Origin of the sequence: Yoonia sp. 2307UL14-13 (assembly GCF_037572755.1) — a bacterium.
Taxonomy (GTDB): Bacteria; Pseudomonadota; Alphaproteobacteria; order Rhodobacterales; family Rhodobacteraceae; genus Yoonia.
In genome coordinates, this window is sequence record NZ_JBBIFZ010000001.1 from 1,183,192 (window position 1) to 1,238,932 (window position 55,741).

At 59.0% G+C, this 55,741-nt stretch carries 59 protein-coding genes, 1 tRNA gene and 1 riboswitch (2 of these 61 running past the window's edge); of the genes, 31 read left to right on the plus strand and 29 right to left on the minus strand.

The annotated features are described in order from the left end of the window. The 5 genes from xylA to xylF form a co-directional block, all read right to left on the minus strand. Positions 1-1,175, minus strand: partial view of a xylose isomerase gene (xylA, locus tag V8J85_RS06100; RefSeq protein ID WP_339952788.1) — the 5' portion only. It extends 130 nt beyond the left edge of the window; 1,175 of the gene's 1,305 nt are visible here — the first part of the coding sequence; the start codon lies at positions 1,173-1,175; its stop codon lies off the left edge, out of view. Then, complete coding sequence (gene xylB / locus V8J85_RS06105) at positions 1,172-2,611, minus strand: xylulokinase (RefSeq protein WP_339952789.1); 1,440 nt, start codon at positions 2,609-2,611, stop codon at positions 1,172-1,174. The genes xylA and xylB overlap by 4 nt, the downstream gene beginning before the upstream one ends. Continuing rightward, on the minus strand, positions 2,611-3,360 hold the full coding sequence (locus V8J85_RS06110; protein WP_339952790.1) for an ATP-binding cassette domain-containing protein: 750 nt from the start codon (positions 3,358-3,360) through the stop codon (positions 2,611-2,613). Before V8J85_RS06110 ends, xylB begins: the two co-directional genes overlap by 1 nt. Next, positions 3,357-4,649, minus strand: coding sequence for a sugar ABC transporter permease (locus V8J85_RS06115; RefSeq protein ID WP_339952791.1), 1,293 nt, complete (start codon positions 4,647-4,649; stop codon positions 3,357-3,359). The genes V8J85_RS06110 and V8J85_RS06115 overlap by 4 nt, the downstream gene beginning before the upstream one ends. A gap of 117 nt (positions 4,650-4,766) precedes the next feature. Next, positions 4,767-5,807: a D-xylose ABC transporter substrate-binding protein gene (gene xylF, locus V8J85_RS06120; RefSeq protein ID WP_339952792.1), complete on the minus strand. Its 1,041-nt coding sequence runs from the start codon at positions 5,805-5,807 to the stop codon at positions 4,767-4,769. Positions 5,808-6,015: 208 nt separating this feature from the next. Here xylF and V8J85_RS06125 point away from each other — a divergent pair, with 208 nt between their 5' ends. Beyond that, positions 6,016-7,275 (plus strand): ROK family protein, encoded by a 1,260-nt coding sequence (locus V8J85_RS06125; RefSeq protein WP_339952793.1) that lies wholly within the window; start codon positions 6,016-6,018, stop codon positions 7,273-7,275. After that, on the plus strand, positions 7,272-8,711 hold the full coding sequence (locus tag V8J85_RS06130) for a CRTAC1 family protein (protein ID WP_339952794.1): 1,440 nt from the start codon (positions 7,272-7,274) through the stop codon (positions 8,709-8,711). Before V8J85_RS06125 ends, V8J85_RS06130 begins: the two co-directional genes overlap by 4 nt. Here V8J85_RS06130 and V8J85_RS06135 read toward each other — a convergent pair. Beyond that, positions 8,692-10,002: a cytochrome-c peroxidase gene (locus V8J85_RS06135; protein ID WP_339952795.1), complete on the minus strand. Its 1,311-nt coding sequence runs from the start codon at positions 10,000-10,002 to the stop codon at positions 8,692-8,694. The two genes, V8J85_RS06130 and V8J85_RS06135, sit on opposite strands and share 20 nt — an antisense overlap. A gap of 79 nt (positions 10,003-10,081) precedes the next feature. Here V8J85_RS06135 and V8J85_RS06140 point away from each other — a divergent pair, with 79 nt between their 5' ends. After that, the gene (locus V8J85_RS06140; RefSeq protein WP_339952796.1) at positions 10,082-10,963 is read left to right on the plus strand and encodes a hypothetical protein; all 882 of its coding nucleotides are present in this window, start codon (positions 10,082-10,084) and stop codon (positions 10,961-10,963) included. Between the two features lie 282 nt (positions 10,964-11,245). Here V8J85_RS06140 and rpsO read toward each other — a convergent pair whose 3' ends face one another. The 5 genes from rpsO to V8J85_RS06165 all read right to left on the minus strand — a co-directional run bounded on the left by rpsO (position 11,246) and on the right by V8J85_RS06165 (position 14,267). Then, a complete protein-coding gene (rpsO, locus tag V8J85_RS06145; protein WP_339952797.1) occupies positions 11,246-11,515 on the minus strand; it encodes a 30S ribosomal protein S15 in 270 nt (89 codons plus the stop codon). Positions 11,516-11,647: 132 nt separating this feature from the next. Then, positions 11,648-12,478 (minus strand): calcium-binding protein, encoded by an 831-nt coding sequence (locus V8J85_RS06150; RefSeq protein WP_339952798.1) that lies wholly within the window; start codon positions 12,476-12,478, stop codon positions 11,648-11,650. Positions 12,479-12,570: 92 nt separating this feature from the next. After that, the gene (locus V8J85_RS06155; RefSeq protein WP_339953078.1) at positions 12,571-13,062 is read right to left on the minus strand and encodes a DUF1643 domain-containing protein; all 492 of its coding nucleotides are present in this window, start codon (positions 13,060-13,062) and stop codon (positions 12,571-12,573) included. 24 nt (positions 13,063-13,086) lie between these two features. Continuing rightward, positions 13,087-13,992, minus strand: a complete 906-nt coding sequence (gene truB, locus V8J85_RS06160) for a tRNA pseudouridine(55) synthase TruB (RefSeq protein ID WP_339952799.1) — start codon at positions 13,990-13,992, stop codon at positions 13,087-13,089. Between the two features lie 5 nt (positions 13,993-13,997). Continuing rightward, positions 13,998-14,267: a DUF2312 domain-containing protein gene (locus V8J85_RS06165; RefSeq protein WP_339952800.1), complete on the minus strand. Its 270-nt coding sequence runs from the start codon at positions 14,265-14,267 to the stop codon at positions 13,998-14,000. A 114-nt stretch (positions 14,268-14,381) separates the two neighbouring features. Between V8J85_RS06165 and V8J85_RS06170 the strand changes: the two genes are divergently transcribed. After that, on the plus strand, positions 14,382-14,597 hold the full coding sequence (locus tag V8J85_RS06170) for a hypothetical protein (RefSeq protein ID WP_339952801.1): 216 nt from the start codon (positions 14,382-14,384) through the stop codon (positions 14,595-14,597). 20 nt (positions 14,598-14,617) lie between these two features. Next, the gene (locus tag V8J85_RS06175; RefSeq protein WP_339952802.1) at positions 14,618-15,844 is read left to right on the plus strand and encodes an acyl-CoA dehydrogenase family protein; all 1,227 of its coding nucleotides are present in this window, start codon (positions 14,618-14,620) and stop codon (positions 15,842-15,844) included. Here V8J85_RS06175 and V8J85_RS06180 read toward each other — a convergent pair. Continuing rightward, a complete protein-coding gene (locus V8J85_RS06180) occupies positions 15,817-16,134 on the minus strand; it encodes an ArsR/SmtB family transcription factor (protein WP_339952803.1) in 318 nt (105 codons plus the stop codon). The genes V8J85_RS06175 and V8J85_RS06180 overlap by 28 nt on opposite strands. Positions 16,135-16,217: 83 nt before the next feature. Here V8J85_RS06180 and V8J85_RS06185 point away from each other — a divergent pair, with 83 nt between their 5' ends. The 5 genes from V8J85_RS06185 to V8J85_RS06205 all read left to right on the plus strand — a co-directional run bounded on the left by V8J85_RS06185 (position 16,218) and on the right by V8J85_RS06205 (position 19,657). Beyond that, positions 16,218-17,081, plus strand: coding sequence for an MBL fold metallo-hydrolase (locus V8J85_RS06185; RefSeq protein WP_339952804.1), 864 nt, complete (start codon positions 16,218-16,220; stop codon positions 17,079-17,081). A 21-nt stretch (positions 17,082-17,102) separates the two neighbouring features. After that, positions 17,103-17,528 (plus strand): YeeE/YedE family protein, encoded by a 426-nt coding sequence (locus V8J85_RS06190; protein WP_339952805.1) that lies wholly within the window; start codon positions 17,103-17,105, stop codon positions 17,526-17,528. Continuing rightward, positions 17,528-17,959, plus strand: a complete 432-nt coding sequence (locus V8J85_RS06195; RefSeq protein WP_339952806.1) for a DUF6691 family protein — start codon at positions 17,528-17,530, stop codon at positions 17,957-17,959. The genes V8J85_RS06190 and V8J85_RS06195 overlap by 1 nt, the downstream gene beginning before the upstream one ends. A gap of 10 nt (positions 17,960-17,969) precedes the next feature. Then, a complete protein-coding gene (locus V8J85_RS06200) occupies positions 17,970-18,395 on the plus strand; it encodes a TIGR01244 family sulfur transferase (protein WP_339952807.1) in 426 nt (141 codons plus the stop codon). A gap of 302 nt (positions 18,396-18,697) precedes the next feature. Then, positions 18,698-19,657, plus strand: a complete 960-nt coding sequence (locus tag V8J85_RS06205; protein WP_339952808.1) for a hypothetical protein — start codon at positions 18,698-18,700, stop codon at positions 19,655-19,657. A gap of 94 nt (positions 19,658-19,751) precedes the next feature. Here V8J85_RS06205 and V8J85_RS06210 read toward each other — a convergent pair whose 3' ends face one another. Further along, the gene (locus V8J85_RS06210; RefSeq protein WP_339952809.1) at positions 19,752-21,191 is read right to left on the minus strand and encodes a Glu/Leu/Phe/Val family dehydrogenase; all 1,440 of its coding nucleotides are present in this window, start codon (positions 21,189-21,191) and stop codon (positions 19,752-19,754) included. A 346-nt stretch (positions 21,192-21,537) separates the two neighbouring features. On the opposite strand from V8J85_RS06210, the gene V8J85_RS06215 reads away from it, so the two are divergent. From V8J85_RS06215 to V8J85_RS06225, 3 genes are read left to right on the plus strand one after another with little or no spacing between them, the layout of a single operon-like run. Next, positions 21,538-23,235, plus strand: coding sequence for a pilus assembly protein (locus V8J85_RS06215; protein WP_339952810.1), 1,698 nt, complete (start codon positions 21,538-21,540; stop codon positions 23,233-23,235). Continuing rightward, positions 23,235-23,819 (plus strand): TadE/TadG family type IV pilus assembly protein, encoded by a 585-nt coding sequence (locus V8J85_RS06220; protein ID WP_339952811.1) that lies wholly within the window; start codon positions 23,235-23,237, stop codon positions 23,817-23,819. Before V8J85_RS06215 ends, V8J85_RS06220 begins: the two co-directional genes overlap by 1 nt. Then, positions 23,816-24,433, plus strand: a complete 618-nt coding sequence (locus tag V8J85_RS06225; RefSeq protein WP_339952812.1) for a hypothetical protein — start codon at positions 23,816-23,818, stop codon at positions 24,431-24,433. The genes V8J85_RS06220 and V8J85_RS06225 overlap by 4 nt, the downstream gene beginning before the upstream one ends. On the opposite strand, the gene V8J85_RS06230 is transcribed toward V8J85_RS06225, so the two are convergent. Continuing rightward, a complete protein-coding gene (locus V8J85_RS06230) occupies positions 24,430-24,915 on the minus strand; it encodes a hypothetical protein (RefSeq protein ID WP_339952813.1) in 486 nt (161 codons plus the stop codon). The two genes, V8J85_RS06225 and V8J85_RS06230, sit on opposite strands and share 4 nt — an antisense overlap. Before the next feature lie 8 nt (positions 24,916-24,923). Next, complete coding sequence (locus V8J85_RS06235) at positions 24,924-25,511, minus strand: TetR/AcrR family transcriptional regulator (protein ID WP_339952814.1); 588 nt, start codon at positions 25,509-25,511, stop codon at positions 24,924-24,926. A gap of 88 nt (positions 25,512-25,599) precedes the next feature. Between V8J85_RS06235 and V8J85_RS06240 the strand changes: the two genes are divergently transcribed. From V8J85_RS06240 to V8J85_RS06260, 5 genes are all read left to right on the plus strand, one after another. Next, complete coding sequence (locus V8J85_RS06240) at positions 25,600-25,827, plus strand: hypothetical protein (RefSeq protein WP_339952815.1); 228 nt, start codon at positions 25,600-25,602, stop codon at positions 25,825-25,827. A 54-nt stretch (positions 25,828-25,881) separates the two neighbouring features. Beyond that, positions 25,882-27,168: a homoserine dehydrogenase gene (locus V8J85_RS06245; protein WP_339952816.1), complete on the plus strand. Its 1,287-nt coding sequence runs from the start codon at positions 25,882-25,884 to the stop codon at positions 27,166-27,168. A gap of 119 nt (positions 27,169-27,287) precedes the next feature. Next, positions 27,288-28,253, plus strand: a complete 966-nt coding sequence (gene glpX, locus V8J85_RS06250) for a class II fructose-bisphosphatase (RefSeq protein WP_339952817.1) — start codon at positions 27,288-27,290, stop codon at positions 28,251-28,253. A 49-nt stretch (positions 28,254-28,302) separates the two neighbouring features. Continuing rightward, a complete protein-coding gene (gene recJ / locus V8J85_RS06255; protein WP_339952818.1) occupies positions 28,303-30,063 on the plus strand; it encodes a single-stranded-DNA-specific exonuclease RecJ in 1,761 nt (586 codons plus the stop codon). A 72-nt stretch (positions 30,064-30,135) separates the two neighbouring features. Further along, positions 30,136-30,210, plus strand: a tRNA-Glu gene (locus tag V8J85_RS06260). A gap of 16 nt (positions 30,211-30,226) precedes the next feature. Here V8J85_RS06260 and V8J85_RS06265 read toward each other — a convergent pair. After that, positions 30,227-33,439, minus strand: coding sequence for a 2Fe-2S iron-sulfur cluster-binding protein (locus tag V8J85_RS06265; RefSeq protein ID WP_339952819.1), 3,213 nt, complete (start codon positions 33,437-33,439; stop codon positions 30,227-30,229). Between the two features lie 79 nt (positions 33,440-33,518). Next, a complete protein-coding gene (locus V8J85_RS06270) occupies positions 33,519-34,415 on the minus strand; it encodes a sugar kinase (RefSeq protein WP_339952820.1) in 897 nt (298 codons plus the stop codon). Positions 34,416-34,652: 237 nt separating this feature from the next. Here V8J85_RS06270 and V8J85_RS06275 point away from each other — a divergent pair, with 237 nt between their 5' ends. From V8J85_RS06275 to V8J85_RS06290, 4 genes are all read left to right on the plus strand, one after another. Continuing rightward, positions 34,653-35,336: a GntR family transcriptional regulator gene (locus V8J85_RS06275; protein WP_339952821.1), complete on the plus strand. Its 684-nt coding sequence runs from the start codon at positions 34,653-34,655 to the stop codon at positions 35,334-35,336. Between the two features lie 363 nt (positions 35,337-35,699). Then, positions 35,700-36,128, plus strand: coding sequence for a VOC family protein (locus V8J85_RS06280; protein ID WP_339952822.1), 429 nt, complete (start codon positions 35,700-35,702; stop codon positions 36,126-36,128). Then, positions 36,095-36,826 carry a DUF1194 domain-containing protein gene (locus V8J85_RS06285; RefSeq protein ID WP_339952823.1) on the plus strand — a complete coding sequence of 244 codons (732 nt, stop codon included), beginning with the start codon at positions 36,095-36,097 and terminating at the stop codon, positions 36,824-36,826. The genes V8J85_RS06280 and V8J85_RS06285 overlap by 34 nt, the downstream gene beginning before the upstream one ends. Then, positions 36,823-37,671, plus strand: a complete 849-nt coding sequence (locus V8J85_RS06290; RefSeq protein ID WP_339952824.1) for a DUF1194 domain-containing protein — start codon at positions 36,823-36,825, stop codon at positions 37,669-37,671. The genes V8J85_RS06285 and V8J85_RS06290 overlap by 4 nt, the downstream gene beginning before the upstream one ends. Before the next feature lie 170 nt (positions 37,672-37,841). On the opposite strand, the gene V8J85_RS06295 is transcribed toward V8J85_RS06290, so the two are convergent. From V8J85_RS06295 to V8J85_RS06305, 3 genes are all read right to left on the minus strand, one after another. Further along, on the minus strand, positions 37,842-38,363 hold the full coding sequence (locus V8J85_RS06295; protein ID WP_445285875.1) for a MarR family winged helix-turn-helix transcriptional regulator: 522 nt from the start codon (positions 38,361-38,363) through the stop codon (positions 37,842-37,844). An 80-nt stretch (positions 38,364-38,443) separates the two neighbouring features. Beyond that, positions 38,444-38,716, minus strand: a complete 273-nt coding sequence (locus tag V8J85_RS06300) for an FAD assembly factor SdhE (protein ID WP_339952825.1) — start codon at positions 38,714-38,716, stop codon at positions 38,444-38,446. Continuing rightward, positions 38,713-39,105: a helix-turn-helix domain-containing protein gene (locus V8J85_RS06305; protein ID WP_339952826.1), complete on the minus strand. Its 393-nt coding sequence runs from the start codon at positions 39,103-39,105 to the stop codon at positions 38,713-38,715. Before V8J85_RS06305 ends, V8J85_RS06300 begins: the two co-directional genes overlap by 4 nt. Positions 39,106-39,178: 73 nt before the next feature. Here V8J85_RS06305 and V8J85_RS06310 point away from each other — a divergent pair, with 73 nt between their 5' ends. From V8J85_RS06310 to V8J85_RS06320, 3 genes are all read left to right on the plus strand, one after another. Next, complete coding sequence (locus V8J85_RS06310; protein ID WP_339952827.1) at positions 39,179-40,381, plus strand: pyridoxal phosphate-dependent aminotransferase; 1,203 nt, start codon at positions 39,179-39,181, stop codon at positions 40,379-40,381. Positions 40,382-40,454: 73 nt separating this feature from the next. Then, on the plus strand, positions 40,455-41,609 hold the full coding sequence (locus tag V8J85_RS06315) for a WD40/YVTN/BNR-like repeat-containing protein (RefSeq protein WP_339952828.1): 1,155 nt from the start codon (positions 40,455-40,457) through the stop codon (positions 41,607-41,609). Between the two features lie 271 nt (positions 41,610-41,880). Beyond that, positions 41,881-42,291 carry a hypothetical protein gene (locus V8J85_RS06320; RefSeq protein WP_339952829.1) on the plus strand — a complete coding sequence of 137 codons (411 nt, stop codon included), beginning with the start codon at positions 41,881-41,883 and terminating at the stop codon, positions 42,289-42,291. Between the two features lie 260 nt (positions 42,292-42,551). On the opposite strand, the gene V8J85_RS06325 is transcribed toward V8J85_RS06320, so the two are convergent. Both V8J85_RS06325 and folE2 read right to left on the minus strand, forming a co-directional pair. Next, entirely contained in the window at positions 42,552-43,292 is a 741-nt protein-coding gene (locus tag V8J85_RS06325) for a leishmanolysin-related zinc metalloendopeptidase (protein WP_339952830.1), read from the minus strand. 141 nt (positions 43,293-43,433) lie between these two features. Then, positions 43,434-44,537 carry a GTP cyclohydrolase FolE2 gene (folE2, locus tag V8J85_RS06330; protein WP_339952831.1) on the minus strand — a complete coding sequence of 368 codons (1,104 nt, stop codon included), beginning with the start codon at positions 44,535-44,537 and terminating at the stop codon, positions 43,434-43,436. A gap of 328 nt (positions 44,538-44,865) precedes the next feature. Between folE2 and V8J85_RS06335 the strand changes: the two genes are divergently transcribed. Further along, the gene (locus V8J85_RS06335; RefSeq protein WP_339952832.1) at positions 44,866-45,411 is read left to right on the plus strand and encodes a GNAT family N-acetyltransferase; all 546 of its coding nucleotides are present in this window, start codon (positions 44,866-44,868) and stop codon (positions 45,409-45,411) included. Positions 45,412-45,567: 156 nt separating this feature from the next. On the opposite strand, the gene metZ is transcribed toward V8J85_RS06335, so the two are convergent. Then, complete coding sequence (metZ, locus tag V8J85_RS06340; protein WP_339952833.1) at positions 45,568-46,740, minus strand: O-succinylhomoserine sulfhydrylase; 1,173 nt, start codon at positions 46,738-46,740, stop codon at positions 45,568-45,570. 51 nt (positions 46,741-46,791) lie between these two features. Further along, positions 46,792-46,869, minus strand: a riboswitch (SAM riboswitch). A gap of 21 nt (positions 46,870-46,890) precedes the next feature. Next, positions 46,891-47,958, minus strand: a complete 1,068-nt coding sequence (locus V8J85_RS06345) for a serine hydrolase domain-containing protein (RefSeq protein WP_339952834.1) — start codon at positions 47,956-47,958, stop codon at positions 46,891-46,893. A 94-nt stretch (positions 47,959-48,052) separates the two neighbouring features. On the opposite strand from V8J85_RS06345, the gene V8J85_RS06350 reads away from it, so the two are divergent. Both V8J85_RS06350 and V8J85_RS06355 read left to right on the plus strand, forming a co-directional pair. Beyond that, positions 48,053-48,760 (plus strand): glutathione S-transferase N-terminal domain-containing protein, encoded by a 708-nt coding sequence (locus V8J85_RS06350; protein WP_339952835.1) that lies wholly within the window; start codon positions 48,053-48,055, stop codon positions 48,758-48,760. Positions 48,761-48,817: 57 nt separating this feature from the next. Next, the gene (locus V8J85_RS06355; RefSeq protein ID WP_339952836.1) at positions 48,818-49,144 is read left to right on the plus strand and encodes a PilZ domain-containing protein; all 327 of its coding nucleotides are present in this window, start codon (positions 48,818-48,820) and stop codon (positions 49,142-49,144) included. Here V8J85_RS06355 and V8J85_RS06360 read toward each other — a convergent pair. From V8J85_RS06360 to V8J85_RS06375, 4 genes are all read right to left on the minus strand, one after another. Next, the gene (locus V8J85_RS06360; RefSeq protein WP_339952837.1) at positions 49,141-49,761 is read right to left on the minus strand and encodes an inner membrane-spanning protein YciB; all 621 of its coding nucleotides are present in this window, start codon (positions 49,759-49,761) and stop codon (positions 49,141-49,143) included. The two genes, V8J85_RS06355 and V8J85_RS06360, sit on opposite strands and share 4 nt — an antisense overlap. Beyond that, on the minus strand, positions 49,743-49,973 hold the full coding sequence (locus tag V8J85_RS06365; RefSeq protein ID WP_339952838.1) for a hypothetical protein: 231 nt from the start codon (positions 49,971-49,973) through the stop codon (positions 49,743-49,745). The genes V8J85_RS06360 and V8J85_RS06365 overlap by 19 nt, the downstream gene beginning before the upstream one ends. Continuing rightward, complete coding sequence (gene ftsY / locus V8J85_RS06370) at positions 49,970-51,229, minus strand: signal recognition particle-docking protein FtsY (protein ID WP_339952839.1); 1,260 nt, start codon at positions 51,227-51,229, stop codon at positions 49,970-49,972. Before ftsY ends, V8J85_RS06365 begins: the two co-directional genes overlap by 4 nt. A 66-nt stretch (positions 51,230-51,295) precedes the next feature. Next, the gene (locus tag V8J85_RS06375; RefSeq protein ID WP_339952840.1) at positions 51,296-52,981 is read right to left on the minus strand and encodes an NAD(P)H-dependent oxidoreductase subunit E; all 1,686 of its coding nucleotides are present in this window, start codon (positions 52,979-52,981) and stop codon (positions 51,296-51,298) included. 157 nt (positions 52,982-53,138) lie between these two features. Here V8J85_RS06375 and V8J85_RS06380 point away from each other — a divergent pair, with 157 nt between their 5' ends. The 3 genes from V8J85_RS06380 to V8J85_RS06390 are packed head-to-tail and all read left to right on the plus strand — an operon-like array spanning position 53,139 to position 55,346. Further along, entirely contained in the window at positions 53,139-54,149 is a 1,011-nt protein-coding gene (locus V8J85_RS06380) for an alkane 1-monooxygenase (protein ID WP_339952841.1), read from the plus strand. Further along, positions 54,142-54,528 carry a hypothetical protein gene (locus V8J85_RS06385; RefSeq protein WP_339952842.1) on the plus strand — a complete coding sequence of 129 codons (387 nt, stop codon included), beginning with the start codon at positions 54,142-54,144 and terminating at the stop codon, positions 54,526-54,528. Before V8J85_RS06380 ends, V8J85_RS06385 begins: the two co-directional genes overlap by 8 nt. Then, on the plus strand, positions 54,525-55,346 hold the full coding sequence (locus V8J85_RS06390; RefSeq protein WP_339952843.1) for an aminoglycoside phosphotransferase family protein: 822 nt from the start codon (positions 54,525-54,527) through the stop codon (positions 55,344-55,346). The genes V8J85_RS06385 and V8J85_RS06390 overlap by 4 nt, the downstream gene beginning before the upstream one ends. A 16-nt stretch (positions 55,347-55,362) precedes the next feature. Here V8J85_RS06390 and V8J85_RS06395 read toward each other — a convergent pair whose 3' ends face one another. Further along, positions 55,363-55,741: the 3' portion of a hypothetical protein gene (locus tag V8J85_RS06395; RefSeq protein ID WP_339952844.1), read on the minus strand. Its footprint extends 140 nt past the window's final position; the window shows 379 of its 519 coding nt (coding positions 141-519); the start codon falls outside the window, past its right edge; its stop codon occupies positions 55,363-55,365.

Below are 55,741 nucleotides of genomic sequence, written 5' to 3' on the forward strand. Positions count from 1 at the left end.
TCCGGCGTGTCCCATCCCGCATAACGCGCGTCACGCGCAGCCTCCAGCTTACCATCCTCCAGCATCGCCGCCGCTGCCTTCAGCCCAGCTGCACAGGCATCCATCCCGCCAACATGCGCAAGGATCAAATCCTCAGCATCCAGTGACTGGCGGCGCAGCTTTGCATCGAAATTCGTACCCCCGGTGGTGAACCCACCCGCACGCAGCACCTCGTAATAAGCCAGCGTCATCTCCGGCACATTGTTCGGAAACTGATCCGTATCCCAGCCCGACTGGTAGTCGTTCCGGTTCATATCGATCGACCCAAAGATGCCGAGTTCCCGCGCAAGCGCCAGTTCATGCTCGAACGAATGCCCCGCAAGGATCGCATGCCCTTGCTCGATATTTACCTTCACCTCACCCTCAAGACCAAAATCCTTCAGGAACCCGTAAACCGTCGCCACATCATAATCATATTGATGCTTCGTCGGCTCTTGCGGCTTCGGCTCGATCAGGATCGCGCCTTTGAACCCCATCTTGTGCTTGTAATCGACGACCATCTGCAGCATGCGACCCGCCTGCTGACGTTCGCGCCCCATATCGGTGTTCAGCAAGGTCTCGTATCCCTCGCGCCCACCCCACAGGACGTAGTTTTCACCGCCGAGCTTGATCGTGGCATCCATGCAGGTCTTGATCGTGGCCGCCGCGTAGGCAAACACATCCGGGTCCGGGTTCGTCGCCGCACCGGACATGTACCGCCTGTGCGAGAACAGATTGGCCGTCCCCCAGAGCAGCTTGACACCCGTCTGATCCATCTTTTCCGCAAAGATATCAACGATCTGCTCAAGGTTCTTCGTGCTTTCTGCGAAGGATTCGCCTTCGGGCCGCACATCCGCATCGTGAAAACAGAAATACGGCACGCCCAAGATCTGAAACATCTCAAACGCCACATCCGCCTTCATCCTAGCGGCATCCATCGTGTCGGCAAACCAAGGGCGCTCGAACGTCTGCCCGCCAAACGGATCACCCCCCGGCCATGCGAAGGAATGCCAATAGGCGGCGGCAAAGCGCAGATGGTCTTTCATCGGCTTGCCCATGACCATCTCGTCGGGGTTGTAGTGGCGGAACGCGAAATCATTGTCGCTCTCCGGCCCCTCGTAAGTGATGGCGGGGATCCCCTTGAAAAAATCGGTCATGTCAGTCCTTTCAAAGCATCATAACTGGCGCGATAGCGGGCATGCGCCTCGGCAAATGCGCGGGTCAACGTCGTGTCGGGTTCAATCGTCCGGGCTATGTCGGGCGCGGTCGCAATCTCGACGCTCGCCCCGGTCGCGGCCATCATGCCAAGTCGTGCGGCACCAAACGCGCCGCCGAAATCCCCGGAAACCGGCAATTCAATCGGCATATCCAGCGAGGTCGCAATCGCCTTGACCCAATAGTCGGATTTCGAGCCACCACCGACCCCAATCAACCGGTTGATCTGCGTCCCCGTGGCCGACAGGGCGTCAAAGCTATCCCGGAACGCATGGGTCACGCCTTCCAGAACCGCGCGCGTCATCGCCGCCGTGTCCGTCGCATGCTCCACATGCAGAAACGCGCCCCGGATATCCGCATCATTATGCGGCGTCCGCTCACCACCCAGATAAGGCAGAAACAGTGTCCGCGACGGCGCCTGCAGCGGCCCGAGCCCACCAGTCAGATCAGCCGCAGGCTGCCCCGACACCTTGGCAAACCAATTCAACGCATCAGCCGCAGCGAGGATCACCCCCATCTGATGCCATGTCCCCGGCAAGGCGTGGCAAAAGGTATGCACCGCTGTCGCCGCATCCGGTTGATATGCATCCGAGGCAGCGAACAGCACCCCCGACGTCCCCAGCGACACAAATGCCTCACCAGCCTTCACAACGCCCACACCAACGGCACTCGCCGCATTGTCACCGCCGCCACCGGCCACGACGACACCCTTAGGCAGCCCCCACCGGCGCGCCAAGTCATCACGCATCTGCCCCGAAACCGCAGAGCCCTCAACCAACCGCGGCATCTGCCCCCGTGACATCCCCGTCGCCGCCAGCAGATCATCCGACCAGTCCCGCGCGCCGACATCCAGCCACGACGTCCCGGCGGCATCCGACATCTCGGCCACAGCCTCACCCGTCAGCCAAAGCCGCAGGTAATCCTTCGGCAGCAAAACGCGCGCCACCTTGGCAAACACCTCGGGCTCATGCCGGGCCACCCAAACCAGCTTGGGCGCGGTGAAGCCAGGAAAGACGATATTCCCCGTCACATCCCGAAACCGCGGATCGGCATCCATCTCCGCCGCCTCGACCGAGGCCCGCGTGTCATTCCACAAGATACAAGGCCGCAGCACCTCATCCGCCGCATCCAACAACGTCGCCCCATGCATCTGCCCCGACAACCCAATGCCACGCACCGCATCCAACGCATGCTGCGCCGCCAGTCCACGCATCGCGGTATCCGCCGCTTCCAGCCAATCCGCCGGGCGCTGCTCCGACCAACCCGATTGCGGACGTTGCACCTTCAAAGGCGCAACAGCTTCCGCTAGCACGGTCTGCGCATCATCAATCAAAACCGCCTTGAGACCCGACGTCCCAAGATCAAGACCGATATACATCAGGCTGCTTTCTTTGGATTTTTTCCAAGGATGATCATCGACAGGATATCATCCTCCGTGACATCCTCGACCCGCTCGGTCCCCACGACACGACCGTTCTTCATGACCGACACACGGTCACACAACTCCATCATCTCGCGCGTATCGTGCGAAATCAGGAAAATCCCCAGCCCCTGCGCCTTCAACTCCTGGATCAGGTCCGCGACCATCTTCGTTTCATGCACACCCAAGGCTGCGGTCGGTTCATCCATGATCAGGATCTTCGCCTTGAAATACACGGCCCGCGCAATCGCCACCGACTGCCGCTGCCCACCCGACAGACCCGACACCGGCTCGCTCAGCTTTTTGAAGTTCGGATTCAACCGCGCCATGATCTTGGCCGTCTCCGCCTCTTGCCGACCATCATCGACGAAACCCAGCGAGGTCGTTAATTCACGCCCCAGAAACAGGTTCGATGCCGCATCCAGATTATCGGCCAAGGCGAGGGTCTGATAAATCGTCTCAATATTATGGTCACGGGCATCGCGCGGCGTCTGAATATTGGCTTGCTTGCCATCAATCCAAATCTCGCCACTATCCATCTTGTAGGCGCCCGACAGGATCTTGATCAGCGTCGATTTCCCCGCCCCGTTATGGCCCAACAGGCCCACAACCTCGCCCGGATACAAATCGATGCTCACATGATCGACCGCCTTCACGCCGCCAAAAGCAATCGAAATATCTTTCATCTGTACAAGCGGTGTCATCATTTCGCTCCCGAGAATTTGCGGTACTGGATGTCGATCCACACGGCGAGCACCAGGACAAAGCCGACCACGATGTTCTGGTAAGGGGCATCCACACCCACCATCGCCATGCCCGATTGCAAGGACTGCATGATCAGCGCCCCAATAATCGCGCCGTAAATCGTGCCAATGCCGCCAGACAAAGCCGTACCACCAATCACCGCCGCCGCAATGACGCGCAATTCGTCAAGAACGCCGATATCATTGGTGTGATAGCCCAACCGGGCCGACGCCACGACCCCGCCCAAGGCGCATAAAACCCCAACAATCGCGAAAATCTTCACCGTCAGCAGCTTCGTATTGATCCCCGACAACTCCGCCGCATCCGGGTTACCGCCGGTTGCAAAGATATAGCGGCCCAACCGGGTGCGCTGCGCAATCACGGTCATGACAATCGCCACCGCAATCAGCAACAGCACCGAATATGGAATACCGTAAGCCGCGCTGCAGCCCTCGGCGATTTCACAGCCCCAGCGATCCAGATCTCGGGCAATAACGCGGGAAGGCACATCATAAGAATTCAGGATTGCGACAAAACCCAAAATCGCCGCGACCACGACGCCGATCACGGCACTTTCGGCCCACATCGGCTTGACCGCGAAACCATGGCCGATCTTGCTGCGCCGCGCCGACATAATCCCAAAGGCCGCGGCAACGGCGGCCAGCCCACCCAGCACCCAGCTCCAAAACACACCCAGCGTCCCGTTGATTCCACCGAACAGCATGTAAGTTTCATCCAGCGGGCCAATCGTCTGACCATCGGTCAGGTGCCACGCCACATTGCGCCAGATCAGCAAACCACCAAGGGTCACAATAAAGGCCGGGATCAGCTGGTAACCGATCAAGAAGCCCTGAAAACCGCCGATCAGCGCTCCGGTGACAAGACCGATCGCAATCGTGATCCACGGGATCAGCGGATGGCCGATCTCCAGCCCCAACACATTCGGCAAAAACTGCGTCTGCGTCATCGCCATCACCGCCGTGCAGGTCGCCAGCAGGGCACCCACCGACAGATCGATGTGGCGGGTGACGATCACGAACACCATCCCCGTCGCCATGATCGCGACCGAAACCGTCTGGATCGACAGGTTGAAGATATTGCGCGGCGTCAGAAACCGGCCGTCGGTCAGGACATTGAACACGACGCAAACCAAAACGAACGCCCCGATCATGCCCAAAAGCCGGGTATCGACCTCCAGCGTCGTTAGAAAGTTGCGTCGGGTCTTGGTGGGTTCTGCGGTTTGATCAGACATAGGATGCTCCATCGCGGCCCATGGGTGGGCCTGCGCATCATACAGGTATTATGAAATTCAAAGAACGGGCCGCGGCGCTGCGGCCCGTGAGGGGCGGGTTGTCCCCGCCCATCATGCTTAGTTACAAGGGGTTGGCCCGTCGGTCACACCCTGGCACAGGGATTCGACCGTGATCCAACCGGCGTCTGTCACAACGCTCAGATTGTCCGCGGTGATCGGCACAGGTGCCAGGAACATCGCGTTCAACTCCGTACCCGATGGCGATGTCCACTTCTGGCCGCCTTCGATCGCGGTGCCCTGACCCTTGGCGGCATTCATTGCCAGTTCGGCGGCGATCTCACCCGCAGCCTTACCCAGCTCACGCGCATCCTTCCAGACCGATACGGTCTGCGTACCCAGCGCGACACGGTTCAGCGCGGCATGGTCGCCATCCTGGCCCGAGACCGGAATGCCCTCCATCCCCTGCGCCGTCAGGGCCGCGACGACACCACCGGCGGTGCCGTCGTTCGACGCCACGACCGCATCCACGTTGTTGTCATTCGCGGTCAGGATCTGCTCCATATTGCGCTGCGCGTTCGCCGGCAGCCAGCCATCGGTATAGGCCTCGTCAACAATCGTGATCGCACCGCTATCCAGTGCCTCTTGCAGCACCTCCTGCTGACCACCACGCAAAAAGTCCGCGTTCGGGTCTGTGGGCGATCCCTTGATCATCACATAATTACCTTCAGGCTGCGCCTCCAACACGGCGCGGGCCTGCATGCGACCGACTTCGACGTTGTCGAAGGTCAGATAGAATGCGCGACCATCATCGATCAGGCGATCATACCCAACAACCGGAATACCTTCCGCGTCAGCAGCGTCGATTGCGGGGCCAATCGCGGCGCTGTCCTGCGCGAGAATGATCAGGGCATCGACACCCTGCGCGATCAGACTTTCGACATCCGACAACTGCTTGGCCGAGGACGATTGTGCATCGGCGGAAACGTAGGTGGCACCGGCAGCCTCAAGCGCCTCTTTGATCGCGGCTTCATCCGTCTTCCAGCGCTCTTCCTGAAAGTTCGACCAGCTCACGCCGACTGTCACACCGTGACCATCGGCAAATGCGGTTGTGTGGAAACCCGCAGCGATAATCGCCGCAGCAATAACTGACTTATGCATGTAATCCTCCCAGACGTCATGGCCCTGCATATGGGCGTGGGTCTTGTGACCCTACGTCGCTTAGGATGGCAAATTAATTTCACTTGTCAAAATAAAAATTGCCCGATTTTCGAAAAAACCGCTTTGTAAGCGCCATATTTTTCGGCAAACTACAGATCAAAGCGGTCAGCAGCCGCTTTTAGAAGGTTTATTTTTCAGGCCATAAAATATGTATGACGTGAAGACAGAGGGCGCCGCAGACCCGAACGCCGAATCGGGATGTGGACCGATTCTCGCCACATCGGGCGAGACGGCAACGCCTTTGCGCCAGCAAATCTTTGAACATGTCCGGGCCGCGGGCCGTGCCGCCCGTACCGACGTGACCCGCGCTTTGGGGATCAGCGCAGGTTCTGCGACGACACTCACCGCCGAACTGATCACCGCGGGCCTCCTGCGCGAGGTCGAAGACGCCCCCCGCGAAACCGGGCGTGGACGTCCACCCGTCGCGCTCGAGGTCGTACCAGAGTGCAAACATGTCATCGGCATCAAGCTGTCGGATGAAAAACACTCTGCCGTGCTGACCGATTTCTCAGGCCAAATGCTGGCTGATGCCACACTGCCCACGCCACCCACGCGCAAATCACTCAGCGACCTGCTCGATGAAATCGACGCGCTGATGACGCTGGTCCTGCAAGCCGCCGGGAAGACATTTAACCAGATCGATGCGGTGGGTATCGGCCTCTCCGGCATCGTTGATCACCAGACAGGCACCGTCCCATGGTCCCCCCTGCTCACCCAACGCGACAACGCCTTGCGCACCGCCTTCGAACAAAGGTTCAACGTCCCGCTGCATGTCGATAATGACGCCAACGTGCTCACTTTGGCCGAACTGTGGTTCGGCGCAGGCCGGGCGATGTCCGATTTCGCCGTCGTCACGATAGAACACGGCGTCGGCATGGGTGTCGTCCTCGACAACCGGCTGTTCCGCGGTGCCCGCGGCATGGGCCTCGAACTCGGGCATACGAAGGTACAGCTCGACGGCGCCCTCTGCCGCTGCGGCCAACGCGGCTGTCTCGAGGCCTACCTCGCCGACTACGCTCTCGCCCGCGAAGCCGCGACCGCGCTCCACCGAAATCCCCGTAACCTGCAAAGCCCCAACGCCATGCTCGACGCCCTCTTCGCGCAGGCAAAAGCCGGGAACGAGGCCGCGCGTACCATCTTCCGCCGCGCCGGGCGCTACCTCGCCGTGGGCCTCTCCAACGTCGTGCAGCTTTTCGACCCCGAACTGATCATCCTGTCCGGTGAGCGGATGCAATACGATTACCTCTACGCCGACGAAGTCATGGCCGAGATGCAGAAACTCACCCTCAGCGACGGACGCACGCCCTGCCGGGTCGAAACCCACGCCTGGGGCGATCTGGTCTGGGCACGCGGCGCCACCGCCCTCGCCCTCGCCGCCGTCACCGACGCGACGCTGGGCGGCGCATGATCCGGCTCCTCCCCCTCCTTCTCGCCACACCGACAATGGCGGACCCACAATTCGAAAATCACTCCACAGCCCTCGGAGGCCACAGCTACACTGGCGGGTGGGAGCATTTCGTCGGCGGCGGCATCGCCGTCTTCGACTGCAACGATGACACCCTGCCGGACATCTTCGCAGCTGGTGGAGAAACCCCGGCCAAGCTCTTCATCAACCAAGACAATTTCACCTTCAAAACCGGCGACATCACCGAAATCACGAATGTCACCGGCGCCTACCCGCTCGACATCAACAACGACAGCATACTCGACCTCTTCATCATGCGCGTCGGGCAAAATGAACTCCAAATGGGCCTAGGCGATTGCCGCTTTGCCCGTGGCCCAGAACTCCCCCCACGAGACGACTGGACCACGGCCTTCACCGCCTGGTGGGACCACCATGGCCTGACCATGGCCATCGGCAACTACGTCAACCGCGCCGACCCCGACGGCCCATTCGGGGCCTGCGACAACAATTATCTGATACGCGAAGACGGCATTCACCCCCTCACCCCCGGCTACTGCCCGCTCTCCATGCTCGCGGCCAATGACGCGCGCGGGCGCCCCACCCTGCGCATCTCGAACGACCGCCACTACTACGTTCGCGGCGGGCACGAACAGATGTGGGACATCACCGAACAGCGCTTCCTCGGCCCCGAGGACGGCTGGGAAAACGTCTCGCTCTGGGGCATGGGCATTGCGTCTCGAGACCTCACCGGCGATGGCAAGGACGAGGTCATGCTGACCTCCATGGGCGACCAGCTGATGCAACTCGCCAACCCCGATGGCACCTACTCAGCCGCCCCGTTCAGCATCGGCACCTATGCCCAGCGCCCCCACACGGGAGACGACGGCAGACCCTCCACCGGCTGGCACGCCGAATTCGGCGACATTGACAATGATGGTCGCCCCGACCTTTTCATCGCCAAAGGCAATGTCGACCAAATGCCCGGCCTCGCCATGCAGGACCCGAACAACCTGCTGATGCAAAACGCGGACGGCACCTTCCGCGAAACCGCCGCCACCGCCGGGATCGCAACAACCGAAAGATCACGCGGCGCAGCACTCGCCGATTTCGACAATGACGGGCGGCTCGACCTTGTGGTGATGAACCGGCGGGCACCAATGGAACTCTATCGCAACAGCACGCCCGACACGGGCAACTGGCTACGAATCAACCTCACCCATGACGGCCCCAACACCCAAGCCATCGGCGCGCAAGTCCGCGTGAACGACCAGCGTCAGCAAAAGACCGTCGGCGGCGGCCACGCGGGTGGCCAAGCACTCCCGCTCCATTTCGGCCTCGGCGACGCCTCACAAGCCGAGATCAAGGTCACCTGGCCAAACGGTGAAACGACCAGCCACAACGCCAAAGCAAATCAGACCATCACTCTGACACAACCCTAGCCACCGGCAAACCGCTCGGCACCGCATCAGGAATCCCCAGACGCCCCTCAATCGCCGCCGGATCGGTCAGCGAATCCAAAAAAGCAATCAGCGCATCAATCTCAGCATCGTCCAGAAACACCGGCTCAAACGTCACCGCTGCAGCAATCAAACCCTCCTCAGCCCGTTGATCATCCACATTCATCTCAGGCAACACCGCCTGATCCAAATCATAAGCGGCCAGCCCTAAGGCCGGGTTAAGATGCGCCATGACAAAATCCCGCAAATCCGCATGCGCCCCCGCATGGCCATACGGCCCCGTCACCGCGACATTGCGCAATGACGGCGTGCGAAACGCATACAAATCGGCTGGATCACCCGTCACCCGAAACCGCCCCTCATCCCGGGCGTGGCTTTCAAACCGGGCGGCTTTGCCCGGGCCGATCTGCGGGGCGCCCATCGCGTGAAATGTGTGATCGGTCAGAAATGGGCCACTATGGCAGCCCGAACACCCGGCCTTACCATAGAACAAAACCATCCCCGTCGCCGCAGGCTCGGGCAATGTTCGCTCACCACGCAGCACCGCATCAAAAGGCGACGTATCCGACCGCCACTCCAGTTCCATGAATGCCGCGATCGCGTTGGACACGTCGGCAAAGGTCACATCCTCTACCGCCTTGATCTGTGGATAAACCTTAACAAAGGCATCGGCATATGCCGGGATATCCGCCACCCGCCGCGCAATGATATCCCATGCCCCACCCGGGCCCGTAAGCAACCCGCGACGCACGGCCTTTGAGACATCATTCTCGCTATAATGCCCTGCCATCTCATCCGCGCTCAGCACAGGAAACATCGTCTGCGCCGCCAGCAGCGTATCGAACCCCGCCACCATATCCGCATCCAGCGGCGTGCGCAGACCGCCCGGACGATCCGGATCAACCTCGATCCGGCCATCATGAAACAACACTGTAAACTCGCGCGCACCCAAATTGAAAAGCGCCGGTGCATTGCGCGGAATGCGCTGCTCGGGCGGGTTGGCGGGGTCAACCACGCGAGCCTTGCCCAACCCGCGGCCACCATCGCCAATCCCGAGCGACAGACCGTCCCCTGTCCCGAACGTAGGATGATGACAGGTCGCACACGACACGTCGCGATTGCCCGACAGGATCGGATCATAAAACAGAAGCTGACCCAAAGCCGCCTCGGCCGGATCAACCGCGCGATAATCCGCGTCGGTCACAGCGCGCGGCAGTGGCTCGGCAAACGCCGATTGACCAACGAAAATCCCCAAACACAACCAGACCCGCACGCCCACCTCCCAAAGACATTTTAACCGTCAGCAAATCTCTTTATGCTGATCTGAACAAGTCACAATGGCCGGAAACCACATGCAGATTGCATTTCACATCGGGGCAAACTGCACCAACGGTGACCGATTGTTGAAATCCATGCTCAAAAATGCCGACAGGCTCCTGCAAGAGGGTGTCGCGGTCCCCGGCCCCGGTCGTTATCGCAGACTGATCCGCGAAACGATCGCTGCACTTGATGGTGCCGAACCGGACCACAATGCGGGGCAGGTCCTGCTGGATACGATCGTTGAAAACGACGATGTCGATAGGGTCGTGCTGAGCAACGACAACTTTATCAGCGTACCCAACGGTATCTTCAACGATGGCGTCTTTTATGGTCAGGCGCCGACGAAGATACGCACATTGCGGCGCATTTTTCCCGATACCAAAATCGCGCTTTATCTGGCGATCCGCAATCCCGTCACGTTTCTGCAGGAAACGCTGGAACGGTCCGATGCACAATCGCTGCCGGAATATCTGGGGTTGACGCGACCTGACGAAATCCGCTGGTCCGACGTCGTTCGACGGATCAAAGAGGCCGCGCCAGACATCCCCATCGGCATCTGGTGCGACGAGGACAGCCCGCTTTTGTGGGAACAGCTGATCCGCGGCATCACGGGTGCATCCAGCCAGACACCGATCGAAGGCGGGCTGGATATGCTGACCGACATCATCACCCGCCGCGGCATGCGCCGGTTGCAGAACACTTTGGAGCAATCCCCGCCCAAGTCCGAGGCCGACCGGCACGAAATGATCGCGGACATCTGGGAACGACACGCGGTCGCCGAACAAATCGAACACGAGGTTACGCTGGATGATCTCGACGCCGGGATGATTGCGCGAATGACCGAAAACTACGATCGCGACGTCGATGAGATCAGAGGGATGAAAGGGGTCGAGGTGCTGTTGCCGTTCCAATAGGCCCGGCCCGTTCACGCCGCCAACCGGATGTTAACCGGTATGAGCGCAAGGTCCATTCGTTAACAAATCGCAGTGCAATCGCGCGCGAGGGTCCGATGGATTTCTGATGGTTTTCTGATGTAATTCCGACACCGAGAATCGGGAAATATTGAATGTTGATCAATACGTTATACGAGATTCGCGTCGCATCTTGGCTTTTCAAACCAAACGTTAACCGACCCTGAACAAAAAACGCCCGCCAAAACGGCGGGCGTTCAGAAAAATTGGTATTGATGGACCCGCTTAGCGACGCAGACCCAGACGCTTGATCAGGTCCTGATAACGGGCCTCGTCCTTGGCGCGGGTATAGTCCAGCAGCTTGCGGCGCTGCGCGACCATTTTCAAAAGACCACGGCGCCCGTGATTGTCTTTCTTATGGGTCTTGAAGTGCTCGGTCAGCGTCGCGATGCGCGACGACAGGATGGCAACCTGAACCTCTGGCGAACCGGTATCGCCGTCCTTGGTTGCGAAATCTTTCATGATCTTTGCTTTGTCTTCAGCAGTGATCGACATCGGGGTCTCCTTGGTTAAGGGTGAATGGCGCGATCCGGGATGTCGTCCAGAAAGGCCCATGGAGGGTTCAGCCACAGCGATTCCCGCCGCGGATGCGTGCTGTTAAGGGCATTTCATCGAAAAGAAAAGGACCTACGCGGCTACAAGCGTCACTTTCGCCACGTCGAGTTCGGTCAGGTTGCTGAACGTCGCCACAACTTCACCATTCGCCAGCAGCGTCAATCCAGCATCTGACAAGGCCGTGGTCAGCTCCGGCGCCTCGCCCTCATAGCTGATTTCGACCGAATCTTCTTCAGGATCAAAGTCAGCCACGACGGCATCGCCACCGGCAAGCGAAAATTGATCGGTCCCGCTGCCACCGTGGTAATGATCACCCGCATCACCGCGCAGAATGTCATCGCCTGCACCTCCGTTCAGATAGTCGCGATCTGCGTCGCCCCGGTCCTCGATCAGATCATCGCCAGAGCCACCATGCATCGTGTCGGCACCCGCGCCACCAAAGAGTGAATCATTGCCCAGCGACCCCAGCAAGGCATCATCGCCCCCCTCGCCCTTCAGGACATCGTCACCGCTACCGCCATTCAGATCATCATCGCCCGACCCACCGGTCATGACATCATCCCCGACATGACCGAACAACAGATCATCGCCTGCCTGACCTTCCAGAACATCATCGCCACGCCCGCCGTGCAGTTCGTCGTCACCAGCACCACCGATCAAGTGATCATCACCGTCCTGCCCATTGACGAAATCATCGCCGCTGCCTGCGACAACCGTTTCATCCCCATCACCGGCATAGATCACCGTATCATCGTCAGGTTCGGCCATCACGTCATCAAGCGGTGTGACCTCATCGTCCTTGTCATCATCGAGGTCCGGCGTCGTCTGCACTTCATCCTCATCACCGAAATCGATCATCAGCGCGCCCATCGCCACGCCCATCAAACCCAGAATTGCAAACATCGCGTTCGCTTCCTTACGCAGCCGCCCCCGACCGTTATGATAGCGCCATATCACGAAGCCTCTGAAAACTCGCCGAAAATCCGGATGTAAGGTTAACGGAACCAGAGGACTGGCTGCTGATCGTAACGGAGGTAAAGCGGATGGCGCGGATGTCCGTGCTTGGTCAGGCCCAGCGTGTAGATCGGGCCATCCAGCTTGGCTTTCACGGCCTCCCCACGCCCCAGCAAATCACCATGCACGCCCCATGCCGCAATGACCTGATCGGCCCAGGCGACCGCCTCTTGAATGGTCGGATCATTCGCCACCCCGATGGGCTCTGCAGCGGCGCGCAAGTCTCTTGGGTCCGTGGCGCGCCAGGCAAACAGGTTCACGACGCGAAACGCGCCAAATCCCAAGGCGACGGCCCGCCGCTGACAGCGCTCGATCGTCGGATCATTGGCAAGCTCGGTCGCCTTCGACGGGTTCAGCATGATGAACACCAGCCGCTTTCCGGCACCCCATTCCCGCGTCAGCGCATAACGATACATCTCACATTCGGAATAAACGGCAGACGAATGCACACCATCAGCCTCATGCACCCGCATCCGTAAGGTGGGTTTCAACCCACCCTAGCCCACAAAAACACGGGCCGGCTGCATCTCACCCCCGCGATAGGTGCCGACAGCGATCGCCTGCCCCTCGTAAGAGGCCCAGACCTCTTCCCCATACTCCACATCCGACGCGATCACGTTTGCCGGATTGCCATTGCGCAGCTTCGCAACGCTCTCGGCCAAACACCGAACCTCTGGCAGGTCGACCAACCCTGTCTCAAGCGGCAGCAGATGCGCATCCAGTTCCGGCTTTTGCGCCAAATCGTCGACCTGCTCCATCGACACGCCTTCTTCGGCCCTGAACGGCCCCGACCATGTCCTGCGCAACCTTACGACATGAGCGTGACAACCCAAAGCCTCGCCCAGATCACGGGCAATCGCCCGGACATAACCGCCCTTGCCGCAGACCATCTCAAGCACCGCGTGATCGATATCCGGGCGGTCGACCAATAGCAGTTCCTCGACCCACAATGGCCGCGCAGCAAGGGTCATATCCTCGCCCTCTCGCGCCTTCTTGTAGGCCCGTTCGCCGTTAACCTTGACGGCCGAAAATTGGGGTGGCACCTGCATGATGTCACCCACAAAGGCGCCCAAAGCGGCTTTGATCGCGGCATCATCCGGTCGCTGATCGCTCTCGGCAATCACCTCACCCTCGGCATCATCCGTATTCGTGGCCTGCCCCAGCCGGATCGTAAACGTATAGGCCTTCAACGCATCGGTCACATAAGGCACGGTTTTCGTCGCCTCGCCCAAGGCCACGGCCAGCACCCCCGTCGCCTCGGGGTCCAGCGTGCCCGCATGGCCCGCCTTCTTGGCCTGCAACGCCCAACGCACCTTGTTGACGACTGCGGTCGAGGTCACGCCGGCCGGTTTATCCACCACCAGCCAGCCCGAAATATCGCGACCTTTGCGTTTACGTGCCATCGGCCCTAGCTCATGCCCAGCGCTTGTTTATACATATCCAGCACCGCTTCCTGCTCGGCCACTTCGTCGCGGTCACGCTTGCGCAGGCTCACCAAGGCGCGCAGCGCTTTCTGGTCGTAACCGCGGCCTTTGCTTTCGGCATAGACCTCTTTGATCTGGTCGGCGATGTCCTTCTTTTCCTGCTCCAGCCGTTCGATCCGCTCGACGAATTGGCGCAGTTCGTCTGCAGCCACCCGATAATTCGCGGAACCCGTATCCTCGGTCACATCATCCATCACTTCGTCCTCATCCTTGCGCTTTCGCACTCCCTAGCCCCGCCCCCGAAAACCCGCAACCCTTGCAGCGCCAGTCAGCGCGAGATACGCCCGGCGGCAAGCAGGAGAGTGTTCATGGAATATGTCGTTTGGGGCGGGGCCGTGCTGTCATTGCTGGGTCTGGTCGGGATCATCTACAGCATCGTCGCCGTCAGCCGTGCCCGGAAATCAGGGCTCAGTGACGAGGAATTGCGGACCCGGATCGGTAGAGTCCTTCCCATAAACCTTGGCGCGCTCTTCGTTTCGACAATCGGCTTGATGGCCGTCATCGTCGGGATCATGTTGGGCTGAATACTGGGGAGACGTACAACATGGATCTAGGACAAACCGAACGGCTGAAACCCATCCTCGCCGCAGTCAAGGCGATGGTCACGGATGAGATAGCACCGTTGGACGCCGCGTTTCTGGCCGAGGTCGACAAAGGTCATCGCTGGACTTTCACCGACAGGCAAACGGAAATCCTCGAAGGGCTCAAAGCGGCGGCGAAGGCGCGGGATCTTTGGAATTTCTGGGACACATTTCGCGACGGCCCGAAGCTCAATACAGTCGAATATGCCTATCTGGCCGAGGAGATGGGCAAAAGCCACCTTGCCGCCGAGGTGTTCAACTGCAACGCCCCCGACACCGGCAACATGGAGGTCTTTGCCCGCTACGGTACCGAGGCTATGAAAAAGGAATGGCTGGCGCCGTTGATGGCGGGTGACATCAGGTCGGCCTATTTGATGACCGAACCCGACGTCGCCAGTTCGGACGCCACCAATATCAGCATGCGTTGTGAAATAGACGGCGACCACTACGTTCTGAACGGCGAAAAATGGTGGGCTACGGGGGCGGGCGACCCGCGCTGCGCAGTCTATATCGTCATGGTCCACACCGGCGGCGACGAAAAGCACCGCCAGCATTCCATGATCGTCGTTCCCGCCGACACGCCCGGCATCACCAAACTGCGCGCCATGGAGGTGTTCGGCCACGACGATGCACCGCATGGTCACATGCATTTCCGTTTCGAAAACGTGCGGGTGCCCGCCGAGAACATGCTGGTCGGTGAAGGCGCCGGATTTCAGATCGCGCAAGGCCGCCTTGGCCCCGGGCGCATCCACCATTGCATGCGGGCGATCGGACAAGCGGAATATGCGCTGGAAGCGATGTGCAAACGGTCCGTGAGCCGCAAGGCGTTCGGGAAGCCGCTCGCGCAGCTTGGTGAAAACTTCGACCTGATCGCGAAGGCCCGCATGGATATCGAACAGGCCCGCCTGCTGTGCCTGAAGGCTGCATGGATGATGGATCAAGGGGACAAGAAAGCCGCCGCGCCATGGATAAGCCAGATCAAGGTCGTCGCCCCGCAGGTCGCGCTAAATGTGACCGATCTGGCGATCCAGATGCATGGCGCCGCGGGCGTGTCACAAGACACCACGCTCGCGCGGCAATGGACCCACCTGCGCACGTTGCGGCTTGCCGACGGCCCCGACGCGGTGCATCGCCGTCAGGTCGCACGGGCCGAGCTCGCCCATTACATGCCCGGACAGAAGACCTCGTAAAGCCGTTCGAGGATCGGGCGGACCCGCGGGTCTGACAGCGAATAGCGCATGCTGCGACCCTGTCTTTCGCAACTGACGAGCCCCTCGCTGCGCAACCGCAAAAGCTGGCCCGAGACGTAAGACTGGCTTGCCCCGAGTGCATTTTCCAGTTCCCCGACCGACAAATCGCCCGGCACCAGCGCACAAAGAATGCGCAAACGACCTGGGTTAGAAAGCGCCTTTAACATCTCGGCGGCCTCCTCTGCCGCCGCATCCATGGCATCGGGTGTGACCTGGGCCAATTCCGCCATCGGCACGTCTCCTTGATCGCAAAACATTCCAATATTGAAATGTAAAATATTTGTATTACTCTCTGTACCAGAGGAGATTCGAAATGACACCTGTTGTGAAGGCCTTCTTCGATTCAGCGACGAATACTGTGTCCTACATCGTGCAGGACCCGCAGGGGCGGGATTGCGCGATCATCGACAGTGTTCTTGATTATGATCAAGCAGCGGGGCGGACCAATACCGCCTCGGCGGATGAGATCATTGCCTGGGTGCGCGATCATGACCTACAGGTGAAATGGATCCTTGAAAGCCATGTGCACGCGGATCACCTGTCCGCCGCGCCCTATCTGCAAGAACATCTGGGCGGCAAGATCGGGATCGGGGCGAATATCACCATCGTCCAGAACACGTTCGGAAAGGTGTTCAACGAAGGGACCGAATTCCAGCGCGACGGATCGCAATTCGACGCGCTGTTCGAGGATGGCGACAGCTTTCATATCGGGCAGATGCGGGCGGATGTGTTGCACACGCCCGGCCATACCCCGGCCTGCCTGACTTATGTGATCGGTGATGCGGCCTTTGTGGGCGACACGCTGTTCATGCCGGATTTCGGCACCGCGCGCTGTGACTTTCCGGGCGGGTCGGCTGAGGACCTTTATGCCTCGATCCAGAAAATCCTGTCGCTCCCTGATGAGACGCGGATTTTCGTCGGCCACGACTACAAGGCACCCGGCCGGGACGAATTCGCCTGGGAAACCACCGTCGGCGAACAGAAGGCGCTGAACGTGCATATCGGCGCGGGCCGCGCGATGGAGGATTTCGTGGCCATGCGCAAGGAACGCGATGCGGGCCTGGGCATGCCGCGCCTGATCCTGCCTTCATTGCAGACGAACATGCGGGCGGGGCATTTCCCCGAACCCGAAGACAACGGACAACGCTACTTCAAGGTGCCCATCGACGGGCTCTGACACCACTGACGAAAGACGAACATGCAAACAGATTGGCTACTGAGCCTCGCCGGCGGCGGGCTCATCGGGATTGCTGCGGCCATTTTCCTGCTGGTGAACGGACGGATCATGGGGGCGTCCGGCGTGCTGGGTGGCCTTGTCGATGGCAGTGGGCGCGGCGATTGGGCGGAACGGGCGGCGCTGCTGGTCGGACTGGTTGTGGCCCCGTCGATCATTTTCGCAATCACGAGGCACGGTGCGACCCATCTGACCGAGAATATACCCTTGATCATCACCGCCGGTTTGTGCGTCGGTTTTGGCACGCGGCTGGCCAATGGTTGCACGTCGGGCCACGGCGTCTGCGGGATATCGCGACTTTCACTGCGCGGGCTGGTCGCAACCGGCATCTATGTAATGGCCGGCATCGGCACAGTCACACTTTTGCGGACGTTTTGGGGGATCATCTAATGCGGATCATCATCGCGTTTTTCGTCGGCAGCCTGTTCGGCACGGGTCTTTTGCTGTCCGGTATGACCGATACACGCAAGGTCCAGGGCTGGCTCGATCCTTTCGGGGCATGGGACCCGACATTGGCCTTTGTGATGGGTGGAGCAATCTTGCCGATGGCTATCGCTTGGCGCTTTACCAGAGGACGCAGACCTGTGTTGGGTACGGCCTTCCCCACCCCGCCCACGCAAGAGTTGGGACGTGATCTTGTATTGGGGTCGGTCCTGTTCGGCATCGGTTGGGGCCTTGCCGGGTTGTGCCCCGGCCCTGCGATCGCGTCACTTGGTTTCGGTGGTCAGCGCGGATTTGCCTTCGTCGCCGCGATGCTGACGGGCATGGCTCTGACCCCTGCCCTCGCGGCGCGTCTGGACCGCGCGGCATCCGCACTCTAAAACGCAGCCCATGGATATTCGCCCGCTTAGCCCCGCTTATGCCGTCTCGCCCCAAATCGGGGTTGAGGATATTCCCGCCATCATCGCTGCCGGTTACAGCACCATTATCTGCAACCGCCCGGATGCCGAAGTACCGCCAAGCCATCAGGCGGCTGCGATCGAGGCCGCGGCCAAAGCTGCCGGGTTGGCCTTTGTCATTATTCCGGTCACGCATCAAAGTCTGAACATGGAAATGGTGAACGAACAGCGCGCCGCACAGGACGCAGCCGACGGCCCGGTACTTGCATACTGCGCATCGGGCACGCGGTCGTCGATCGTGTGGTCGCTGTCGCAGGCAGATGCAATGTCAGCAGATGACATCATCAGCGCGACAACGTCAGCAGGGTACAGCCTTGACGGCCTGCGCCCGCAGCTTGAGGCGCTGGCCAAAGCCTAACGGCAGAGCCGCCGCAGCGAAGATATCAATAAAAATTCGGCCGCGCAGAATAAATGCGCGGGTGATGCGTACTCCACATAATGAAACATTTATGTGGGATTAGAAAAATGGTTTTTGCACGCGGAAAACACGGCTTTAGCGAAAGATTTCAAAGGGCCTACGACAAATTTTATCGGCCTGGCGACCTGCTTCCCGGGCATCGCAGGCTTCAACTTCAATCAGCTTTCCAGACCAGCACGTTCATTTACGGCTCAACCGGGCCCGATGCCCTGCACTCTAACGAAGATAACGAAGGAAGCAGTGTGGCACATGCTTTCTCACTCTTGGTGACGAACGCGCAGACGAAAATCCAAAACAAGATCGATAACGATGAACCGGTCAGCGACGCCGCATTGCAGCTGGTCCGCCGTCAATTCAAACTGTACGATCCGGGCGCGCGTGTCATTTCCTATGTTCAAAAGAACCATCAGATGATGGATATGTATTTTGGAATTGAAAACGGCATGTTCCGTTTGCGCAAACCAATTATTGCCGAGTTTATTCACTATGCCATGGGATACGATCAAATGGGCGTCCCCTTTGATCGCAATATGTCCGGCATGGATGCATATCGTAGAGCGTTTGGTGCCAATGCGGAAGGATGGAAAGAAAGCGCGGATAACGTGAAGTATTATGGTCAATCGGCGACCAAAGAAATCTCAAAGATCATCAGGGAAGCGATACAGCGTTGGGGCGGGCGTTTGATTTTCGAAGGGCAAGGCGTGTACGGCGCCAATGTTTTTGATCTTCAAAACGGTCGCGACACCGATACAGCCCTCGAATTGCGGTCCATCTTGCCCAATTTCGTCGCGGCGGCGGGCCCCATCGCCCCTTTCGGTAACGGTTTCGTCAAGTTTCACTGGGGTGGCGAACCCACCCGCCCGACACGGGCGCATTTTTTGACGAATTGGAATTGGAACCGGAAATACACACATACAATTCATAACCGCGTCCTCAGCTCGCATCTTGAACGGATGCTCAGCCCCAACCACGGTCTGTCGCAGTTGTGGAACGGCCTGCCAAACTTCCCCGCGGGTCTGTTGCAGCAAGTTGCGACAATACCTGGCATACAACGACTTGGCGGGAACGCCACAACATCTGACCAGATGAGAGGCGCGATTGCTTTGCTCACTGCGGCAATCACCGAAAGGGTCGGATTGCGGACACCCCGCCCGTTCAAAATGCCGGACCCGGCTGCGCTGCAGCCAAATCCGGTCGTATGACGACGTGTAAATAGGTATTTCTCGGGCATTCCGAGAAATACCGTGCCGCCGTCGCAATGTGGGCAAATGCCAAAACAGATTCGGGACGTAAGATCTACAACCCCTTCGCCCGATAGCTGTCGGCCACCTTCCGGATCGACACCAGATAGGCCGCTGTCCGCAAATCATCGACATCTTCGCGGCTGTGCCAGACCTCGCGCATGGCCTGATACGCCGCGCGCATCGTATCATCGAGGCCGGACCGGACAAGTTCCAGCTCTCCTGCACCGCGCAGATACTTGTCCTTGAAACCAGCCGACAACGTCCACTTGATAGTGCTGTCGTTGCTGATCCGCTCCAGTTCATCCACGATCAACTGGTGGCGGCTTTCCTCGGCCCGGCGTTGCATCCGGCCAAAGCGGATATGGGACAGGTTCTTGACCCATTCGAAGTACGACACCGTCACACCACCGGCATTCGCATACATGTCGGGGATGATCACACAGCCTTTGTTACGCAGGATATCATCCGCACCCGCGGTGACCGGGCCATTTGCGGCCTCGATGATCAGCGGTGCCTTGATGCGCTCTGCATTGGATAGGTTGATCACACCTTCCAGCGCGGCAGGGATCAAAATGTCGCATTCGGCTTCCAACAGCGCGCCGCCGTCGGTGTGATGGCTCGCGTCCGGATAGCCGGTGATCCCGCCGTGCTTGACGATCCAACTATGTACCGCATCCACGTCCAGCCCGTTCTCATTATGCAAGGCGCCGTCGCGTTCGATGATTCCGGTGATCTTGGCGCCGTCCTCTTCAGACAGGAACTTGGCCGCGTGATAGCCCACATTACCCAACCCCTGCACGATGATACGCTTGCCATCCAACTTACCGGATAGATTTGCGGCCTTCACGTCTTCGGGGTAGCGAAAGAACTCCTGCAGGGCATATTGCACACCGCGCCCGGTGGCTTCGACCCGGCCCGCGATCCCCCCTGCATTGGGCGGTTTACCGGTGACACAGGCGGTGCCGTTGATATCTGTCGTGTTCATCCGTTTGAATTGGTCGGCGATCCACGCCATCTCTCGCTCTCCCGTGCCCATGTCGGGGGCGGGCACGTTTTGGGCAGGGTTGATCAGGTCACGCTTGATCAGCTCATACGCAAAACGGCGGGTGATCAATTCCATCTCGTGTTCGTCCCATTCGCGGGGGTCGATACAGAGACCACCCTTGGAACCACCGAACGGCGCTTCGACCAGCGCGCATTTATATGTCATCAGCGCAGCCAGCGCCTCGACCTCGTCCTGATTGACGGCGAGTGAATAGCGGATCCCGCCCTTGACCGGCTCCATATGTTCGGAATGAACCGAGCGATAGCCGGTGAATGTATGGATGTCGCCGCGCAGGCGGACCCCGAACCGCACCGTATATGTTGCGTTGCAGACCCTGATCTTCTGCTCCAGCCCCGGGCTTAGATCCATCAGGGCCACGGCCCGGTTGAACATCATATCGACGGATTGGCGAAAGCTTGGTTCCTTGATCTGGTCATGCGCTGTCATCACTGTTCCTTCCTGCTGGTCCGGGTGCCCGAAATGCCCCTGCGTCACCTTAAACCCGATTCGGCAAAATGTGCTCAAAATACGGGCGTGATGGGTAAAAAGGGCAGATTTTCGGTAGCTTAGACATTAACCAAGTCGCAAAAGCGTGGTATTTTGTTTCGTCTGGCTGGACAGTGGCGATGATGTCTTGGGAATGTCGAAAATAAGGCCCAAACTGTGGGGGAAAGCTGCCAAAGCCGCCCCATTTTTGCCACAGGAGGGTGATTATTGAGATGTTGGGGATGAATATATGCGTGCTTGGCATTGCCAATGCTATGATCGCAAGACGCCACCGACGAGGGATTGCATGTTGAAGATGAAGTTTTGGACGGACGAATTCAACGACCGCCGCACCAAGATGTGCGCTGGCATTCTACGCCGCTTCGGCCGTGACGAGGATGGGAGCATCATCATCTTCACGATCGTTCTGATGGTGGTGATGCTGGTGATCGGCGGTATGGCCGTCGACTTTATGCGATTTGAATCGCGCCGCGCGCTCCTGCAAAGTGTGTCCGACCGTGCGGTTCTGGCAGCGGCTGAACTGGATCAGGACAAGGATCGGGCGACTGTTGTCACCGATTACTTTGAAAAGGCCGGTTTTGGTGGCGCTATCATTGGAACGCCTTCCGTAAAAGGTTCGACTGGTAGCAAATCGGTGACAGTCCGTTCGGCCGTTGATGTCGGAACATTTTATCTTCGGTTCGTCGGCATCGATACGTTGACAGCACCTGCTGTTTCATCGGCCATCGAAGGAACTGGCGACATTGAGATATCACTTGTTTTGGATATCTCCGGGTCAATGGGTGAGAATGGCGGCGCGCTCGACGACGATGACAATCCGACCGCTGAAACGAAGTTAGACCTGCTGAAAGAGGCAGCAACTAATTTTAACAACAGGCTGCTCGTAGCTGACTACCAAGATCAAATCTCCATCTCTTTGGTGGCCTATACTGCACACGTCAATCTTGGCGCACACATCTTTAACGCAATAAACACGACTCCACCTACTCGTTGGGATACGTCTCAGTGGGAGGCTGGAGAAGCAGACGAGGACACGCCGGGTGCGAGGATTTCGGTACCGACGCCCGACGACAAAACTGAAGTTATCATTTATACTGGCGAATCCGAAGACGATCCAGTTTATACCAGCTTCACAAATCCGGCTCATTGTGTGGACATTCCGGAATCTGAATTCGGAAGTACTAATTGGGATAGCACGCTGGAGCTTCAGCAGGTTGAGTTTTACGATCCCTACGGCAGTTCAACTGGCGGACCGGTGAGACCGATCTGTCCGACAGAAACTTTCGAAGCTATTATTCCGCTATCGCAGAATGCGGCGATACTGAATGCTGCAATTAACTCGTACCAACCCCGAACGACAACCTCGATTCACGACGGCATGAAGTGGGGAGTGAATATGCTTGATCCGTCGTTCAGAACGATTCTTTCGAGCGCCCCCCTGGCCGATCCTGCCTTCCGCGGCGTTCGCCCCTCTAACTTTGCAACTGATGCATCCACACTCGATACAAAGAAATTCGTCATTCTCTTGACTGATGGTGCGAACTTCCAAGGCTTCCGACTGAAGCAGGATGACAGCTTTGGCGATGATCGTTCTTACGAAAATGTACGTCAGCGTGTCTTTTGGAATGACCATAGCTACGAGGCTTGGAATAACTTAGACTCGGATGATCGTGAGCCCTTTCCAAACTATACATTCGAAACCAAGGGCCCAAGTGTGACGGACAAGAATAGAATGCTACAGAGCATCTGCGATGCAGCGAAAGACAGTGGCGTGATCGTCTACACCATCGCGATGAATGCAGATACGGAAGAAAATCGTGACGATGGCATCAGTGGTGTCGAGGCGATGCAAAACTGCGCAACCGTATTGAGAGAAGGTCAACCGAACGCAGAGCGTCTATTCTACGACACGACCGAAAATTCAATCGATAACATATTCCAGGCAATCGCCGATCAGATCGTCGATCTGAGGTTGAGCTTGTGATGTTTGCGCATCTACCTAAACTGAACTTTCTGCGCCGGTTCACCCGCGAAGAAAACGGCGGTGCTACGGTCGAATTCGTGATCGTCTTTGCCACCTTCATGGGCTTTCTGTTGATGATCATCGAAAGCGGTATCCTGTCGGTACGTCATGTCATGCTGGAACGGGGTGTCGATATGGCGGTGCGTGAGGTGCGGATCGGGCGCTTGTCCGACCCATCACGTGAGACATTGGCTGAAAAGATATGCGAATTTGCGGGTATTATTCCGAATTGTGAACGCCAACTAGCCGTTGAAATGGTCGTCAGAGATCTCCGGGATTGGGAAGCCCTTCCCCCAGGAATAAAATGCACCGATCTCAGTGCAGATGAGCAACCGAAGTACAACTTTACCAATGGCGCAAACAACCAGCTTGTGTTCCTGCGTGCGTGCGTCCGGTTCAGACCTGTCATGCCGACCGCACGGCTGGGTAAGGCGCTGATACAAGGCCAGGGCAGTTCTACTCAGGCACAGGGTACATACGCACTCGTAGCGACTTCGGCGTATGTCGTGGAGCCATATAAGGACGAAGGTGACGAAGACTCATGAGAGATTTCTTCAAAAAGTTCGCCCACGAAGAAAGCGGCAGCGCGTCAATCGAATTGTTACTGTGCGTGCCGATCATTTTTTGGGTATTGTTGTCTACGATCGTGTATTTCGACGCCTTCGAAAACGAGGCGATCAGCACCCGCGCCAGTCTGACGATTGCGGATATGATCAGCCGCGAAGATGCGACGATCGATAATGCCTACATCAACAATGCGGCCAGGCTGCTTACTGACTTGACTGAAACGGAAAGAACCCCGGAATTGCGGGTCACCGTGTTCCGGTACCGTAACAGCGATAATAACTACCAAGTGCGCTGGTCGCGGACGTCCAATGTCGGTGGCGTGCAGGGTTATGGTGGACAGCGCGTGACAACCTCAATGTTGCGAAGCCGTGAATTCAAAAATCGTTTGCCAATCATGTCTGACCAAGAGCGTGCAATTCTTATCGAAACGCGGACGCAGTACGAACCACTTTTGTCAGCAATCTCGATTTCGCCAATACTTGCGGTCGGAAATCTTGATGATGTGGAATTCAATACGTTTACGGTCATCAGCCCGCGATTTACCAATTCGGTCTGCATGGAGCGGTCGGGGGGGCGTTCTCCTCGCTGCTAATTCCGCGCCGACACACGAAAAGCGATTTGTTCGGCCATGAACTTGGCCTGACCCGCTGATGTGACGCCCCCTACCCCGACACGGCGCCCCAATCGCCACCAAAGCCCCGGTGCCCACGCCCGGGGCTTTTTGCTGTGCAAAACCAGCGTGAACCCGTTCGATGGTTTGAACGCAAACGCCCCGCGATCGACCTCGCGCACATCCGCGATCTCTGCCAGGATCCGCCCGTCACCGTCGCGCAGATCGTTTTCGGTAAGCAGGATCACGCCGCGGGTCGCCCAGCGCAAACGCTCGGCCAACCACAACGATGCGAGGCCCATGGCCAGCATCATGACCGCCCAGCCGATCGCAGGGGGCTGCGCGAGGGGCAGGTAGATCAGGATCACACCAAGCGCCAGCAAGACACCATAGCCAAAGGCGCGCCGACCCGGCGACGCGCCGACCCGCGCATAAATACCGTCTTCATCCGGCGTGAACATCATGCCCCCTTTCAAACCGCGACCGACTTTCGGACCAGGTCCCAATAGATCGTTTCGATCACGTCCATCGCCAAACGCCCGTCTTCGCGATACCAATGGCTGAGACCGGTCAAAAGCGCAATCAAAGCCATCGTCGCCACCCGCGTATCGGGCACGGCGAACACGCCCTCTGCCTCACCATCGCGCAGGATACATTCCAGTGCATCCTCATACGTCCGGCGCATGGCCTCGACCGCGGCGAAATTCTCGGGTGAAAGATTGCGTAACTCCATGTAGGAGACAAATACCTGATCCGGGCGCGGCAAATGAAACCGGATGTGGAAACGCGTAAAGGCCTCCAGCCGCGTCAGTGCATCACCTTCGATCCTCGCCGCTTTCAGCGCGTTCAGCAGATCGGCCATGTGGCTTTGCATCAGGTCGAACAAAAGGCTTTGTTTATCAGACGTATAATTGTAAAGCGCTCCGGCCTGCACCCCGACCTCGGCCGCGATCTGGCGCATCGATACGGCGGCATAGCCATGACGTGCGATCAGCCGCAACGCGCAATCGTGCACTTTGGGGCCGGTTATATCAGAATGTGAACCTTGCTTGCGCGCCATAAAGGTCATTTAACTGAACAGGTGTTCATTTGGAAAGGGGCTCTGCATATCTTGCCCTCGCTCTTTTGCGCTGCCAAACTCGAAATCGATGCGACTGTCCCCTATCATCCTGTGTGGTTTGACCGCCTGCACCACATTCCCGGTGCTGGATGGAACAATCACCGACACCGCGCGCGACGCACCCTATCCTCAACTTGGCCCGATCCCGACGCTGACGACGCCAGAGGCCGCGGTGCCCGACCTCTCAACCCGGATCGCCGCCTTGAACGCACGCGCGGCCCAGCTTAGGCAAACCGAGATCGGCGCGTTGCAGTAGACAAACGCTTTCGATAAGACCGCCCTGAAAACAAACAGATATTGGATCAGCGGAATGAGCGAACCACTGCGCCTTGGCATCGCGGGATTGGGCACTGTCGGGGTTGGCATCGTCCGGATCGTGCAGAAACATCAAGCGCTGCTTGCCGCGCGCGCGGGACGCCCCATCACGATCAGCGCCGTCTGCGCCCGATCACGCACCAAGAACCGAGATATCGATTTGTCGGACTATGCTTGGGAAGACGATCCCGTCGCACTTGCCAAACGCGACGATGTGGATGTTTTCGTCGAAGTCATGGGTGGCCATGACGGCCCTGCGAAAGATGCCACCGAAGCCGCGATCGATGCAGGTAAAGACGTGGTCAGCGCGAACAAGGCATTGCTGGCCATCCATGGCCAGGCTCTGGCAGAGGCGGCAGAGGCGGCGGGTCGCGTGATCCGGTTCGAAGCCGCCGTGGCCGGTGGGATCCCAGTGGTCAAAGCGCTGACCGAAGGGCTCGCCGGGAACGACATCACCCGCGTCATGGGCGTCATGAACGGCAGTTGCAATTATATCCTGACACGGATGGAGGATGCCGGTCTGAGCTATGAAGCCGTATTCGACGAGGCCAATCAGCTGGGCTATCTTGAGGCCGACCCGGAACTTGACGTGGGTGGAATTGACGCAGCACACAAGTTGGCTTTGCTGTCATCCATCGCCTTTGGCACCCAAGTCGATTTCGACTCCGTCGAATTGGACGGCATCGGCGCCATCACGATCGAGGATATCCGACAAGCTGCCGATATGGGATTTAAAATAAAGCTTTTGGGCGTGGCTCAACTGACCGGCCGCGGGCTGGAACAGCGGATGTCACCCTGCCTTGTGCCGGACACTTCACCGCTGGGACGGCTCGAGGGCGGAACCAACATGGTTGTGCTCGAAGGGGACGCGGTCAACCAGATCGTCTTGCGCGGGCCCGGCGCGGGTGAAGGACCGACAGCAAGCGCAGTGATGGGCGATATCATGGATATCGCGCGCGGGCACAGGATGACAACATTTGGCCAACCAGCCAAAACCTTGCGCAAGGCCCGCGCAGCCCGTGCCGCGGTGCCCGCGCCGTATTATCTGCGAATGCAGCTGATCGATAAACCGGGCGCGCTGGCCAAAGTCGCCCACGCCCTGGGCGAGGCGGGCATTTCCATCGACCGGATGCGGCAATATGGGCACGACGATGCCGCAGCTCCGGTGCTAATCGTCACCCACAAGACGACGCGGACGGCCCTCGAAGAGGCATTTGCCGACTTCAATACAACAGGGGTCGTGACGGGCGATCCGGTCGCGATCCGTATCGAGGCCGTGTGAAAGGTCTTGGCCCAACGAATTTTCGTTAAATTCGACACCAGCCGCCTTTAGCGCAAACAGGCTTGCTGTTGTCCGGCAGACAGGATTTAGCTGCCCTGACGTGACCAAAGGAATGACAGATGCCCAAAACGCCAGATTTCAACGATCGTATGCTATCCTTGGGTCTTGCCCGCGTGTCCGAGGCCGCAGCGATCGCCTGTGCTTCGCTGATCGGCCGGGGTGATGAAAAGGCGGCGGATCAGGCTGCTGTCGACGCGATGCGCAATCAGTTGAACCAGTTGGACATCGAAGGCGTCGTCGTCATTGGCGAGGGTGAGCGGGACGAGGCACCGATGCTTTACATCGGGGAAGAGGTCGGCACGGGCAAGGGCCCCGGCGTGGATATCGCGCTCGACCCGTTGGAGGGAACAACATTGACCGCCAAGGACATGCCGAACGCCCTTGCGGTGATCGCCATGGGGCCGCGCGGGTCAATGCTGCACGCACCCGACGTCTATATGGATAAGCTCGCCATCGGCCCCGGCTACAGGCAAGGTGTTGTGACGCTGGATATGTCACCCGCCGAACGGGTGTCATCGCTGGCCGCGGCGAAGGGATGTTCGACGAATGACATCACCGTGTGCGTCCTGGAGCGCCCACGCCATCAGGAAATGATCAGTGAACTCCGCGATACAGGTGCTGCGATCAGGTTGATCACCGACGGTGATGTGGCCGGCGTCATGCACACGGCCGAACCCGCCAAGACCGGTATCGACATGTATATGGGCTCTGGCGGCGCGCCCGAAGGTGTGTTGGCCGCTGCCGCGCTGAAATGTATGGGCGGACAGATCTTTGGCCGCCTTCTTTTTCGGAATGACGATGAAAAAGGACGCGCCAAAAAAGCCGGGATCACCAATTTTGACCGGGTCTACACCCGTGACGACATGGTCACCAGAGAGGTGATCTTTGCGGCGACTGGTGTGACCGATGGCTCTCTCGTGCCGGGGATCAAGCGCGAGGTAGGCTTTGTGACGGCGGAAACAATTCTCATGCGCTCGAAAACCGGCTCGGTGCGTCGGATGGTCTATCGCAATCCTATCGACTGACAACAGATAGGCATGGCGTTCAGTGTGGCCTGCTATATTGTGCCGGGCTATGAACGATATACGAGATCATGCGTTTCTTGGCGTCACGGAGTCCTTGACAGCACGTCGCTGGATCGGCCCTTCGATCGAGGAAGACAGGCTGTCCGAGGCTATGACACAAGAGACCGGCCTGCCCGCCCCGCTCTGTCGCATCCTCGTGAAACGCGGGATTCCCGCGCGCGAGGCGGGTGCCTTTCTCGCCCCGACCCTACGGGATCAAATGCCCGATCCGCGGACGCTGAAAGACATGGAAACGGCAGCGGCACGCTTTCGCGAAGCCGTCCAACGAAAAGAGAAAATTGCCATCTTTGCCGACTACGATGTCGATGGCGGCGCCTCTGCCGCGCTGTTGATCACGTGGCTTCGGGATATGGGTTTGCAATCCACGCTTTATATCCCAGATCGGATCGATGAGGGATATGGCCCGAACGAAGCGGCCATGGCTGACCTTGCCGCCAACCACGATCTGATCATCTGCGTCGATTGCGGGACGTTGTCTTACGGCCCCATCGCTGCAGCGAAGGGGGCGGACGTCATCGTGCTCGATCACCATTTGGGCGGTGAAACCTTGCCCGACGCCGCGGCCATTGTGAACCCCAATCGGCAGGATGAATCCGGTGATCTCGCCCATCTTTGTGCCGCCGCCGTCGTTTTTTTGATGCTGGTCGAAACCAACCGGCAAATGCGTGAGGCGGCGCAAAAAGGGCCCGACCTGATGGCGATGCTCGACCTCGTGGCGCTTGCCACCGTCGCCGATGTCGCCCCACTGATAGGCGTCAATCGGGCCTTTGTACGTCAGGGCCTTGCCATTATGGCTCGCCGTCAACGGATCGGGCTGACCGCGCTCGCCGATGTTGCGGGTCTCGATCAAAGCCCGACCAGCTACCACCTAGGCTTCCTCCTCGGGCCGCGCGTCAACGCTGGCGGGCGGATCGGTCAGGCCGACCTGGGTGCGCGTCTTCTTGCCTGCGACGATCCGCACGAGGCGGCGGCCATGGCGGAACGGCTGGACCAACTCAACACCGAACGGCGCGAAATCGAAAGTCAGGTCCGCGATCAGGCTCTTGCGCAAGCGACCGAGCGCGGGCTTGACGGCCCACTTGTCTGGGCGGCCGGCGAAGGCTGGCACCCAGGGGTCGTCGGCATCGTCGCGTCGCGGCTGAAAGAGGTCACCAATCGCCCCGCTATCGTCATCGGGCTGGACGGTGACATTGGAAAGGGCTCTGGCCGCTCGGTCAGCGGCATCGACTTGGGCGCCAGCATCCAACGGCTCTCAGCCGACGGGTTACTGATCAAGGGTGGCGGGCACAAAATGGCGGCGGGGCTGACCGTTGCCAAAGACCAGATCAACGCCGTCATGGACCGGCTCGGCGATCTTCTTGCAAAACAAGGTGCCGCTGATATGGGTCCCGCTGATCTGCGGCTTGACGGCTTGCTCATGCCCAGCGCCGCCAACGTCGATCTGATCACCCAGATCGAAAACGCAGGCCCCTTCGGTGCCGGCGCCCCTGCCCCGCGCTTCGTCTTCCCCGACTGCCACATCCACTTCGCCAAGCAGGTCGGAGCCAATCACCTGAAAATCAGCTTTGGTGACGGGATCGGGCAACGGGTTGACGGTATCTGCTTCGGCGCGATGGACACACCCCTTGGCCCCGCGCTGATCAAACACAATGCCGGGCGGTTTCACCTTGCGGGCCGCCTGGAAATCAACATCTGGCAGGGAAGACAATCGGCGCAACTGCGGCTGGAAGACGCAGCGCCCGCCTACTGATCACGACCAAAAAACCGCAAGAATCCTCTTGCGTGCCCCGGGCACTTTCCCTAAAAGCGGCGCACCAAGTGCGGTCCCTTCGTCTATCGGTTAGGACGCCAGGTTTTCAACCTGGAAAGAGGGGTTCGATTCCCCTAGGGACTGCCATTGGTTTCCCCGACACTCATAGATCGATCTCCAGCACACCGTCCTTTCGGGCCGCCCGTGACTGACACAAGATGATCGCGCCTTCCCGCTGTGACTTGGACAAAACGAAATCCCGGTGCTCCACCTCGCCCGCGACAAGACCACATTTGCAGACCCCACAAATGCCATCCGAACACTTGATATCCACGCGCACGCCATTTTCGATCAACACGTCGGCGGCTGACTTTTCTTCCGGCACATTAAACTCCCGACCCGAACGGGTCAGCCTGATCCGAAACGGCTGGTTCTCGTATTCCGGCTGTTCGGGGACAGAGAAGTATTCCAGATGCCGGGCGTCTTCCGGGATACCGGCACGTTCCGCCGCCCGCATCACGCTGGTCATGTAGCGATCCGCACCGCAGGTATAAAGATGTGTTCCAGCCATCGGATCAGCGAGAATGGTATCCAGATCGGCCCGACTGCCCTCGTCCGAGATATGAAGATGCACACGCTCCGCCCAAGGCACCACCTGCAGATCATTGAGGAAACCCATCGCCGTGCGGCTGCGCCCGGAATAGTGCAGCGCGAACGACGATCCTTGTGCATGCAATTCATGTGCCATCGCGATCATCGGGGTAATCCCGATTCCCCCGCCCATCAGGATCGAATGGGACGCATCACTCGCCAGCGGGAAATGATTGATCGGTTTCGACACAAAAATCCTGCGCCCTTCGGTGAAAATCCGATGCAACAGCTTGGATCCGCCCCGCCCTTCATCCTCGCGCAACACGCCGATCTGATAGACGGACCTATCCGCCGGATCACCACACATCGAATACTGGCGCAACGTGTCCGGGGCCACGACGATATCCAGATGCGCCCCGGCCCGCCATGTGGGCAAATCGCCACCATCCAGGCGTCGTAGTTCATATTTATTCACATCTTCGGCCATCTTTTTGATCTTCGTCACCGCCACCTGCACAACCGGGCTCTCGCTATCCGCCGTGTAGATATGGGCGACGTCGGCGACCTCACCCTTGACCAGCTTGGCCTTGTAGGCGTCAGCCGTGATCATCGCCTGATAAGCCTCGATCCCCTTTTCGCGATCCATATGGAAAGGATACGGATAGGGATGCGGCGCCAGAGGTGCGGGATAAACGGCCAGTGTCTGATCCTTGTATTTGAGGTCCAGGTCCTTCTGCAGCGATCGCTGATTCAAGGGCTTTTTGGTTGGCCGATAACCGCCATCCTCTTCGATCTCCAAGTCCCACCACCACTTCTTGACCGGGTTCAGTGCGCCGTTTTCGACCACATCATCCAGCTTCGCTAGAACAGGTGCGGCAGCGGGGACGTTCATGGCTGCCCAGCGGAACGGTTTTTCCTTGAAAATCCCTTCCAGATTCCACGGGCACGTTTTCATGCACCGCCCGCACATCGCCCCACCCGGAGTCGTGATCCGGTAGGTCGCGCATTTCTGGCTGTCGGACTTCCAGATCTCGTAGCCGTTGAACATCAGCTTAGGCCCCGCCGTGATCGCACCTGACGGACATTCGCGGGCGCATTTATTGCAGTTTTCGCAAAATCGCTGCAGACCGAAATCGATCGGCCTGTCATGCGCCATCGGCAGGTCCGTCGTCACCACCCCGGATTTCAGGCGCGGGCCCAGATACGGGTTGAGAATGACCTCTCCGATCCGCGACACCTCGCCCAAGCCCGACAGCAATAGCAAGGGCGGCTGCAGCACCTCGCCGTCCATCACCGTATGGGCCTTGGCCGGGTAACCCAAATTGCGGATTTGTTTGGCGATCACACCACCCAACAGGGAAAACCGCAGATAGGCTCGCATGCTTTGCGCAACGGCGATCCAATCATCACCGGACGACCCTTCCATCGTCTCATACCCCTGATCGACGATCATCGAGATCGCCTGATCATGCGGTGGATCGATCACCTCGCCCCGGGCGTCGTGGCTGTACCACGTCCATTCCGGGCAGCGTGAAATACCAACCGCATCGACACCTAGCCAATAGCTAGTGGCCTTGATCAAATCAGCCGCGTCCTGTGGGCCGAGCCTTGTGCGTTCGGCGGCAGGCTCACCATCCTGCAATAGGACAAACGCGCCAAGCGCCCTGCGCTGCGCCATCGCCGGAGCCGCCTTGCGCACGTAGTGGCCACCGCGCGATCCATCCTGCACATGCTTGCCCATATCGCCGAATTGCGCGCGCGCGAACATATCGGCCCGTTTCGGCACGCGCGCGACGCGCGGCTCATCGATGAAGGTCGTCGGCTCATCCACACGCCGCAGCCTTTCAAAGGGCAAGGCCCCATCGACGAACCGCCGTTTGGCATAAGGCACCGCATTCGCGGCAGTCTTCGAAAAACCCTTGCCAAATTTCCAGGCCAATCCAAACGCCGATTTTGGCTGCTCGGATAAAGGGGCCAAAGGTTGATCCGGCGTAAACGCGAACGACGTCGTGACCGCGGCAAGCCCGAACCTTGTTCCAATATAGGGATGGGTCAGCGCGCCATCCTCGACGGTCGCCAGCCCTGCAGCAACGGCGAGCCTGTTCAAATCCACATCCGATGCAGAAACGGTGTGCGCCCGCGCATCATAGCCCAACAACCTGATGTAATTGGCAAGCACGACAGCGGTTTCCGCCGACAGCAGGCCAGCCCGATGGGCCTGCGCGTCGCGCAACCAAGCGGTGCCAACCTCATCCTGGTCGGGCAAACGGGGATTTTCATACAGAAGAACAAGCGCGTGGCCATGGCCTTCAATCGTTGTCGGCGGTGCCTCCATCGCCTCTTTCAAATCGGCCATCACCTGATCGATGCCCGACGCGAGCGTTTTCGTCTGGCGGGTGCGCAGATCAGCGGACAGGCGGCCGACATCGGGGTTCGCCCAGGGCTGGGGCAGCATCGCCTGATCCGGCAAACGGCAGGTTCCCACCGCCGCCGCGTCAGCGAAATAGGCGAATGATTTCAGGTGATCAGCGCGTTCTTGCAGATCAGAGGGGACATCGCCCTTGGCCTTGTTGACCAGCCCATCGCGGATCGCATCCAGCATCGCCTGATGATCGCGCATCGCGTTCACGATCGAGAACGGATCGTCCGCTCGCTCAAAGACCAGCGGGGCGGCATCGGGGACCGCAGTCAAATCCGGGTCATCAGCGCGGCGCGACAACAACTCGGATGGATAAGGGCCCATGTGAACGGGCCGGTCCTTGTTCGAAAAGAACCTCAACGTCATACGACCATCTCTCGTTCAGGTGTTGCGCGCGACGGGGCCGATAGTCCGCCCCCATGGCAAGTCTATCGTCTGCACCAGATCACATCCCGTTCCCGCCCGCCAGCCGCACCAAGGCGCCGCGCCCCTGAATGACACGCCGCGCGACATTGCTGGCTGTCGTGATCGCCTCGGGGACGGGGACACCATCACAGAAATCAGCCAGAAAGCCCGCGTTGAAACTGTCGCCCGCAGCGGTCGTATCCACCACATCCGTCAGGATCGCAGGCTGCACGATACCTTCTTCATCCGCGTGCCGATAATGGACTGGTCCGGGTCCGTTCTTGACGACAACGGTCTGCGCTCCTTGCGCTGCATAGCGGGCGCAAGTCGCAGCGGTATTTACATCACCGAAACAGGTCGCTTCATCATCATGCGAGGGCAAAATGATATCGCTGACAGCAGCAGCTTTTGTTACCCATTCGCGCATCTGGCGCTGCCCTTCCCACAAACGCGGACGTAAATTGCTGTCAAAGGCGATGATAGCTCCCTTTGACCGGGCACGCGCCATGGCATCCAGCAACCGATCGCGCCCGTCGCCTTCTTGCACGGCAAGGGTTATTCCGGAAAAGTATACGATATCCGCCTCTTGCAAGGCCAAAAGATCCGCGGCCAAGCGGCGCGCTGCAGCCTCACCCCGCCAATAGGAAAACTGACGCTCGCCATCGCGAAGCGTGATAAGATAAAGACCGACGGTCCGGTCGGACATCCGCTGGATGTGGTCTGTTCCGATCCCGGCGTCACGAAGAAAGGCGACCATCTTGTCCGACATGGCATCGCGCCCCACCGCCGTCAGATAGTCGACCGACCAGTCCGCATGCAACTGACGCAGGTACCATGCGGTGTTCAGCGTGTCCCCGGCAAACCCCAATCGGTATTGCCCCGGCTCAATCGCCGGTGCCATCTCCACCATGGCTTCGCCCACCGCGACAAACTTCATGCATCGACACCTTCACCCTTGTCTGTGGGTGCAAGCTATCTGTGTGAAGCGGGCAATGTCCATGCATGGCTAGAGTATGACGGAAAGTATGTGTTTAGCGGATAATAAGTGCAAAGTGCATTCGCAATGGTCTGAAAAATGATGCAAAAAATTCATCTCTGCCGTACGATTTGCTTGGTCAGAGGGTGGATTCGATGCTGAGGTTCCACTACTGCAAAGGGTGGGGAGGCCTGCGAAATGGAAGAACGCGCGCAGCTGGTCGGGCGGCGGACCAGTACGGATGTGGTATACGAGTATCTTCACCAGGAAATCGTAACCCTGAACCTGCGCCCCGGCGCCAAGATATCCGAAACAGAGATCGCCGGTCGTTTCGGCATTTCGCGTCAACCTGTGCGCGACGCATTCGCCCGACTCGCGAACGAGGATCTGTTGCTGGTCCAGCCACAAAAAGCCACCGAAGTTCGTCGCTTTTCCGAACGAAAGATCAGCAAGGCACGTTTTGTCCGCATGGCGGTCGAGGTCGAGGTGCTGCGCAACGCAGCGCTTGCCTGGGATGGCAACGCCGATCAGGCAATTCGCGAGAACCTCACCCTGCAGGAAAGGGCTGCTGCCGACGGAAACGCCGCCGAGTTTCACGCTCATGACAAAACGTTTCACGATATGTTGTGCGAGGCGGCGAATGCTCCCCTTGCCGGCGAGGCGATCAACGAAAACCGCGCGCCTGTCGACAGGCTTTGCGTTCTCAGTCTCGTCAATCGCGAAGAGCTGGCCAACCTTCTACAGGACCATCGGGACATATTCGGCCGATTGCAGGCAAATGACCCCGACGGGGTCGAAACCAGCATCCGCAACCATCTTGGCCGTCTCGACAAAACCATTGCCAATATTCGTGCCGTGCATGAAGGTTATTTCGACACGTGAAGCGGCGAGACGTGGCGCAGTCTGTTTTTCATTTTAAAGCAAATAATTAACTGCGTATCCTCATGTATAGGAATAGACGCGCCAATGACGGGTTGAACGTTAATGTCGATTTCGATGACGCCGCAATGTCCGGAATACTTTTCTAAGGGCCCTACCAAACCATCGACGATCGGCAACTTGCGGCCAACATCCGTTCAATGACATTCCCGCCGACGAAGTGACCGAAGATCGTTCCATCGTCGGCGTCTTCGCATCGGAATGACCGTGTGGCGGGGCCCGTCGGCCCCGCAAACCTCCGATTCACGATTGCCATGCGCAGGCCAATGGCTACCTTTGTGGCAAACCAAACCAAAGGAAACGCGCATGTCCCTGAAATATCTGCACACGATGGTCCGCGTGAAGGACCTCGAAAAATCCATAGCCTTCTACGAATTGCTGGGCCTGAAAGAAACCAAGCGATTTGACAACGAAGGCGGGCGTTTCACGCTGGTGTTCATGGCGCCTCCGGGGCAAGAAGAATGCCCGGTCGAACTGACCTACAACTGGGATGGCGACGACGCGCTGCCATCAGACAGCCGTCACTTCGGTCACCTCGCCTATCGCGTGCCCAACATCTACGATATCTGCCAACACTTGATGGAAAACGGCGTGACCATCAACCGCCCACCACGTGACGGCCACATGGCCTTTGTCCGGTCACCGGACAACATCTCGATCGAGCTGTTGCAAGAAGGCGATAACCTCGCTCCGGCGGAGCCGTGGTCCAGCATGGAAAATACCGGCCATTGGTAAGGGCGATCGCCCTGGCTCTGGTCTGCTTTTGGGCCGGTCCAGCGTCGGCCTGTCGATTGGCGCTTGTCCTTGCGCTGGATATATCATCCTCGGTCGATGCGGCCGAGGATGCCTTGCAAAGACAGGGACTGGCCACGGCCCTTGTCGCCCCTGAAGTTCAAAATGCGTTTTTCATCAGCCCCGATCCGGTCGCCCTACTCATCTTTGAATGGAGCGGGCGGTACAACCAGCAGGACCTGATGAACTGGACGATGATCAGGACACCGGACGACCTTAGCGGGGTCGCGGCATTACTGGCGACCAGTAAACGCAGCCATGACGATTTTCCGACCGCCATCGGTCATGCCTTGGCCCATGCGGCAAACAGGCTGGCAGAGGCACCCGATTGCCGGGCACAGACCATCGACATCTCAGGCGATGGCGAAAACAACGATGGTTTCACCCCGCAAGAGGCCTATGGCCGCTTTGCGCTTGATGGCGTTACCATCAATGGCCTGGTTATCAACGCCGCCGAATTCGAAGCCGAGACGCAACTGATCCCGTTCTACCGTGATCAGGTGATCAAGGGACCAGATGCCTTCATCGAGGTCGCCAACGGCTTTGCCGATTTCGAGACTGCCATGCGGCGCAAACTTGTGCGCGAGTTATCGGCGCTTGTGGTCGGCAATCATACTACCTCGAGCAGGTCACCGTCATGATGGTGCATCGGGATCAAAATCCGGGGTCGCCGTTCTCTGCCCGACGCATTGCCGACGTTTCGCCGACGCCGCGCCGAGCCGTCATTCGGCGATTGACCGCCCTTGGCGCGACGCTGCTCACACTCCTTCCACCTCTCGCCGCCCACGCCGCCTGCCGTCAGGCGCTGGCCCTTGGTCTTGACGTATCCGGCTCGGTCGATGGGCATGAATACCGCCTGCAGCTGGATGGTCTGGCGACAGCCCTCTCAAGCCCCAAAGTGCAAGAGGCACTGTTGGCCCAACCGGACGCCCCGGTGCGCATAACGGTCTATGAGTGGAGCGGACCCCGGGATCAGAATGTCATTCTACCGTGGCTGACCATCAACGATATCAACGATCTGAATACGGCGATCGGGGCGCTGACGGCGCATCGACGGCAACCGGCGGCACCAACAACCGCGATCGGGGCGGCGCTGCTTGCCGGTTTTGCACTCTTGCGCGAGCAAGGCACATGCTGGCGTCGAACGCTCGATATCTCGGGGGATGGGCCAGCCAATACCGGACCCCGACCGCAGGACATCGATCCCGCACGACAACCGCGCGGCGTGATCGTCAACGGTCTCGTTGTCGGTTCAGGCGACCTTATCACCGGTGACAATCGTTTCGCGGACATCAAAGAACTGTCATCGTATTACCGCCGCAACGTCATCCGTGGGCCCGGCGCCTTCGTAGAAACAGCCCTGGGGTTCGAAGATTACGCTGCGGCGATGGAACGAAAACTTCTTCGTGAATTGCGAAGCCTGGCGATCGGCGCTGTGGATGGCGACACACCGATCTTTCCGATGTCGCCCAGCGCCCAAAACTAAACCGGATGTTGCCCAGCAAAACGGTCCAAAGCCCCGTTGCACAACAGTCCGAAAATGACGAAGGCCGATATCAAAAGATATCGGCCAGAACCAATACACTGATTACACAAACTCGGTCGCCCTGACACAACGACGCCGTTCCGTCGGTTGCCGTTGTAAACAGCAACTTCTCAGTAGATGTACCTGATTTGTTCTGTCCAGTACCGCTCGACCCGGCGCAAAGATTCGCTAATGTCTTCGATACCTTCATGATCCAGCACACCACGATCGACCAACCCCTTGGCATGAGTGGCGAACAGCTTTTCAACAACCGCACGCACATCGCGACCCTTCTGGGTCAGCCTTACCCGCACCGATCGGCGGTCGATCTCGCTGCGTTCATGATGCATGCAACCCATCTCGACCAGTTTCTTGAGATTGTAGGACACGTTCGAACCTTGATAATATCCGCGCGTTTTCAACTCTCCGGCGGTGACCTCATTATCGCCGATGTTGAACAACAATAGTGCCTGCACGGCGTTTATCTCAAGCACGCCGACACGTTCGAACTCGTCTTTGATCACGTCCAAAAGCAGCCTGTGCAACCGCTCGACCAGCGTCAGTGTTTCCAGGTAAGAGGTCATAAAGCCCGCACCGCGTGCCGCGCTCACCCCGTCCATATCCGGACCGTCAAGGTCTGTATGAATGCTCATGTTCCACTCCGTCATCTACGCGAGATCAGAGATAAATCAAAAGCAAAAACATTCAGTTAAAAGCTAAAATTGATGCTATTTCAGTCGGGTTGCGCTACGCCCTGCGCCTGCGCCGCGATGCGCCCGATCAGACCAGCATATTGCCCTGGCACCGAAAATTGACCGCCGATCCAACAGTATAGATCATGATCATTCTCGGACAACAGCCGATCGTACAACGCGATATCCTCAGCGCTCAGATCGGCCAAATGGGCGGTGGCAAAGGCGGACAGGATCAGGTCCATCTCTTTGATCCCGCGTCGCATCGACCGCATGTGCAACCGCTTTAGTCGGGCTTCGGCGCTTTCGCTCATGCCTGCTCTTTCAACGCGGTCCGCAGCCGTTTTTCCAACTGGCCCAGTTTTTCACCCGACTGCACCATCTCGGTGCGCAAAACGCGCATCTCGGCCAGAAGGTCGGTCAGGTCGGTTGCCATTGGGATCGCATCATCCGGCACGTCCGGCCCCTCTCCCTGTCCGGTCAACAGCCAGCTGAGCGAAACACCCAATAGCCCCGACAGCATCTGCAAGCGATTGGCGCGCGGCTCTTTCAGGTCGTTTTCCCATGCGGTGATGACCGCCAGCTTCACACCGATCTTGGCCGCCAGCGTCTCTTGGCTCAGCCCGGCAGCCTCACGTGCACCAGCGAGCCGGTCGCCGAACGTTGCTGCCTCTTCACTGAACCACTTGCTGTGTTCCGTCATGCCGCCACCCTTGCGTTTCTGCACATGCACATTCTATGTCATGCCAGCCACCACATTACCACCGGATGACCCCATGACCTTTCTTTCCGCGACACTCGACCGCGTCAAACCGTCTCCGACCATCGCCGTGACGACAAAGGCGGCGGAACTGAAAGCGGCAGGGCGCGACGTGATCGGCCTTGGCGCGGGTGAGCCCGACTTTGACACGCCACAAAACATCAAGGATGCGGCGGTGAAGGCCATCGCGGACGGCAAGACCAAGTATACGGCGGTCGATGGCATCCCGGAATTGAAAGAGGCAATCTGCGCCAAATTCAAACGCGACAACGCGCTTGACTACGCACCTGCGCAGATCACGGTGGGGACAGGCGGCAAACAGGTCCTCTACAACGCCTTCATGGCAACCCTGAACCCCGGTGATGAGGTCATCATCCCCGCCCCCTACTGGGTCAGCTATCCCGATATGGTCCTATTGGCGGGCGGCACACCTGTGCCGGTCGCGGCGACATTGGAGGCCAATTTCAAGATCACCGCCGAACAGCTCGAGGCCGCGATCACCCCGAAAACCAAATGGTTTCTCTTTAACTCACCTTCCAACCCAACCGGGGCTGGGTATTCTTGGTCAGAGTTGAAAGAACTGACGGACGTGCTGATGCGTCACCCGCATGTCTGGGTCATGACCGACGACATGTATGAACATCTGGCCTACGGCAGTTTCAAGTTTTGCACCCCCGCACAGGTCGAACCCGGGCTTTTCGAACGAACGCTGACGGTCAACGGGGTGTCCAAGGCCTATGCCATGACAGGCTGGCGGATCGGCTATGCAGGCGGGCCAGAACATCTGATCAAGGCGATGCGCAAGGTACAGTCACAATCGACCTCCAACCCGTGTTCGGTCAGCCAGCATGCGGCGGTCGAGGCGTTGAATGGCACACAGGAATTTCTTGCACCCAACAACGCGCTTTTTGAACGGCGGCGCGGCCTGGTTGTGGATATGCTTAATAAAGCGCCGGGGATCATCTGCCCAAAGCCCGAAGGGGCATTTTACGTCTATCCCTCCATCGCAGGCTGCATCGGCAAGACATCGACGGGCGGTACGCTGGTCGGAAACGACGAAGTCTTCGCGACCGCCCTTCTGGAAGAGACCGGCGTCGCCGTGGTCTTCGGCGCAGCTTTCGGCCTGTCGCCCAATTTCCGGGTCAGCTATGCGACATCGGACGCAGCACTGAAAGACGCCTGCACGAGGATCATCACCTTTTGTGAAGGGTTGAGCTAAGCCCCGATCCATCGCGTCCGGTTGGTCATAATGTCGCACCGTGATATCCTCCGAACAAAACCGGAGGACCGTCATGCGAACCACCATCCTCGTCGGCACAACCAAGGGCGCTTTCCTCGTCACCAGCGAAAAAGGCCGCGCAGATTGGCAGGTCAGCGGTCCGTTCTGCAATGGCTGGACGATCAACCACATCATCAGCGACGGCAACACAATTTGGGCTGGTGGCGGTGGCGACTGGTCCGGCGCCGGTATCTGGCGGTCCGAAGACCAGGGCGCGACTTGGACCTGCACCAAGCTGACCAAAGGAACCATGGACGATTGGGCAGCAAGTGATCCCGATTTCGCGGCGATGATCGGCTGGACCGACACACCACCACCTTTCGACGAGGAATTTTCCCAAATCTGGTCGCTGAACCATAACCACGGCACGCTATATGCCGGAACCAAACCGGCCAATCTGCTCGCCAGCCACGACAATGGCAGCACATGGGAAAAGCTGGACGCGCTTACCAACCATCCCTCGGCCGGTACGTGGAATCCTGGTGCCGCAGGATTGACACTGCATACCATCGTCGGTGACCCGGCGAACAAGGACAAGCTCTGGATCGGGATCTCGGCAGCGGGTGTCTTTGCGACCGAAGATGGCGGACAAAGCTGGGAACGGCGCAACCGGATGTCCAACGCGGAAAGCTGTGTGCATGACCATCATGACGATCCTGTCGCTGCGAAAGGTGGCGATACCGGGCATTGCGTCCACAACATGATGCGCGCACCAGGGAACGGCGACAGACTCTATCAGCAGAACCATCAGGGTGTCTGGCGGTCAAACGATGGAGGGCGATCATGGGACGACATCAACAACGGGCTGCCGTCAAATTTCGGCTTTCCGATCCGGGTCCACCCGCATGACCCGGACACGATCTGGACCATCCCGCTGAACGGGGACAGCGCCGGTCGCTACCCACCTGACGCCGCCGCAGCAGTCTGGCGATCCCGCAACGCGGGCGATACTTGGGAGGCGCTTCGCGACGGCCTGCCGCAACAGGCGTGCTATTTCACAGTCTTGCGCCAAGCCATGGCCGGTGACAGCCAGCATCAGGCCGGGATTTACTTCGGCACCAACAGCGGCTCGATCTTCGCCAGCACCGACGAAGGCGACCACTGGGAAGAAATCGTGCGGCATCTGCCGACGGTGCTGGCGGTCGAGATCGTCGAACACGCCACCTGAACCGGCAATTCGATGCGTCCGAAAATGGCCATTGGCCGAAATCCGTTCAAATGCCGTACGAGGTCGCGCATGACGTCGACCATTCACGCAGCGTGCCGGAATTCGGCAATGACAACGGCTGGCACGGCACCTAGTTCTGTGGCATCGATCATGATGAGAAATGGCAGTTCATCCGGAACTTGATCTGCGGACCATACGCCACCACCAGAACGAATTGCGCAAGATAGACAAAGGCTTGGAAAGGCAATCCGATATGTTACCCTGTGGCGGCATGGATGAGGCCACCACGATGACAGACCTTCCCGCCTATTACTTTCGTATTCGTCACACCGGCGCTATCGTTTTCCGGATCACCACGGACAACCCGGACAATCGGATCGATATGGATCAGATCGCGGTCGTGAATACGCGGCGGGGCGACTACAAAGCGCATGGTGACCGCACCCTGACCACGGATGACGAACAGGCAATCTCTGATTGGTTAAACGCGCGCACGGCCTCGCGACAGACCCGTGCCCGCGCGCAGGTGGACCAACTGCGCGAAACGGTCAATCGCACCGCACAATGGGCCCAAACCGAGGCCGGGGACGATGATCTTGACGATGTTACGGATGACCTTTTGATGGCGATGCACGACTTGCGGCAGGTCCTCGTTCGCAAACGGGCAGAGCGTCTGAGGTAGGCGTAATCAGTCCATCCGGACCATCGGGTAGACAATCGCCAAGATGGTAAGGTCAGTACCGTCTCAAACAAAGCCGCCATCATGAACCGTTTCAGCAGGTTTCCTGCGGCGAATACTACAATCACAACAGGCGTCACTCTGGCGTCGTTGATCTTACGCCAATGCGGACCAAAATCTGAACATAGCTAACTTATAATGCGGAATCGAAAGCGGCAGATCAACGCATGATCCGCTTTCTTGAAAACACTGAAAAACCAGGGTCACACGTCGATCACCATCGTCTCGGGCCGACCCACACGGCACAGATCGCAAATCCGAACCGCTTCTGTCACACCCTTCATCACCAATGCGGGGAAATCCGGCAGATCAAAAGGATCCGCGGTGCTAAAATCGACCTCGTAACCCAGATCGGCAAATGAGGCGATCGACATGCGGCTCAGCGGCCTGTCCGCACCCGACAGAAAGCCCGTCAGCAATTCATCACCGAAAATCAGCTCGCGCCAATGCGCCTCGCGCGTACCTCCCCCGCCGGTATTGGCGATGGGAACGCCCGTGCCGCCATCGGGATCAAGCTCTAAAAATTCACGCGCGGCCCCCGTACCGATAAAGCGCGGATCATTCGTACCCGTCCCCGCGATCAGGTTCTGGCGGGACCAAAGCGTGCCAAAGCCCAGCACATGTGCCATCTCGTGCAGGATAACATCCGAGAAACTGCCATCTGCTTCCAATCGGGCAATGTCGGCGTCGTCAAACTGCATGATCCCTGTGATCGGCAGACCGGTATCACTGCGCAACGCGCGCGGCCCGGCCTGCCCAAGGATGCCTTCCGGACCATCGATGGTCACGATACTGGCATCGATCTGCAAACCGCGAAGCGTGTCCCCCTCGAAATCCACCGGCTCAAACGACGTGTCCATCACACGATCCCACTTGGCGGCCGCATTTTCGAACACCTGACGGCGGGGGGCCGACATCTCACCGGTGAAAACAAGCGTGATCATGGCAATCCTCCTGCGCTAAGGTACGACCACTCAACCGAAAGATGCCGGTTTTGACCAGAGCGGCAACGCCAAACCGGCAGGAAGACGCATGCATGAATGCCTTCGCACCGCTGGATGTCGCCGAAGACGATGCGATGTTTGCTAGCCCACGTGGAACAACGACGCGAAAAGCCGTGGGTCCAGGCTTTCGACAGCGAATGTCTCACCCTCGGTCAGCACCGATACCGCGTCGTGGCTGTGTAAACTTTCCTGATGGCTGGCGATCACGCGGAAATCGGTGACACGCTGATCACGTTGCAGCTGTTGCGTGAATAGCCGCGCGGCATCTTCGACAAAGATCGGGTTAGCGGCGTTCAACTCGGCAAAGGCCTGCTCATCCTCGCGTTTCACCATGACCTGCGTCTCGGTCGGCACGGCGGCACGGGTCAGGTCGATCAGGTCCTCGAACCACATGAGGCCCGCATCATCGTCCAGCAGGACGGAGATGCGTGCGACCGACCGCTGCGAGTGCGGCGTCGCCAGCTGCCCCCGGAATTGCCGCGCATGTTCGCTGAGTTCCAGCGAGCATGGGCAGGTCGACGAATAGACATAGTCCAGATGCACGATCTTCTTGCGCACCCCAGCGCTTTCCACCAACTCGAGTGCGATATCGTAATATTGATAGCCGGAAAGGCCCGACCGCAGGCTTTTGACTTTCATCGGAAAGCTGAAACGCATCTGGATGCGGGCGTCGAAGCTTTCCAAATCAGTCTTGTAGGCGTCGAGCGCCTTGGCAATCACCTCGAAGCTAAAAGTTTCCTCGGCATGCTTATAGAATGTCCGCATGATGCGGGACATGTTGATGCCCTTCTTTTCCGCCTCGAGAGATACGGTACCGGTGACGGATGTCTCAAGCGTCAGGTCGCCGTTATCGCGGGTATGGAACCGAATGGGCAGACGGAAGTTTGAAATCCCGACATGCTGAATTTGCTGCTTCGCACCACGGATCAGGCTGGACGGACCGTTTTGCAGGTCGGGCATTGAGGCCTTGTAGGCATCATCCACTTTAAATGCGTCAGGGTAGGCGCGCGCCAATGCGGGGTAATTCGACACCTCTTGCCCGGGGATCAGGCGAGACACCAACGGATCGAGCGTCGCAATCTCTTCGGGGCTGACATCACCCGCCCACCGCCGAAGAAGGGCAAGCGCCGCTTCGGCCTCTTCCCGTGTCGGTTCGCGGTCCATATCGGGGGAATGAATATTCATCGGAGTTCCCTCCTCTGCTGCATCAGGACCCAATAGATGGGTCCGCCCTTCGTCATTTCCAACGATATCTTCCAAAATGCGGAAAAAAGACGGGCGCTGGTCGGTCATCGGCAGGTTTCTCTCAAACACTGGGCGGCGAAAGCGCCGTGATTTCAGGGCGATAATGTTGCATTAAATGTGCGACAGGGCAAATGGACGGCATTTGAAGATACGGTATCGGTGCACTGCATCAGGTAGGCTGCGCTAATCGACCAACCATTCAAATCAACGCCCCCCTCGAACTCGGCCTGCCATTGCGAACAGGGTATGCCCTGATATCGTGCGGACGATGACGTTGACCTATGTTCCACCAAACGAATTCTTGACGCCGCGCCTAAGGCTGCGACCATCTGCGATGTCCGACGCCGAAGCGATTTTCAACGCCTATGCAACAGATCCCCATGTGACCAGATACCTCAGTTGGCGGCCGCATAAAGCCGTGCAAGACACGCGCGCGTTCTTGGCGCTGTGTGATCGCGCGCGCGCCGAGGGCACCGATTTCGCCTATGTGATTGAAGATCGCGACAAAGGTTTGACGCTTGGGATGGTCGAGGTCAGGGTTCAGGACCATGCCGTCGAATACGCCTATGTGTTGCGCCGCGATCATTGGGGCCAAGGCATCATGACCGAGGCGCTTTCCGCGCTCGCGGACAACGCGCTGGCGCACCCGGCGATTTGGCGCGTCTATGCGCTATGCGACGCCGAGAACCCTGCTTCCGCAAAGGTCATGATGAAGGTCGGCATGATCTATGAGGGCGTCCGGCGGCGGCATGCCATCTACCCGAATCTTTCGGTCGAACCGCGCGACGGTTTGGTCTATGCAAAAGTGTGTTAGCGTATCTATTGATCTCGGAACGGAACGGCATTTGGTATCAAGGATACTCGATCGCCAATGAATTTATGATTAAAATTCCCGATTTGCGCCTGTGCCGACATTCGTTTGCAGCGCAGAACTTTGGGGGGGGGCAGTAATGTCCCACACCCTCAAAGCCTATCCAATCGCCGCCCTTAAATCACCCAATAGATCATCGGTATCCTCCAGCCCCACGCTGATCCGGATCAGGCCGGGCGTAATGCCAAGCGCCGCCTTCGTCTCATCCGACAGCCGCTGATGTGTCGTCGTCGCTGGATGGGTGGCGATGGATTTGGCGTCGCCGAGGTTGTTCGAAATGGTCACGATCTCCAGCGTATTCAGCAGCTTGAACGCTGCCGCCTGAGACCCTGCATCGATGGCCAGCACCGTGCCCCCTGCCCCCATCTGCGCCTTGGTCAGCGCATGTTGCGGGTGGCTGGGTAGCCCCGGATAGATCACCTGCGCCAGTTTCCCATCGGCGTGCAGCCCTTCCGCAATCGCTTGCGCGCTGGCGGTTTGCGCACGCACCCGCAGGTCGATCGTCTCCAGCCCCTTCAGCATCATCCAGGCGGTGAAGGGCGACATGGAACCACCGGTATGCTTCATGTAAGGTTCGACCGTTTTGCGGATGAATTCCTGCGTCCCGAGGATCACTCCGCCCAGCGCACGGCCCTGTCCGTCAATATGCTTTGTCGCCGAATAGACGACCACATCGGCGCCCTGCGCGATGGCGTCCGAGTAGACTGGGGTGGCAAAGACGTTGTCGATGATCACGGTCGCATCGACCGCATGCGCCAAAGCCGAAACCGCCTTGATATCAATGACTTCCAGCGTGGGGTTCGAAACGCTTTCAAAGAACACGGCCTTGGTATCGGGCCGGATCGCCGCGTCCCATGCGCCCAAATCGGTGCCGTCAACGAACGTGACCTCGACGCCGTAGCGCGACAGCACATCTTCGAGGATGTAAAGGCATGACCCGAACAGCGCACGAGCCGAAACCACATGATCGCCCGCCTTGAGCATCGAGGTCAGCGCCCCGTTCACTGCCGCCATACCTGACGCTGTCGCAAAACCGGCCTCGGCCCCTTCCAACGCGGCGATCCGGTCTTCGAACATCGCGATGGTGGGGTTGCCGTAGCGGGCATAGATGAACTCGTCCTCGCCCGCCTCGATAAACCGCGCCTCGGCGGCTTCGGCCGTGTCGTAGACAAAGCCTTGCGTCATATAGATCGCTTCGCTGACCTCATTATATTGGCTGCGCCTGATCCCGGCATGGACGGCCTTGGTGCGTTTGTTCCACGTATCGCTCATCAATCCTCGCGCCCTTTCGCGCATCAAAAAACCCCGATACCGGTCAAGGCATCGGGGCTGCGCCCGTCCCTTTTAGCGGCATGTTTAACGTGGCCCGCAATCCGGTCACAAATCGCCACATAGGTGGGATAGTCCTGCACGGCGGCGGCGTCAATCCTCCAACAGCGCCTGCGCACCGCGCTGCATTGCTGCGGCGACGCGCGACAGACCCGCAAAGTTCGCCGCCATGAACACCGCCTTGTCCCCTCCCGGCACGAAAGCGGCTGTAGCGTACCACATCGTGTTCGATCCGTCATGACCGCGCCAGTCTGGCGACGCAGCGACCCATCCCATCGCATAGTCGGCATCCTGCCCTGCACTATGCAGACGCGCCCAGCTGTCCTCGGTCAGAAAGCGCGGATCCCGCAAGGCATGCGCCCGCAGATAGGTCAGCATATCCGCGACAGAGATATGGACCGTGCCCGCAGGCCCGAGCGCCGGGACATTATCGGCCGTGGGCCCCGGCGTCATAGGCCGCCGGAGGAATAGGCTATGCCCGCGGGGCTGGTCGATGGCGTCGGTCGTGCCCGGCGCGCCGAACCCCGCGGATGTCAGGCCCAACGGGTCAAAGACATGGTCCTGCATCAGCGCCTCCCATGTCTGGCCTGTACTTTGCTGCAGCATCGCGCCTGCGACCACATAGGCGGCGTTGGAATAGGTGAATTTGCCGCGCTCGCCCGGCGCTTTCGTCAGAACAAGCTGCGCATAGGCAATGCGGTCGACCATCATGTCGCGGCTGGTGATGCTGCCCAACATCGCCCGTGTTTGCCGGATCGTGATGTTGGGCCGGATCCCACTACGATGGGTCAGCAGGTCGGCATAGGTCAGATCGGCATAGCCCGGATGCAGATCTTCGATCACCTCACCCAGAACAGCACCGACCGTATCATCCCAGCGGATCATGCCAGCCTCGGCCAATCGCGCGATCAACGTACCGGTCATGGACTTGGTGATGGAACCGATATGCCACAGATCATCCCTGGTCACCGGCACGTCGTCGCGATTGCTGCGCAAACCCCCGGCGGCGATGCTGATCTGGCCATCAACAACTACGCCCGCAGCAACGCCGGGCGCGCCGGTCTCTGCCAACGTCTGATCGACCCAGGCTTGCGGATCGAACTCGGCGGATACGGGCGTGGCAGAAAGCGTCAGGGCCAAGAGACGGTGCAACCATGTCATTCATTGGAAATGGGTGCAGCCGGTTCGGTGCACAAGTGATTGCGGGGACATCTTTTCCCCGCCATGCTGGGTTTGCCCAACAAAGGACAGCGCCATGCCCGACCCCATCGACCTGTATTTTTGGCCCACGCCCAATGGCTGGAAAATTTCGATCGCGCTCGAGGAAATGGACCTGCCTTACAATCTGCATTTGGTCGATATCGGGGCCGGGGATCAGTTCAAGCCCGATTTCCTCAAGATCGCGCCCAACAACCGGATGCCTGCGATCATTGATCCTGACGGGCCCGGCAGCATGCCGATCAGCCTCTTTGAGTCCGGCGCGATCCTGCAATATCTCTCCCGCAAGACAGGTCGGTTCTATGGCGAAACCGAACGCGACCGGATCAGCGTCGATCAATGGCTGATGTGGCAGATGGGCGGTCTTGGCCCGATGGCCGGTCAGGCGCATCACTTCCTGAAATATGCGCCCGCGATGGACCCGCCCAATGACCTGCCCTATGCCAAGGACCGCTATCGCAACGAAACGGCCCGGCTTTATGGGGTGCTGGATCGACAACTGGCGCTGCACCAATACGTGGCAGGCGATTTCTATTCGATTGCTGATATGGCCTGCTGGGGCTGGGCGTCGCTTTGGGAAGGGCAGCAGCAAACACTGGATGACAAACCGCATATGGCCCGCTGGCTGGACGAACTAAGCGCGCGCACCGGTGTGCAGCGCGGACGCGCACTGGCCGCGGAAAAGCGCGGCGATTTTCGCAAGGACAAGGCCGCACAGGACAAATTGTTCAATCGCAAAGGGTAACCTTTTCTTAGGGCCGGCACGTTAGACCAAAAGGGGAACAATGATGCGAGTGCCCGAATGCAGTACCGTCCACACCGATACAACACCCAGTACCCCGTCGAAATTCACGGACCCACCGGATTACAAAAGGCGCATGTGATTGATGTGCACAACAACGGGGCGCGGATCGAAGGCATTCGCGGCTATTACCGGGGCGACAAGGTGCAGATGGCATTCTTGAACCACCGGGTCGAGGCGGTGGTCCTGTGGTCCGCCAACGGGCGGATGGGCCTGACGTTCCGGCCCGGGATCAGCGATGATCAGGTGGACACATTACGCTACCGGCGGGATGGGCGTGCGGGGCGGCGCGGGGCCGTCGGGTTCGGCTTTGCCGAGATGCGTTAGGTCACGTCTTCCTCGGCGGGCCCATCCTCTTCGATCAGATATTTCTGCAACCCGATGATCTGTGCCCAAAGAAAGACGAACAGAACAGCCGGGAAAGCAAAGGTTTCCAGTTTCACCCACAAATCGGTCGATTGGGTGCGCCAGATCACCTCGTTCGCTACAGCCAGCAGCGCGAACATGAACGTCAGGCGGCGGGTGAAGATCATCCATCCTTCCTCGCGCATGGGCAGAAATTCTTCCATCACGTATTGCAGATAGCTCCGCCCACGCAACAGGCCGATCATCAGGATGCCTGCCATGCTGCCATAAACGATACTGGTCTTCATTTTGAAGAACCGCTCATCATTGAACCACGCCGTCAGGCCGCCGAAAAAAATGACCATGAAGGCCGTGAACACCTGCATGCGGCTCAGTTTGCCAGTCATCATCCAAAGAATGCCCATGGCCACAAGCAGGATCGGCACAAAGATCAACGCTGCGACGATAAAGCCCGTATATTCCGTATCACCAATGACAAAGACATCATCCCTGATCCGCAGATAGATCAGGAAGAACACCAATGTCGGTCCCAGTTCCAGGACCTGTTTCAGAACGGGACTTATGGTTTTTTCGGCCATGTGCTCTCCTTCAGCCTCCCATTTCCACGATCACGGCCCCCAACGCAACCAGCGCCATCGGCGACGGGCGCGGCCTCATATGTGGTGGGAACGCCAATCAACCCAATGGCAGCACGGTAACTCAGCACGCAATCCAGCTTGGTCATCTTGGGTGCGATATCCGCGTGGGCGGGCATGGCCAACCCAACAAGAATGGCCGCAACACGCTTCATCCATCCAAACCCACAAGCGCCGCGGCAAATTCTTCCGGGTCGAATGGAGCGAGGTCATCGATCTGCTCACCCACCCCGATCGCGTGGATCGGCAACCCGAACTTGTCAGCCAAGGCAACAAGGACGCCGCCCTTTGCCGTGCCGTCCAGCTTGGTCATCACAAGGCCTGACACGTCGGCCAATTCCTGAAAAACCTTCACCTGCTGCACCGCATTCTGCCCCGTCGTCGCGTCCAGCACCAACAGCGTGTTATGCGGCGCGTCCGGGTCCTTCTTACGGATCACCCGCACGATCTTGGCCAGCTCCTCCATCAGGTCGGCCCGGTTTTGCAGCCGCCCCGCCGTGTCGATCATCAAAAGGTCGGCACCATCCGCCTGCGCTTGCGTCATCGCATCAAAAGCCAGGCTCGCCGGGTCGGACCCTTCGGGCGCGGTCAGCACCGGCACTCCTGCCCGTTCGCCCCAGACCTGCAACTGTTCAACGGCTGCGGCGCGGAACGTGTCACCGGCGGCAACAACCACCTTCTTTCCCGCTGCTTTGAACTGGCTGGCGAGTTTGCCGATGGTCGTCGTCTTGCCCGACCCGTTGACGCCGACGACCAGCACTACCTGCGGTGTCCTGGCATAAAGCGGCATGGGCCGGGCGACACCGTCCATGATCCGCGCGACTTCTTGCGCCATGAGTTGCTTGATCTCGGTCACCGAGAGCTTCCGACCCAACCGCCCCTCGGCCATGTTGGCCGTGACTCGCAGGGCTGTATCCACCCCCATATCGGCGGTGATCAGCAGCTCTTCAAGCTGTTCGAGCATGTCGTCATCCAACGTGCGACGGATGACGGGGGCCGTCTCGGCGCGGCTGAACATGCGGCCGAAGAGGCCTTTCTTCGGGGCTTCCGGTGCGGAGGCGTCGGTCAACGGGGCGGTGATATCGACGTTGAGCTTGACCGGTTCAGATGGAGGCACCGGCTCGGGGGTCGGGGCCGGTTCAACCTCTCCGCCGTCCCGGACTTGATCCGGGACCTCTACCGCGGGTTCCGCAGGAGGCTCCGGATCGGCGTCCGGGGCTGCGTCGGTGCTTGGTGCAGCGTTCTCCCGGACCTCAATGTCCGGCTCCGGTAGAGGTTCCGGGTCGGCGCCCGGGACAGTGGGCTCTATCGCCGTCTCCTCCCCGCCATCGCTGACGATCGCGTCCAGCCCCGCGTCGATCTTCGACGAAGACTTGAACATCCGATCCTTGAGCTTTTTGAAAAACGACATCGCGCACGGCCTTAAATCATTGCTGGCAATGACCTAATGGCTGGCAGCACGATTGAAAAGCCCGGCTCAGATTTCGTCCTTGAAATGCTGCATGACCAGCTTGATCGGATTGGGGGCCGCTTGCCCCAGCCCGCAGATCGACGCATCAGCCATCGCAGTACACAAATCCTTAAGCAGCGGCTGATCCCATTCGTCCGCCTGCATCAGCTTCACCGCCTTCTCACAGCCCACCCGGCATGGCGTACACTGCCCACAGCTCTCATCCTCGAAGAACCGCAGCATATTGAGCGCCGCATCGCGTGCCTTGTCCTGATCGGACAGGATGACTACGGCGGCGGAACCGATGAACGTGCCAAGAGATTGCAGGGTATCAAAATCAAGCGGCACATCATCAATCGACGCAGGCAATAGCCCCGAGGACGGCCCGCCAGGTTGGTAGGCTTTGAATACGTGCCCTTCTGCCATGCCTCCGGCGGCCTCAATGATATCGGTGATGGTCGATCCTGCAGGCAGCAAATAGACCCCAGGCTTTGCCACACGACCGGAAACAGAATAGGACCGCAGCCCTTTGCGTCCGTTCTTTTCGGTCGCGCTCAGCACCTCCGGCCCCTCGCGGCAAACCCGTGTGACCCAGTGCAGCGTTTCGACGTTATGGACCAGCGTCGGCCGATTGAATATGCCGACCTGCGCGACATAAGGGGGCCGGTGACGCGGAATGCCGCGCTTGCCTTCGATGCTTTCGATCATCGCGCTTTCTTCGCCGCAGATATACGCGCCGGCGCCACGCCGCAGGTCGATATAGCCTTCGGCGACAATTCCGCCGGCCTCAAGCGCCTTTATTTCCCGCCGCAAAATCTCCAGCACCGCCGGGTATTCATCCCGCATGTAGATGAAACAGGTCTCGGCCTCGACCGCCCAAGCGGCGATCAGCATCCCTTCGAGAAACAGATGCGGGACCCGCTCCAGATAATACCGATCCTTGAACGTGCCCGGTTCGCCCTCATCCCCGTTCACCGCCAGAAAGCGCGGGCCGTCATTCGCGCGCACAAAACTCCATTTCTTGCCCGACGGGAAACCCGCACCACCAAGGCCGCGCAGACCAGAAGACAGCACCTTGTCCTGCACCGCCTCCCAATCGCCACCCGCGCGCAGGGATTTCAGCGTGTCATAGCCGCCCTTGGCGACGTAAGCGTCAAAGCCCTGATAGTCGGGCAGATGCGCATGCGTATCATCTGCTGCGATCGCCGCCTGCACCTTTGCAACCGTCGCATGGTCGATATGGTTATGACCCAACTCCAATGTCGGCGCCGTGTCGCAACGCCCCATGCAGGGCGCGCGAACGACGCGCACTTCGCCGGGGTCCAGGCCATCCTGTAAAGCGGTCATCAGCTGCTGCGCCCCTGCCAACTCACACGACAGCGAGTCGCAGACCCGGATGGTCAGCGCAGGCGGTGGCACTTCATCCTCCTTCACCACGTCGAAATGGGCATAGAAGGTCGCAACCTCGTACACTTCTGCCTGCGAGATGCGCATTTCCTCGGCCAGCGCGCGAAGATGAGCGGCGGAAAGACATCCATATTCATCCTGAATCAGATGCAAAAACTCGATCAGCAGATCGCGGCGGCGAGGCCTGTCACCCAACAACGCCTTGACGTCATCCCACGTCTGATCCTCGACCTGACGGCCCTTTGGTCGATGCCGCCCCTTGCCCTTGCCGGATTTCCAGACGCCTTCCCGGTTGTCCAATGCCATTGCACGGCCCCCTTTCGCATTTCGGCAACCATATCCCGCGCCTTGCCCTCAAACCACGCAAAAGCGACATCCAAAGCGGCCAATACGCGCGGGCTTTGCGGTTTTCGCTGACGCCCCAGGAAACCCGTGATAACGATGCGAAATTATGGAACCGCAAATGCGCCTTTTCGTCCTTGCCAGCTTTCCCATGGTTGGCCTGCTGCTGGCCGCCGCTTTGGCGGGTGGGGTTTTTGTGGTGATGGCCCTGCTATACATCACGCTGCTTGTGGTCGTACTGGACAAAACCGAAGGACCGGCGCTGCCCGAAACGAAAGGTGCAGCGCGCGACGCTGATGCGGTATCCATCACGCTGGCCGCCGCGCATTTTCTGGTACTGTTCTACACGCTTTGGGCGCTCGGCGGTGACCGGATCGGAACGGTCGAGAAAATCGGCCTGTTCGTGGCAGCGGGCCTGTTCATGGGGCAGGTCAGCAATGCCAATGCGCACGAGCTGATCCACCGCCCCATGCGCGGGCTGCATCGGTTGGGCATGTGGGTCTATATCTCTATGCTGTTCGGGCACCATACCTCGGCGCACGTACTCGTGCATCATCGGCATGTGGCCACCCGGATGGATCCCAACACATCCCGCAAGGGCGAAGGGTTCTATGCCTACTTCCTGCGGGCATGGATCGGATCATTCCGACAGGGATACCGGGCCGAGGCCGCGCGGCTGTCCCGGGTCAACCGGCCCGCCTGGCGTAATCCTTATCTGGTCTACGTCGGCGGTGCGGCGCTGTTTCTGGCGCTGTCGTTCATGTTGGGCGGCCTGAAAACGCTGGTCCTCTATGTGGCGCTGACCGGTTACGCGCAGTCGCAACTGCTCCTTTCGGATTATGTGCAGCATTACGGGCTCACGCGCGCCATGGATCAGGCAGGCAAACCGCACCCCGTGGGCGCGCAGCATAGCTGGAACAGCCCGCATTGGTTTTCCTCGGCCTTGATGCTGAACGCCACCCGCCATTCCGATCATCATGCCCACCCCGCGCGACCCTCAACTGCGCTGACCCTGCCAGAGGACGCCCCCATGCTGCCCAAACCCTTGCCGGTCATGGCCAGCATCGCATTGATCCCGCCGCTTTGGCGGCGGATCATGGACCCAGCTGTCGATAGGTGGCAACATGCGTAGTTTGATCGCCCTCCTTCTCCTTGGCACCCCGACGCTGGCACAAGAGCGTATGGATGCCGACGCTTTTGACGCTCATGTCACCGGACGCACGATCACCTATCGCTCTGTCCTGAACCCCGAATACGGCATCGAACGCTACCTTCCCGGCAAGCGCGTCATGTGGTCCCGCTTTGACGGGGTCTGCCAATACGGAGTCTGGTACGAAAGCAAGGGCAATATCTGCTTTCGCTACGACCACGACCCGGAACCGAAATGCTGGGCCGTTTTCGACGAACCCGGCGGCATGCGCAGCGTTTTTGTGAACCGGCCCGACGGCGTGGAAATCTGGGAAGTGCCGGACCGGGAAGACCCATTGATCTGCAACGATCTGTCGTCGTGAACGCGCCCGATGAGGTTTTGGCAGACTTGCATCTGTCCGACCCCGTATTCGTGACTGAAACGGCGATCGCCCATGTCTGGAAGGTCAGACGCAAAGACGGTTTTGTAGCACTCAAAATCTATAAGCACCGCGACCCAAAAGGTGAGGATGTGGGCGCCCACCTCATGCGCGCCCTGAATGGTTCCGGCATGGCCCGCCTTGACCACTTTGCCGACGGCGTAGCGCTGATCGCGTGGCTTGACGGCCCCACTTTGGGTGATCTGTCGCGCGCCGGACAAGACGACACAGCCAACATGCAGTTGATCGGCGTCGCGGATCAGATCCATCAGGCGCCGACTGACCTTCCCCTGATACCTTTGGTGGATCAATTCGCTGCGTTGATCCGGCTTCAGCCAGAGCCGCACTGGTCGGATGCACTGAAAAGCAATATGTTATACGCCCAAGGCCTTGCAGCACAACTTCTCGAAAGCCAAAATGAAGTCAGGCCCCTACATGGCGATCTTCACCACGACAACATCATACAGACCGCGGATGAGTGCCGCGCCATCGACCCCAAAGGCCTGATCGGCGATCGCGCCTACGACCTGGCGAATGCGTTCAAGAACCCGGTGGGCGCACCAAAGCTCTACCTTGATCCCAGCCGCGCCAGACACATGGCTGATCGATGGGCGGCGCAATGGCGAACCACGCCAAAGCGATTGTTGGGCTGGGCCGTCGCACATTGCGCGCTGTCGATCACATGGGCGAATGCTTTTGATGATCAGACCGAGACAGCCATACTCGCCATGTTGTTGGAACTCTACCACGGCCAATTCTGACCACGTGTAAAGTCAACTAACCACAATCATTCAAAGCACTGGACATGATCATGGCATAATCTGCTGCAAAGGCTGCATCTTCCGGATCAAGCGTGAAAATCTGCGCGCTCACATCTGCCAGCCCCATGCACGTATACTCATCGAACCCGTTGAACAAAGCGGTCCGAATCCGGTCTTGGGTAAGATCCGGGCGCTGCGCCTGATACGCGGTCACGACCAAATCACGCTCGGTCGGTGTGAGCGTCAAACAACTGCTCAGATCGAATGCGGCCTTCGCCCGATCGAAACGCGCGCCTGTTTGATTGGCCGGCTTCTCAAGCGCGATGACCGACGCGACATGTTTTTCAAAGGCCATAATCTGGACAAAGTACTTATTGAACGCATCCGTCTCGACC

Bases quoted from the DNA above. Each gene is read 5' to 3' on its own strand.
- V8J85_RS06335 (WP_339952832.1), top strand. From the start codon at position 44,866: ATGACGTTGACCTATGTTCCACCAAACGAATTCTTGACGCCGCGCCTA.
- V8J85_RS06375 (WP_339952840.1), bottom strand. From the start codon at position 52,981: ATGGCATTGGACAACCGGGAAGGCGTCTGGAAATCCGGCAAGGGCAAG.
- V8J85_RS06245 (WP_339952816.1), top strand. From the start codon at position 25,882: ATGAGCGAACCACTGCGCCTTGGCATCGCGGGATTGGGCACTGTCGGG.
- V8J85_RS06190 (WP_339952805.1), top strand. From the start codon at position 17,103: ATGCAAACAGATTGGCTACTGAGCCTCGCCGGCGGCGGGCTCATCGGG.
- V8J85_RS06110 (WP_339952790.1), bottom strand. From the start codon at position 3,360: ATGATGACACCGCTTGTACAGATGAAAGATATTTCGATTGCTTTTGGC.
- folE2 (WP_339952831.1), bottom strand. From the start codon at position 44,537: ATGAATATTCATTCCCCCGATATGGACCGCGAACCGACACGGGAAGAG.
- xylB (WP_339952789.1), bottom strand. From the start codon at position 2,611: ATGTATATCGGTCTTGATCTTGGGACGTCGGGTCTCAAGGCGGTTTTG.
- V8J85_RS06265 (WP_339952819.1), bottom strand. From the start codon at position 33,439: ATGACGTTGAGGTTCTTTTCGAACAAGGACCGGCCCGTTCACATGGGC.
- V8J85_RS06385 (WP_339952842.1), top strand. From the start codon at position 54,142: ATGCGTAGTTTGATCGCCCTCCTTCTCCTTGGCACCCCGACGCTGGCA.
- V8J85_RS06380 (WP_339952841.1), top strand. From the start codon at position 53,139: ATGCGCCTTTTCGTCCTTGCCAGCTTTCCCATGGTTGGCCTGCTGCTG.
- V8J85_RS06175 (WP_339952802.1), top strand. From the start codon at position 14,618: ATGGATCTAGGACAAACCGAACGGCTGAAACCCATCCTCGCCGCAGTC.
- V8J85_RS06270 (WP_339952820.1), bottom strand. From the start codon at position 34,415: ATGAAGTTTGTCGCGGTGGGCGAAGCCATGGTGGAGATGGCACCGGCG.
- V8J85_RS06200 (WP_339952807.1), top strand. From the start codon at position 17,970: ATGGATATTCGCCCGCTTAGCCCCGCTTATGCCGTCTCGCCCCAAATC.
- ftsY (WP_339952839.1), bottom strand. From the start codon at position 51,229: ATGTCGTTTTTCAAAAAGCTCAAGGATCGGATGTTCAAGTCTTCGTCG.
- V8J85_RS06195 (WP_339952806.1), top strand. From the start codon at position 17,528: ATGCGGATCATCATCGCGTTTTTCGTCGGCAGCCTGTTCGGCACGGGT.
- V8J85_RS06310 (WP_339952827.1), top strand. From the start codon at position 39,179: ATGACCTTTCTTTCCGCGACACTCGACCGCGTCAAACCGTCTCCGACC.
- V8J85_RS06140 (WP_339952796.1), top strand. From the start codon at position 10,082: ATGCAGATTGCATTTCACATCGGGGCAAACTGCACCAACGGTGACCGA.
- V8J85_RS06355 (WP_339952836.1), top strand. From the start codon at position 48,818: ATGCAGTACCGTCCACACCGATACAACACCCAGTACCCCGTCGAAATT.
- recJ (WP_339952818.1), top strand. From the start codon at position 28,303: ATGAACGATATACGAGATCATGCGTTTCTTGGCGTCACGGAGTCCTTG.
- V8J85_RS06280 (WP_339952822.1), top strand. From the start codon at position 35,700: ATGTCCCTGAAATATCTGCACACGATGGTCCGCGTGAAGGACCTCGAA.
- V8J85_RS06170 (WP_339952801.1), top strand. From the start codon at position 14,382: ATGGAATATGTCGTTTGGGGCGGGGCCGTGCTGTCATTGCTGGGTCTG.
- V8J85_RS06240 (WP_339952815.1), top strand. From the start codon at position 25,600: ATGCGACTGTCCCCTATCATCCTGTGTGGTTTGACCGCCTGCACCACA.
- V8J85_RS06210 (WP_339952809.1), bottom strand. From the start codon at position 21,191: ATGACAGCGCATGACCAGATCAAGGAACCAAGCTTTCGCCAATCCGTC.
- V8J85_RS06275 (WP_339952821.1), top strand. From the start codon at position 34,653: ATGGAAGAACGCGCGCAGCTGGTCGGGCGGCGGACCAGTACGGATGTG.
- V8J85_RS06315 (WP_339952828.1), top strand. From the start codon at position 40,455: ATGCGAACCACCATCCTCGTCGGCACAACCAAGGGCGCTTTCCTCGTC.
- V8J85_RS06130 (WP_339952794.1), top strand. From the start codon at position 7,272: ATGATCCGGCTCCTCCCCCTCCTTCTCGCCACACCGACAATGGCGGAC.
- V8J85_RS06150 (WP_339952798.1), bottom strand. From the start codon at position 12,478: ATGTTTGCAATTCTGGGTTTGATGGGCGTGGCGATGGGCGCGCTGATG.
- V8J85_RS06295 (WP_445285875.1), bottom strand. From the start codon at position 38,363: ATGAGCATTCATACAGACCTTGACGGTCCGGATATGGACGGGGTGAGC.
- V8J85_RS06360 (WP_339952837.1), bottom strand. From the start codon at position 49,761: ATGGCCGAAAAAACCATAAGTCCCGTTCTGAAACAGGTCCTGGAACTG.
- V8J85_RS06320 (WP_339952829.1), top strand. From the start codon at position 41,881: ATGGATGAGGCCACCACGATGACAGACCTTCCCGCCTATTACTTTCGT.
- V8J85_RS06185 (WP_339952804.1), top strand. From the start codon at position 16,218: ATGACACCTGTTGTGAAGGCCTTCTTCGATTCAGCGACGAATACTGTG.
- V8J85_RS06365 (WP_339952838.1), bottom strand. From the start codon at position 49,973: ATGAAGCGTGTTGCGGCCATTCTTGTTGGGTTGGCCATGCCCGCCCAC.
- V8J85_RS06345 (WP_339952834.1), bottom strand. From the start codon at position 47,958: ATGACATGGTTGCACCGTCTCTTGGCCCTGACGCTTTCTGCCACGCCC.
- rpsO (WP_339952797.1), bottom strand. From the start codon at position 11,515: ATGTCGATCACTGCTGAAGACAAAGCAAAGATCATGAAAGATTTCGCA.
- V8J85_RS06305 (WP_339952826.1), bottom strand. From the start codon at position 39,105: ATGACGGAACACAGCAAGTGGTTCAGTGAAGAGGCAGCAACGTTCGGC.
- V8J85_RS06300 (WP_339952825.1), bottom strand. From the start codon at position 38,716: ATGAGCGAAAGCGCCGAAGCCCGACTAAAGCGGTTGCACATGCGGTCG.
- V8J85_RS06350 (WP_339952835.1), top strand. From the start codon at position 48,053: ATGCCCGACCCCATCGACCTGTATTTTTGGCCCACGCCCAATGGCTGG.
- V8J85_RS06180 (WP_339952803.1), bottom strand. From the start codon at position 16,134: ATGGCGGAATTGGCCCAGGTCACACCCGATGCCATGGATGCGGCGGCA.
- V8J85_RS06235 (WP_339952814.1), bottom strand. From the start codon at position 25,511: ATGGCGCGCAAGCAAGGTTCACATTCTGATATAACCGGCCCCAAAGTG.
- V8J85_RS06220 (WP_339952811.1), top strand. From the start codon at position 23,235: ATGTTTGCGCATCTACCTAAACTGAACTTTCTGCGCCGGTTCACCCGC.
- V8J85_RS06165 (WP_339952800.1), bottom strand. From the start codon at position 14,267: ATGGATGATGTGACCGAGGATACGGGTTCCGCGAATTATCGGGTGGCT.
- V8J85_RS06115 (WP_339952791.1), bottom strand. From the start codon at position 4,649: ATGTCTGATCAAACCGCAGAACCCACCAAGACCCGACGCAACTTTCTA.
- glpX (WP_339952817.1), top strand. From the start codon at position 27,288: ATGCCCAAAACGCCAGATTTCAACGATCGTATGCTATCCTTGGGTCTT.
- V8J85_RS06155 (WP_339953078.1), bottom strand. From the start codon at position 13,062: ATGCGGGTGCATGAGGCTGATGGTGTGCATTCGTCTGCCGTTTATTCC.
- V8J85_RS06325 (WP_339952830.1), bottom strand. From the start codon at position 43,292: ATGATCACGCTTGTTTTCACCGGTGAGATGTCGGCCCCCCGCCGTCAG.
- V8J85_RS06230 (WP_339952813.1), bottom strand. From the start codon at position 24,915: ATGATGTTCACGCCGGATGAAGACGGTATTTATGCGCGGGTCGGCGCG.
- metZ (WP_339952833.1), bottom strand. From the start codon at position 46,740: ATGAGCGATACGTGGAACAAACGCACCAAGGCCGTCCATGCCGGGATC.
- V8J85_RS06290 (WP_339952824.1), top strand. From the start codon at position 36,823: ATGATGGTGCATCGGGATCAAAATCCGGGGTCGCCGTTCTCTGCCCGA.
- V8J85_RS06215 (WP_339952810.1), top strand. From the start codon at position 21,538: ATGTTGAAGATGAAGTTTTGGACGGACGAATTCAACGACCGCCGCACC.
- V8J85_RS06225 (WP_339952812.1), top strand. From the start codon at position 23,816: ATGAGAGATTTCTTCAAAAAGTTCGCCCACGAAGAAAGCGGCAGCGCG.
- xylF (WP_339952792.1), bottom strand. From the start codon at position 5,807: ATGCATAAGTCAGTTATTGCTGCGGCGATTATCGCTGCGGGTTTCCAC.
- truB (WP_339952799.1), bottom strand. From the start codon at position 13,992: ATGGCACGTAAACGCAAAGGTCGCGATATTTCGGGCTGGCTGGTGGTG.
- V8J85_RS06125 (WP_339952793.1), top strand. From the start codon at position 6,016: ATGTATGACGTGAAGACAGAGGGCGCCGCAGACCCGAACGCCGAATCG.